Genomic DNA, 56120 nt, shown 5'->3' on the forward strand with positions numbered 1-56120 from the left:
TCCTCATCTCCTTCGTCTCCTACTGGATCTGGACGGCCGACTTCATCGCCGTCCTGGGGGCACGTCTCGGAATCCTGGGCGCGTCCCTCTTCAGCGTGGTCCTCAGCATGCGCGCCGCCAGCCTGACGGGGACCTCCTTCGGGGTGACCCTGGTCGACCAGATCCACCTGGCCACCCTGCTCTACACCCTGGTCGGCGTGGGCTGCACCTCGTACATCCTCTGCCGATGGGCCGACCCCGAGGGGCGGGCCCCGGTACGGCGGACGAACACGGTCGTCGCCGTGTCGACCACGGCCGCCTACCTCGTCGCCAACGCCGTCAGCATCGGCCTCGCGGTCACCTAGGCCCTGACCCCGGTGAACGTGTGGGTGATGCCCGTCTGCCAGCCCGGCTGCGGGAGCGTCCGCACGTGCGTGAAGCCCGCGCGGCGCAGCCGGGCGGTGAAGGCGGGCGCCGTGTCGAAGCCGAGGACGCTGTGCCACAGGTGCCGGTAGAGCGCCCCGTCCCCGTGGCGGCGGCCCCACGGCAGGACGACCGCGCCCATCACCGCCGACCACACCGCCCGGTCTACGGCCCGGCCCCCGAGGGCGTACTCGTGGACGACCAGGCGCCCGCCCGGCCGCAGGACCTCCCGGACCCGGGCGAGGACCCCGTCGGGATCCACGACGTTGCGGAACAGATAGGCGGCGAAGACCGCGTCGTACGGGCCCCGCACCCCCGCCTCCGTCATGCCCTCCACCGGCGCGTGCACGAAGGAGACCCCGGGCGGCCACGGCTTGTCCCGCGCCCGGTCGAGCATGCCGGCGGACGCGTCGACGCCGGTGACGGACGCCCGGGGCGCGGCCCGCAACAGGGCCCGCGTCGACGCCCCCGTACCGCAGCCGAGGTCGAGCACCGACCACCCCCGGCCGCCGTCGGACAGGGCCAGGCGGCGGGCGGAGCGCAGCAGGTGCCGGTGGTAGCCGGGGCTCGCCGAGGTCATCCGGTCGTAGGTCCCCGACGCGTGGTCGAAGGCGCGGGCGAGGTCGGCGTCGCGCAGCAAGGTCATGGACCGCTCCTCCGTCGGGACCCCGTACCCGGGCTCGCTCGCAGTGTCGCCCGACACGGGCACGGGCGCGGGCGGCGCCGGGCGGTGATTGGGCCGGGCGGCCCAAGAAACGGTGCATCCGATCCCCCCGGCGGTACTGAATGACCCGTGAGGACGAAGAGATGCCGCCCGGCGAGCGAGGGGTGAACCGATGCGCGTGCCCGATCCACTTCAGGTAGACGAGGGGGTGCCGGCCGCCGTCGAGGAGCACCTCGCCGCCGTACTCCGGCGGCGGGCGGCCGACGCGGCGGACGCCGACCCGGACTTCGCGGCCGACATCGCCGACCGGGTCGCCGCCTTCGCCCTGGGCGGCGGGAGGCGGCTGCGCGCCGAGTTCCTGTGGTGGGCGATGCGCGGCAGCGGCGGCGGGGCGTGCGAGACCCCGGCCGCCCTGGGGGTCGCGGCCGCCCTCGAACTCGTCCAGACGTGCGCCCTGATCCACGACGACGTGATGGACGGCTCGCCCCTGCGCAGGGGTCGCCCCTCCGTCCACGTGCAGCTCGACGCGCGGTTCGGCACGGGGGAGCGCGCGCTGCCCTGCGGCACGTTCGGCGGCGCCGCCGCCGTCCTCGCCGGCGACCTGGCCCTCGCCTGGGCCGACGACGCCTTCGCCGAGGCCGTCGCGGGGCTGCCGTCGGCGCCCCGGGCCGCCGGGGTCTGGCGGGTGATGCGCACGGAGATGGTCGCGGGCCAGTACCTCGACCTGCGCGCCCAGGTCACGGGCGACGCCTCGGCCGACCGGGCGGCCCGCACGGCCGTCCTCAAGACGGCCCTCTACTCGATGGGGCACCCCCTGGCCCTGGGCGCCACGCTCGCCGGAGCGCCCGAGGGCACGGTCCGCGCGCTCCGCGAGGCCGGGCGGTCCGCCGGGCTCGCCTTCCAGCTCCACGACGACGTGCGGGGCGCCTTCGGCGACCCGGCGGCCACCGGGAAGCCGGTCGGCGAGGACATCCGGGAGGGGAAGGCGACGTACCTCCTGGCCGTCGCCGGGGAGCGGTGCGCCGAGCTGGGGGACCGGGCGGGCCTCGGACTCCTGGAGCGGATCACCGGCGGAGCCCGTACGACCGAGGAGGACGTGCACCGCGCCCTCGACCTGCTCGTCTCCTGCGGGGCCCGCGACCGGGTCGCCCGGCGGGTCGAGGAGCTGTGCGTCCGGGGCGCGGAGACGGTCGCGCGCGCCGGGCTCGCGCGGGACGCGGCGGACCGGATCGGGGAACTCTTCGGGGCGGCCTGCGGACTGGAGGCGGGCACCGGCCGCGCCGCCGCACCCGCCCCGCCGGCCCCGGAACCCGGCCGCACCCCCGCCTCGGCACCGGAACCACCCGGGCCGCCCGCCCCACCCGTACCCGCCGTCCCGCCCACCCTCCCCGCTCTCATCGGGGAGGTCCGGTGAGGACGATCACGGGACCGACGGACCACGTCGTCGTGGTGGGCGCGGGGCTCTCCGGGCTCGCCGCCGCCCTCCACCTCCTCGGCGCCGGACGCCGGGTGACCGTAGTCGAGCGCGACCCGCTCCCGGGCGGCCGGGCCGGCCGCCTCGACCTCGGCGGCTACCGGACCGACACCGGGCCGACCGTCCTCACCATGCCCGACCTCCTCGACGAGGCCTTCCGGGCGGTCGGGGACTCCCTGCGCGCCCGCGTGGACCTCGTCCCCCTCCACCCCGCCTACCGGGGCCTGTTCGCCGACGGCACCCGCCTCGACGTGCACACGGACCCCGACGCCATGGAGGCGGAGGTCGCGGCCTTCGCCGGCCCCCGCGAGGCCGCGGGGTACCGCCGGCTGCGCCGCTGGCTGGAGGAGCTGTACGTGCTCCAGAAGCGCCGCTTCATCGACGCCAACTTCGACTCGCCCGTCCAGCTCCTCCACCCCGACCTCGCCCGGCTCGCCGCCCTCGGCGGCTTCGGTCGGCTCGACCGGGCCGTGGGCCGCTTCCTGGCGGACGAGCGGCTGCGGCGCGTCTTCTCCTTCCAGTCCCTGTACGCGGGCGTGGCGCCCTCCCGGGCCCTGGCCGCCTACGCGGTGATCGCCTACATGGACACCGTCGCCGGGGTGTACTTCCCGCGCGGCGGCATGCACGCCGTACCGGCGGCCATGGCGGACGCGGTGGTACGGGCCGGCGGCGCCGTCCGGTACGACGAGCCGGTCACCGCGCTCGAACGCCGGGGCGAGCGCGTCACCGCCGTCCTCACCGAACACGGCCGGATCCCCTGCGACGCGGTGGTCCTCACCCCGGACCTGCCCGTCGCCTACGGCCTCCTCGGGCGCGAACCCCGCCGCCCCGTCCGGCTGCGGCATTCCCCGAGCGCGGTCGTGATCCACGCCGGGACGGACCGCACCTGGCCCGAACTCGCCCACCACACGATCTCCTTCGGGCACGCGTGGGAGGGCACCTTCCGCGAACTGATCGACCGGGGGCGCCTGATGAGCGACCCCTCGCTGCTCGTCACCCGCCCCACGGCCACCGACCCCGCCCTGGCCCCGCCCGGCCGCCACCTGCACTACGTCCTCGCCCCCTGCCCGAACACCCGCGTCGGACCGGACGCCGCCCACTGGGGCGACCTCGGCCCGCGCTACCGCGACGCCCTCGTCCGCGAACTCGAACGCCGGGGCCTGGACGGCTTCGGCGACGCGATCGAGGAGGAGGCCCTGGTCACCCCGGCGGACTGGACGGCGCAGGGGCACGCCGCCGGCACCCCTTTCTCCGCCGCCCACACCTTCGCCCAGACCGGCCCCTTCCGGCCCCGGAACCTGGTGCGGGGCACGGCCAACGCCGTCCTCGCCGGCTGCGGCACCACCCCCGGCGTCGGCGTCCCCACCGTGCTCCTCTCCGGGAAGCTCGCGGCGGCCCGGATCACCGGCGGCCCCGCCCGCCCCGGCCGCCGGCGCCCCGCGCCACCGGAGGCGGACCGGACGCGGGTGCCCGGAGCGAGCGGGGCCGCGCGATGACGGCCCGGGAGCTGGACGCCGCCGGCATCACCGACCCGCGCCTGCGGGCCGCGTACACCGCCTGCCGGCGCCTCAACGCCCGTCACGGCAGGACGTACTTCCTGGCCACCCGCCTCCTGCCCGTCGACCGGCGCGCGGCCGTCCACGCCCTGTACGGCTTCGCGCGGCGCGCCGACGACATCGTCGACGACCTGGGCACCGACGCCACCACGGAGGAGCGCGCCGCCGCCCTGGACGTCCTGGAGAGCCAGTGGCGGCACGCCGTCCAGGGCGGGGAGGTCCGCGAACCGGTCGTGATGGCGGCGGCCGACGCCCGCGCCCGCCACCACATCCCCGAGCGGCACTTCACCGACTTCCTGGCGTCGATGCGCAGCGACCTGACGGTCGAGCGGTACCCGACGTACGCCGACCTCCACGCCTACATGCACGGCTCGGCGGCCGTCATCGGGCTCCAGATGGTCCCCGTCCTCGGGACCGTCGTCCCCCGCGCGGAGGCCGAGCCGTACGCGGCGGCCCTCGGCCGGGCCTTCCAGCTCACCAACTTCCTCCGGGACGTGGGCGAGGACCTCGACCGGGGGCGCGTCTACCTGCCCCTGGACCTCCTCGCCGCGTACGGCGTCGATCCCGACCTGCTGATGTGGAGCAGGATGACCGGCTGCCGGGACCCCCGGATCACCGCCGCGCTGCGGGCCGCCGCCGCCCTGACCCGGGGCGTCTACCGAGAGGCCGAGCCCGGCATCGCCCGGCTCGCCCCCGTGTCGGCGCCCTGCGTCCGCACCGCCTTCGTGCTGTACCGGGACATCCTGGGGGCCATCGAGCGCGACGGGTACGCGGCCGTGCACCGCCGGGCGGTCGTCGGGCGCCGCCGCCGGGCGGCCGTGGCGGCGCGCGGCCTGGCTGCCGCCCTCGCCGCCCGCACCCTGCCGGGCGGGGCCCTTACCACCCCCGTCGTCCCGGCCCTGTCGCGCACGGACGTGCGCAGGACGTGGGCGAGGAACGGGGCCGAACTCGACCGCGCGACGGGGGCGACGGAGACGACCAGTACGACGGGCACGACCAGTACGACGGGCACGGCGGGCCCGGCGGGAGGCGGCGAGCGGTGAGTGCGATGCGGAGGCCGGAGATCCCGCTGCGGCTGCGCCGGAACGCCGTCCCCTGGGAGCGGCAGCGGCCGACCTGGCGGGACGCCAAACCGGCCCTGATCGCCGAGGCCCTGGACCGCGCCCGGACCCGTCCCTCGGGCAACTGGTTCGTCGTCGGCGCCAGCCGCGACCTGCGGGACGGCCGGCCGCTCGGGCGGACCGTCGCGGGCACCGAGCTGGTCCTGTGGCGCGACGCGGAGGGGACGCCCCACGCGGGCCCGGGCGCCTGCCCGCACCTGGGGGCGCCGCTCAAGGACAGCGTCGTGCGGTGCGGGACGCTGATCTGCCACTGGCACGGACTCGCCCTGGACGGCGGCCCCTTCGCGGGCTGGGCGCCGTGGCCCGTGCACGACGACGGACTGCTGCTCTGGGTCAGGCTGGACCGGGCGGGCGGCGAGGCCCCGACGGACCGGCCCTTCGTGCCCGAGCGCCCTCCGGCGGCCGGAGCGGTCGGCGCCGTCTACACGGGCGTGGGGACGTGCGAGCCGGAGGACGTCGTCGCCAACCGGCTCGACCCCTGGCACGGCGCCTGGCTCCACCCGTACTCCTTCGTCGACCTGGAGGTGCTGCGGACCCCGACGGAGGAGGACGACGCGCTGGAGGTGGAGGTGTCGTTCAAGGTGGCCGGGCGGGTCGTGGTGCCCGTCCGGGCCGTGTTCACCGCGCCGGACCCGAGGACGGTCGTCATGCGGATCACGGCGGGCGAGGGGGCGGGGTCGGTGGTCGAGACGCACGCCACGCCCCTGACCCCGGCGGGTGCCCGGCGCCCCCGCACGGCCGTCGTGGAGGCCGTCGTCGCCGGTTCGGACCGGCGGGGCTTCGCCCTGGCCCGCCTGGCGGCCCCGCTCCTCCGTCCGGCGATGCGGGCGGCGGCGGGCCGCCTGTGGCGCGACGACCTGGCGTACGCGGAGCGGCGCTGGTCGCTGCGGGCGCGGGGGCTGTTCCCGGGCTGACGTACGGTAGTGGGGCCCGGGACTTCCCGTACGGCGGCGGGCCCCGGCCCCGTACAGCGGCCCGTTCAGTACTCCCCGTACGCCCGCGCCACCGCCCTCAGCACCGCCGACCGGCCGCGCCGGGGCACCGTCCACAGCGTCTGCCCCCGCAGTCCCCAGCGCCACAGGTGCGCGTTGGCCGCCAGGAAGCCCGTCGTGGCGGCCCGTTCCATCAGGGCCACCGGGAGGTCGGTGCGGACCAGGTCCCCGGCGACGGTGACGGTGGGGTCGGGGGTCTCGACGGCGGGCCGGTCCGCGTGGCTCCCGACGGCGAAGAGCGGGCAGTCCTGCCGCCATTCGTCGCGCCGGTCGACGATCCGCGCGGCGGCCGTCTCCGGGTACACGCGGTGCAGCCGCTCGACCAGCTCCCGCGCGACCGGCTCCGGACCCGCCGCCGCGTCCGCCGCGTAGGCGTGCAGCTCGACCACGGAGCCGCCTGTCTTCCCGGCCCAGCGGGCGGCCTCGCCCTCCCACCGGTCGAGGACGCTGACGTTGTCCAGCGGGCCGTGGCCGCCGGTCCCGAGGAAGCCGGGCCGGTCCGGGGCGACGGGACGGTCCAGCCAGAGCCGGGTCACCAGGAACGGCGGGGCCGTGCGCAGCGCGGCGACCCGGGCGCGCCAGGCCTCGTCGCACAGCGTGGGCGAGGCCGCCGCGACCGTCCGGAGCCCGGCGGTGTCGAGAGCCAGGACGAGCGCGTCGAACCGCTCCGTACCGCTCGGACCGTGCACCAGGTGGCCCCCGCCCGGCGCGCTCTCGACCCCGGCGACGGGGGCCCCGGCGCGGATGTCGACGCCGTGGCCCTCCAGGTAGCGGGCGAGGGGGTCCCACAGGGCCTGCGGATAGGGCTCGTCGGGCACGTCGAAGAGCAGCCCCTCGGAGGAGCCCAGGAAGTAGATGTGGAACATCAGGGCGAGTTCGGCCGCCGACAGCTCCCCGGGGTCGGCGAAGAAGCTGCGGGAGAAGACCTCGAAGGCGAGGTGCCGGGCCTTCTCCGGGAAGCGGATCCGGTCGAGCAGTTCCCGGGCGCTCATGTCGTCGTACCGGTCGTGGACGCCGGGCAGGCGCACGTCCAGGAGCGGCAGCGCCGCCCGGGGGTTCATCCGGGCCAGGTCCCGCACGCCGAAGCTGGGGCTGAGCGCGGCGAAGCCCAGGGCGCTCCACGGCGGTGTGCGGGGGACGCGCGCGAAGCTGTCGTACAGGCCCGAGCCGTGCAGCAGGGGGTAGTCGGGCAGCGGCCGCAGCCGCTCCAGGCCCGGATCGACGCGCCTCAGCAGCCCGCGCAGGTTGTAGTACTGCCGGAAGAAGGCGTGGAAGCCCCGGCTCATCGTCGCGGCCGAGCCGTCCGCCAGCTCCACGGGCCAGCCGGCGAGCCGCCCGCCGAGCGACGCCTCGCGCTCGTACAGGGTGACGCGGACCCCGCGCTCCGCGAGGACGGTCGCGGCGGCGATGCCCGCGATCCCGCCCCCGACGACGGCGCAGCGCGGGCCGTCCCGGTCCGCCCGTTCCCGCCCGGGGTGCGCGGGCAGGACGACCGCCCGACGGTCACGACCGCGACGCGGGACCGGGGTGGTGGGGAGTTCAGAGCCGGTCATCGGGGGCCTCCTGGTGCGGTCCCGGGCGGGGGCGCCGGGGGAGTAGGGGTACTTCGGCCGCCGTGCGGAGCATGGCGGGGACGGGCGTGCGCAGCCCGATGGAGAACTCCTCGGCCGGGCCGGTGGCGCCGTCCAGGAAGCGGAGCAGACGCTCGCAGGGGACGCGGGCGAAGAGGCCGGTGAAGAAGGCCGGGCCGTCGATCCGGCCCGTGTCGAGACCGCGCAGCAGCACGGAGTCCATGGCGAGCGCCCGGGCGGAGTACGCGGGCGGAGGCACCGGGCACCGGCCCCCGTGCAGGGCGTCCGCGACGGCCCGGGCCTGCCGCTGGATCGCCGCGAAGGCGTACCCGGTGGAGGGCCGGACGGCCCCGCCCGCCGCCCCGATCCGGAAGACGTGCCGGCCCGCCCTGCGGGGGTGGCGCCCGTCGCTCATCGGGATGACGCCCTGCTCGGTGCCGAGCACCCGGAAGGGGCCGAGCCCCAGCACGTCCCGGGTGTACCGGTCCAGGGCCCGGTCGTAGGCGGCGGTCGTCAGCGGGGCCCGGCCGAACTCGGTGTACTCGACGAGGGCCTCGTACGGGCTGACGGGGAGGACGTACCCGAAGGAGAGGCCGTGTGCGGGCCGGGGCGTGCGGAAGTCCATCAGCTCGACGGCGTCCGGCGCGAACACCGGCCGTTCGGCCCGTACGAACCAGCCGCGGAAGTGCTGGAGCAGCACGGTCCGGGCGGGCGGCGCGACGGCGGGCGGCCGGGAGTCGAAGACCCAGCGGGCCGGGAGCCGCGAGACGGACCCGTCGGCCTTACGGCAGACCACGACGGCGCCCTCCGGCCCGTCGGCGACCTCCTCCACGACGGCCTCGACCCGGCGCAGCGCGGAGAGCCGGGGCCGCAGGCCCCGCTCGAAGTCCCCGGAGCGCAGCATCTTGTACCGCAGGCGGCCCAGGGACCGCACGGGGCCGGACCCGTCGGGCCCCCGCACCCGCAGCCCGCCCCAGCTCGCGGTCAGGAAGGAGTCGTACGGGCCGGGGCCGGCCTCCCAGAAGCACCAGGTCCGCTCCGGGGGCCGCAGCGGTCCCGGTGGCGCCTCCACGAGGGTGACGCGGGGGACGGGGACGCCGTCCGGGGGAGCGAGCAGCCGCCACGCGAGGGACAGCCCGGCCGCGCCGCCCCCGACGACGACCACCTCGGCGCCGGTGTCCATGGACGCCCGTCACCTCCCTCACGTCGCCTCGGAAGCGGTCCCGGTGGGTGTACCCGGGAACGCGGGGCGATGCGTGGCCCCGTGCTGCATTCGGCCCATACGGGGGCGGCGGATGCGCGAGGAGGAGAGGTGTCGGAAAGTCAGACGGCCGCGGCCGTCACCCGCTCGGCCGCCCGCGTCGCCCCGTCGTAGCGGGCGAGCAGCAGCCGGGCCAGCTCGGGCGAGGGGCCGAGGACGTCCGCCAGGACGTCCGCCTCCGCCGCGCCCGCGGCGATCCGGTCCGGGAGGCGCCCCGGCGCGATCACGTACGGGGCGACCGCCACCCGCCGGACGCCCGGCTCGGCGCGCAGCACCCGTACGGCGTCCTCCGTACGGGGAAGGGATGCGGAGGCGAACGCGGGCCGCACGGAGCACCAACCGGTGCGCCGCAGCTCCCGCGCCGTTTCTGCGATCACCGCGATCGCCTCCGGGTCTGTGGAGCCCGCCGAGGCCAGGACGACCCCGGTCGCGCTCTTGTCGCCGGGCGCGAGCCCGGCCTCGTACAGCCGCCGTTCCACCGCCGCGACGAGCAGCGGCGACGGGCCCAGGACCTCCGCCTGCCGGATCCGCAGCGAGGCGGGGGCCTGCCGCAGGACGGCCGGCACGTCCGCCTTCGCGTGGAAGGCCCGGGTCAGGAGCAGCGGCAGCGCCACCACGTCCCGTACCCCCTCGGCGGCGAGCCGGTCCAGGACCCCCGTCACCGACGGCAGGTTGAAGTCCAGGAACGCCGTCTCCACGCGCAGCCCCGGCCGCAGCGCACCGGCGCGGCGCATCAGCGCCTGGACGGTGGCCGCGTGCCGCGGGTCGCGGCTGCCGTGGGCGATCACGAGAAGGACGGGACGGTTCATGGGGGTTCAGAGCTCACTTCACCAGCAGGCCGCGGCTGCGGAGCACCCACCGCTCCAGCGGGCTGAAGATCAGCAGGTCGATCGCGATGCCGACGATCAGGATCAGCAGGATCGCCAGGAACACGCCGGGCAGGTCGATGTTGTTGCGCCCGTTCTCCAGGAGCTGGCCCAGGCCGAGGCCCAGGTCGGGGGAGGAGGCGATGATCTCCGCGGCCATCAGCGAGCGCCAGGAGAACGCCCAGCCCTGCTTCAGGCCCGCCAGGTAGCCGGGCAGCGCGGCCGGCAGGACCACGTGCCAGGTGCCCTTGAGGCCGGTGGCGCCCATGGTGCGGCCGGCCCGCAGGAACAGCGGCGGGACCTGGTCCACGCCGGACACCAGGCCGTTGGCGATGGACGGGACGGCGCCGAGCAGGATGACGGTGAACATCATCGCGTCGTTCAGGCCGAACCAGAGCACGGCCGGCGGCACCCACGCCACCGAGGGCAGCGACTGCAGACCGGACAGGATCGGGCCGATCGCGGCGCGCACGAACTTCACCCGGGCCACGAGCAGGCCCAGCGGGGTGCCGATGGCGAGGGCGAGCAGGAAGCCGGCCAGGCCCCGGGACACGCTGGTCCAGATGACCTCCAGGAGGGTGCCCTGGAGCCACATGTCGGCCAGGCCGTCCCACACCGCGGACGGCGCGGGCAGCTTGGTCTCCTCGGTGATCCCCGCGGAGACGAGGACCTGCCAGACGGCGAGGACCAGGGCGACGGCGAGGGTGGGCGGGAGGACCTTCTTGACGAGGACCTCGCGGACCGGGGTGCGGCGGACCTCGACCGCGTCCAGGGCGTCGAGCCCGGCCTCCAGGCCGGCGAGGTCGTCCGCCTTGGCCTTCGGGGCGGTGTCAGTGCTGGCCATGGCGGCGGATCTCCCCACGCAGGTGTTCAGTGATCTCGACGGACAGCTCGGCCACGTCCGCGTCCTCGATGCGGCGGGGCTGCGGGATGTCCACGGTCCATTCCTTCGCCACCCGGCCGGGCCGGGAGGAGAGCAGGACCACGCGCTGGGCGAGGCGCACGGCCTCGCGCACGTTGTGGGTGACGAAGAGGACGGAGAGGTTCGTCTCCTTCCAGATGCGGGCCAGCTCGCCGTGCAGCACGTCGCGCGTGATGGCGTCCAGGGCCGCGAACGGCTCGTCCATCAGGAGCAGCTGGCTGTCCTGGGCGAGCGACCGGGCGAGGGCCACCCGCTGCCGCATGCCGCCGGACAGCTCGTGCACCCGCTTGCCGTACGCGCCGCCGAGCCGCACCAGTTCGAGCAGCCGCTCGGCCTCCGGCCGGCGCTCGGCCCGGGGCACCCCGCGCAGCCGCAGGGCCAGTTCGATGTTCTTGCCCGCGGTCAGCCACGGGAAGAGGGCGTGCTCCTGGAACATCAGGGCCGGCCGGCCGCCCGGGGTCTCGATGGACCCCTGGGTCGGCCGGTCGAGTCCCGCCACCAGGTTGAGGAGCGTGGACTTGCCGCACCCCGAGGCCCCCAGGATGGTGACGAACTCGCCGGGTGCGACGTCGAGACTGACGTCGTCCAGGACGAGCTGGGTACCGGCCGGGCCGGAGAAGGACTTCGAGACGTGCTCGATCCGGGCGGAGTGCGTCTGCTCCGCTGCGATGCCCTCGGCCGCCTTGGCGAGCGTCGTGGCCATGGTCGTCACCTCCTGGGGTTCGTGGATGCGCCGGCGCGGGTTACTTGGCGCCGAGGCCGGCGTCGGAGACCTCGGGCTTGCCCGCGGCCTTCAGCACCTTGTTGAGGAGCGTCAGGTCGTAGATGCCGGCCAGGTCGGGCTGCTCGATGAGCCCGGCCTCGACGGCCCATTCGGACTGGGTCTTCAGCGTCGCGGCCAGCGGGTCGTCGGTGATCGCGATGCTGGGCCACGCCGGGTCGATGACCTTGGCGTCCAGGGGCTTGCCGCTGAGGCCCTTCAGGGCCGCGTTGGCGGACTCCTTCGCCTTCTCCGGGTTGGCGTTGATCCACTCGTTGGTCTTCACCGTCCCCTTCAGCACGGCCTCGACCACGTCCGGGTGCTCCGTGAGGAACTTCTGCGACACGATGACGTTCGTGATCACGAACTTCTTGTCGGGCCACAGGGCGGTCTCGTCGAGGAGGACGGATCCGCCCTGGGAGACCAGCTTGGACGCGGTCGGCTCGGGGACCCACGCGCCGTCGATCGAGCCGGACTTGAAGGCGTCCGGGGTGACCTTGTTGTCCGTGCGGACGACCGAGACGTCACCCTTGCCGGACTCCGGGTCGACCTTCCAGCCCTTCTCGGAGATCCAGTTGAGGAGCGCGACGTCCTGCGTGTTGCCCTTCTGCGGGGTGGCGATCCTCTTGCCCTTGAGGTCGTCCAGGGTCTTGATCCTGTCCGGGTTCACGACCAGCTTCACGCCGCCGGAGGCGGAGCCGGAGACGATCCGCAGGTTCTTGCCCTTGGACTTGACGTACGCGTTGATGGAGGGCGAGGGGCCGATGAAGCCGATGTCGAGGGAGCCGCCGTTGAGCGCCTCGATCTCGGACGGGCCCGCGTTGAAGGTCTGGGGCTTCAGCACCGTGCCGCCCAGCTCCTTCTGGATCAGTCCGTCCTGGACGCCGATCAGCGCGGTGGCGTGCGTCAGGTTCGGGAAGTAGCCGATCCGCACCTCGGAGGCGGAGAGCTTCTTCGCGCCGGCCGCGACGGGCGCCTTCTTGTCGGCGGACTCGTCCTTCGGCGCCTGCGAGCCGTAGCCGCAGGAGGCGAGCGCGCCGATCAGCAGGGGCAGGGCGGCGGCGACGACGCCGCGGCGCAGGGTCTTACTCGTGGTGCGGGCGTTTCCGTTGGCAGACACGGGAGGCGTTCCTCTCGGCACGTGGTCTCATGACGCACGTCTTCGGCGGTGGAGCGGGGGCGGGTACGGCTCGTGGGGGGTGCGGGCGCGCATGCGGTGCGCGTACGTCATCGCGCACATCGCGCCACCCCTCCCTGGCCGCTGCCGAGGGTGCCGCTGCCTACGCGGCCACCTTCCTTCGCGAAAGTGGCGTACACGTTCCGGGCCATCAGAAGTCCCAACCCTCCTCGTCGTCCGCGACCGCGACGGCCTTGGCGGTGGCGAAGGACTCGCCCGCCATGCCGGCCGCGAGCGTGGTGCCGTCCGCCGGGTCGATCAGCAGGAACGAACCGGTGCGGCGGGAGTCCGCGTACGCGTCGAGCGCCAGCGGCTCGGCGGTGCGGACCACGACCCGGCCGATGTCGTTGGCGACCAGCTGCCCGGGGTCCGGGTGCTGGGAGAGGTCGTCCAGGGTCAGCCGCGAGGGGATCTCCTTGACGATCGCCTTGACCGTACGGGTGGTGTGCTTGAGCAGGACCCGCTGGCCGACCGCGAGCGGCCGGTCCGCCACGTGGCAGACGGTCGCCTCGACGTCCTGGCTGGTGGCCGGGGCGTCACCGGCCGGGGCGAGCAGGTCGCCGCGCGAGATGTCGATGTCGTCGGCGAGCCGGATCGTCACCGACTGCGGCGCCCACGCGATGTCGACGGCCTCGCCGAGCGCGTCGATCGCCGTGATCGTGGAGGTCTTCCCGGACGGCAGTACGGTGACCTCCTCGCCGACCCGGAAGGCGCCGGCGGCGATCTGACCGGCGTAGCCCCGGTAGTCGGGGTGCTCGGCGGTCTGCGGCCGGATCACGTACTGCACGGGGAACCGGGCGTGGCAGGCCGTCAGGTCGTGGCTGACCGGGACCGTCTCCAGGTGCTCCAGGACGGTGGGACCGCCGTACCAGTCCATGTTCGCCGACGGCTCCACGACGTTGTCGCCGGCGAGCGCCGAGATCGGGATCGCGGTGATCTCCGGGACGCCCAGCTCGGAGGCGTACGTCGTGAACTCCTCGGCGATGGCGGCGAAGACGGGCTCCGCGTAGTCGACCAGGTCCATCTTGTTCACGGCCAGGACCACGTGCGGGACGCGGAGCAGGGCGGCGACGGCGGCGTGCCGGCGGGTCTGCTCCACGACGCCGTTGCGGGCGTCGACCAGGACCACGGCCAGCTCGGCGGTCGAGGCGCCGGTGACCATGTTCCGGGTGTACTGCACGTGCCCCGGGGTGTCGGCGAGGATGAACCGGCGCCGGGGCGTGGCGAAGTAGCGGTAGGCCACGTCGATGGTGATGCCCTGTTCCCGCTCGGCCCGCAGGCCGTCGGTGAGCAGCGCCAGGTCGGGCGCCTCCTGGCCGCGGGAGCGCGAGGCGTGCTCCACGGCCTCCAGCTGGTCGGCGAGGACCGACTTGGAGTCGTGCAGGAGCCGGCCCACCAGGGTGGACTTGCCGTCGTCGACGGAACCGGCGGTCGCGAAGCGCAGCAGGGTGGTGGCCGCCGTCAGGTCGGCCGACTGCTCGGTGGACGTGCTCATTAGAAGTACCCTTCGCGCTTGCGGTCTTCCATCGCGGCCTCGGACATCTTGTCGTCGGCGCGGGTGGCGCCCCGCTCGGTGAGCCGGGAGGCGGCGATCTCGGCGATCACCGCGTCGAGCGTGGTGGCGTCGGAGTCGACGGCGCCGGTGCAGGACATGTCGCCGACGGTCCGGTAGCGGATCAGCCGGGTCTCGACCGTCTCGGTCTCCTTCGGGCCGCCCCACTCGCCCGCCGTCAGCCACATGCCGTTGCGGGCGAACACCTCGCGCTCGTGCGCGAAGTAGATCTCCGGAAGCTCGATCCCCTCGCGCTGGATGTACTGCCACACGTCCAGCTCGGTCCAGTTGGACAGCGGGAAGACGCGGACGTGCTCGCCGGGGGCGTGCCGGCCGTTGTAGAGCTGCCACAGCTCGGGGCGCTGGCGGCGTGGGTCCCACTGCGAGAACTCGTCGCGCAGGGAGAAGACGCGCTCCTTGGCGCGGGCCTTCTCCTCGTCGCGGCGCCCGCCGCCGAAGACGGCGTCGAACCGGTGCTGCTGGATGGCCTCGGTCAGCGGCACGGTCTGGAGCGGGTTGCGGGTGCCGTCGGGGCGCTCGCGGAGCTTCCCGGCGTCGATGTACTCCTGCACGGAGGCGACGTGCAGCCGCAGGCCGTGCCGCTCGACCGTGCGGTCGCGGTACTCGATGACCTCGGGGAAGTTGTGCCCGGTGTCGACGTGGAGCAGCGTGAACGGCACCGGCGCCGGCGCGAACGCCTTCAGCGCCAGGTGCAGCATGACGATGGAGTCCTTGCCGCCGGAGAAGAGGATCACCGGCCGCTCGAACTCGCCCGCCACCTCGCGGAAGATGTGCACCGCCTCGGACTCCAGGGAGTCCAGGTGCGACAGCGCGAACGAGCCGTCGGTCGTGTCGTGGACGTGGGCGACAGTGGTCACAGCAGGCCCTTCTCGGTGAGCAGCGCGTGGAGCTGCGCCGCGGACTCCTGCACGGTCTGGTTCTGGGACTCGATCCGCAGATCGGGGGCCTCGGGGGCCTCGTACGGGTCGTCGACCCCGGTGAGGCCGCTGATCTCGCCCGCCGCCTGCTTGGCGTACAGGCCCTTCACGTCGCGGACGGAGCAGACGTCGACGGGGGTGGCCACGTGCACCTCGACGAAGGCGGTGCCCTCGGCGTGGTGGCGCTTGCGGACCGCCTCGCGGCTGTCGGAGTACGGGGCGATGACCGGCACCAGGACCTTCACGCCGTGCGAGGCGAGCAGCTCGGCGACGAAGCCGATCCGCTGCACGTTGGTGTGCCGGTCCTCGCGGGTGAAGCCGAGGCCCGCCGAGAGGAACTCGCGGATCTCGTCGCCGTCGAGGATCTCGACGCGGTGGCCCTCGTCGCGCAGCCGTCCGGCCAGCTCGTACGCGATGGTGGTCTTGCCGGCGCTCGGCAGGCCGGTGAGCCAGATGGTGGCACCGGTCACGTGGTTCTCCCGGGAGGTCGCTGAAAGGGGATGAGGGGTCGTGGTCATCAGCCGTGCAGTCCGCACTCGGTCTTGCCGCGGCCCGCCCAGCGTCCGGCGCGGGCGTCCTCGCCCTCCAGGACCCGGCGGGTGCAGGGGGCGCAGCCGACGGAGGCGTACCCGTCCATGAGGAGCGGGTTGGTGAGGACGCCGTGCTCCGCGACGTACGCGTCGACGTCGTCCTGGGTCCAGCGGGCGATGGGCGAGACCTTGACCTTGCCGCGCTTCTCGTCCCAGCCGACGACCGGGGTGTTCGCCCGGGTCGGGGACTCGTCGCGGCGCAGGCCGGTGGCCCACGCGCGGTACGAGGTCAGGCCCTCCTCCAGGGGGGCGACCTTGCGCAGCGCGCAGCACCGGTCGGGGTCGCGGTCGTGCAGCTTCGGACCGTACTCGGCGTCCTGCTCGGCCACGGTCTGACGCGGCGTCAGGGTGATGACGTTGACGTCCATGACGGCGTCCACGGCGTCGCGGGTGCCGATGGTCTCCTCGAAGTGGTAACCCGTGTCGAGGAAGACGACGTCCACGCCGGGGCGGACCCGGGAGGCGAGGTGGGCGACGACCGCGTCCTCCATGGAGGAGGTGACGCAGAAGCGCTCGCCGAAGGTGTCGACGGCCCAGCGGAGGATCTCCGTCGCGGAGGCGTCCTCCAGGTCGCGGCCGGCCTGTTCGGCGAGTGCCTTGAGGTCGGCCGCGGTGACGTCCTGAGAGACCGTCATATCTATTCCCCTCCAGAAGGTTTGCCCGAAGCGCCCGGGGCGAGCAGCCCCAGGAACTTCAACTGGAAGGCCCGGCTGCACGCGGCGCATTCCCAGGCGCCGTGACCCTGCTCGTTGGGACGCAGGTCCTCGTCGCCGCAGTAGGGGCAGAAGAACGGTGCGGCGCGCTCGCTCACGACAGCGCCTCCTCGGAGGCCCGGGCCGCCCAGGTGGCGAAGCGCTCGCCGGTCTCGCGCTCCGCCTGGAAGCGCTTGAGGACCCGCTCCACGTAGTCGGGCAGCTCGGCCGCGGTGACCTTGAGGCCGCGGACCTTGCGGCCGAAGCCGGCCTCCAGGCCGAGCGCGCCGCCCAGGTGCACCTGGTAGCCCTCGACGCGGTTGCCGTCGTCGTCCAGGACCAGCTGGCCCTTGAGGCCGATGTCCGCGACCTGGATGCGGGCGCAGGCGTTCGGGCAACCGTTGATGTTGATGGTCAGCGGCTCGTCGAACTCCGGGAGGCGGCGCTCCAGTTCGTCCATCAGCGAGGAGCCGCGGCCCTTGGTCTCGACGATCGCCAGCTTGCAGAACTCGATGCCGGTGCAGGCCATCGTGCCGCGCCGGAAGGGCGAGGGGGTGACCCGCAGGTCGAGCGCCTCCAGGGCGGCGACGATCGACTCGACCCGCTCCTCCTCGACGTCGAGGACGAGCATCTTCTGCTCGGCGGTGGTGCGGACCCGGCCGGAGCCGTGCGCCTCGGCGATCTCGGCGATCTTCGTCAGGGTGGCGCCGTCGACGCGGCCGACGCGGGGCGCGAAGCCGACGTAGAACCGGCCGTCCTTCTGCCGGTGCACGCCGACGTGGTCGCGCCAGCGGCCGGCGGGCTGCTCGGGGGCCGGGCCGTCCGTCAGCTTCCGCTTCAGGTACTCGTCCTCCAGGACCTGGCGGAACTTCTCCGGGCCCCAGTCGGCGACGAGGAACTTCAGGCGGGCGCGGTTGCGCAGCCGCCGGTAGCCGTAGTCGCGGAAGATCGAGATGACGCCCTCGTACACGTCGGGGACCTCGTCGAGGGAGACCCAGGTGCCGAGGCGGACGCCGAGCTTGGGGTTGGTGGAGAGGCCGCCGCCGACCCAGAGGTCGAAGCCGGGGCCGTGCTCCGGGTGGTTCACGCCGACGAAGGCGATGTCGTTGATCTCGTGCGCCACGTCGAGCAGCGGCGAGCCGGAGACCGCCGACTTGAACTTGCGGGGCAGGTTCGAGAAGTCCTTGTTGCCGATGATCCGGCGCTGGATCTCGTCGATGGCGGGCGTGCCGTCGATGATCTCGTCGGCGGCGATGCCGGCCACGGGGGAGCCCAGGATGACGCGCGGGGTGTCGCCGCAGGCCTCGGTGGTGGACAGGCCGACCGCCTCCAGGCGGTTCCAGATCTCGGGGACGTCCTCGATGCGGATCCAGTGGTACTGGACGTTCTGCCGGTCCGTGATGTCGGCGGTGCCCCGGGCGAACTCCTCGGAGATCTCGCCGACGACCCGCAGCTGCTCGGTGGTCAGCCGGCCGCCGTCGATGCGGACCCGGAGCATGAAGTACTCGTCGTCCAGCTCCTCCGGCTCCAGGACGCCCGTCTTGGTGCCGTCCAGACCCTGCTTGCGCTGGGTGTAGAGGCCCCACCAGCGCATGCGTCCGCGCAGGTCGTTGGGGTCGATGGAGTCGAACCCGCGCTTCGAGTAGACCGTCTCAATACGTGTCCGCACATTGAGACCGTCGTCGTCCTTCTTGAACTGCTCATTGCCGTTCAGGGGGGTGAAGTGCCCCGCGGCCCACTGGCCCTCGCCACGGTGACGTCCGACCTTGCGGCGGGCGGCGGCGGGGGTGCGGTTTTCCGGGGTGGCGGCCATGGCGTTTTGTCCTTCGGGACTGCGAGAGGGCGGCTCTGACCTGCACACTCGCGCTCGGGTCAGAGGGTGGCGCGACAGTGCGCAGCAGGGTGGGGCAGAGTCGGGTGGAAAGAGTGATCGCGGCGGTGCTGGTTCTCTCAGCGCGCCGGACAGATGGCGCTGGACATGCGGCCGAGGTCGACGTGCCGCCGACTCACCAAGGCAATTCCAGTTCCAGACATGGCGGAAGCGTGTCACGGGACTTTGGAACCAGTCCAGCATCGTCCAGTATATGGACATTGTCGTCTCGTTCGGTGAGACGGTGTGTTCTGGGTCACGCGAAGGGGGCCGGGGAGCGGCTCCTTCCGGACCCCTCTCCCCGGCCCCCTTCGCCGGCCGGTCTCAGGCGTACGCGCCGGGCCACGGGCCGGGCGTCTCGGTCTCCTCGGCCTGCTCCACCTTGGTGTCGAACAGCCGGAAGCCGCGCCGCTCGTAGTTGGCCATGGCGTGCGGGCCGTCGAGCGAGCAGGTGTGCAGCCAGACGCGCCCGGTGGCCTCCCGGCCGGGCCAGCGGTCGGCCAGGTCCCAGGCGCGGGCCGTCGCGTACGACAGGAGGTGCCCGCCGATCCGGCGCCCCCGGAAGGCCGGGATCAGCCCGAAGTAGACGATCTCGACCATGCCGTCGGCCTGGGCGTCCAGCTCCACGTACCCGGCCGGCGTCCCCTTCTCGTACGCCACCCAGATCTCGGAGCCCGGCTTCTCCACGATCTCCTGCCACTGCTTGTACGTCAGGGACAGGCGGTCGGACCAGCGGATGTCGCCGCCGACGGCGGTGTAGAGGAAGCGGCTGAACTCCGCCGACGGCACCTCGGCGCGCCGGACCACCACGTCGCCGCCCTCCGGCGGGGCGGCGGGGCGCAGGTCGGACGGGGAGGTCTGTTCGAGGGACCAGGTGGTGAGAGTGATGCTCATGGAGCCATCGCATCATGCGGAGCGCGAGATTCCCAGGGCGGCCCCTGGAGGCAGGAGGGAGGCGGGGAGGGACGGGGAGACGGGTGTCCGCATGGTGGACAGAAGCCTGCCCCGCCCTCCCCGCCGGGCCCCGGACCGCCGGCTACCCCCGTACCCCCGCCCGTACCGCCGGTGCCGTCGAGTGCGGCAGCAGGTCCGCGGGCGACTCCGGGCGCAGGACCTCCACCGCCACCTCCTCGCGGAAGCGGTACGGGCGGTGGGCCAGGACCCCCGCGAGGGTCCGGCGCACCCGGGACATCTCGGCCCGCACGGTCACCGTCCTCGTACGGTCCCCGAACACGTCCTCCGCCAGCTCCGCCGCCGTCCGCCCGTCCCGGTGCAGCGCCAGGACGTACAGCAGCTCGGCGTGCCGGGGGCTGAGCTCCTGCTGCCAGCCGCCCGCGGGGCCCGAGACGGACACCGTCCAGCGGCGCGGCCGACTCAGGTCGAGCACCACCCGCTGCACCGCCCCCGCGTCCGCCTCCCCGGAACCGGACCCGGCCCCGGTCTCCTCCTCGACCCGCAGCAGCCAGCCGCCCGGCAGCGGCTCCACCGCGCAGGTCCCGAGCGAGGGCAGCCAGACCCGGCCGGCACGGAAGGACTTGGGCAGCGGGATCCGGTCCACCGGCGCGAGCCCGGTCACCGCCGCCGTCCAGCCGTACGCGTCCACCGCGACGGCCCGGCCCCCCACCCGGCACAGGATCGGCGCGGCGACCGCCCGCAGCCGCTCGACCGACCGGCGGTGCCGCTCCCGCATCTCGGCCTCGGCGAGCTGCGCCACCGAGTCGACCAGGGCCAGCATCGCCGGGTGGAAGGTGGACGCGGGGCCGCTCACGTCGAGGATGCCCAGGAGCCGCCGGTCGCGCGGGTCGCGCACGGGCGCGGCGGCACAGGTCCAGTTGTGCAGGGTGTGCAGGTAGTGCTCGGCGGAGTGGACCTGCACCGCCCGGCCCAGGGCGAGCGCCGTGCCGACCGCGTTGGTGCCGGTCGTGTGCTCGGTCCAGGCCGCGCCCTCCTCCAGGCAGATGCCGTTCGCCCGCCGCAGCACCCCGGAGTTCCCCTGGCGCCACAGCACCCGGCCGTGCTCGTCGGTGACCACCATGATCTGGAGGGAGGCGTCGGCGATGCCGGCGAGACCGCCGGTCAGGGTCTGCATGACCTCGGCCAGGAGCGTGGTCCTGCGCCGCTCCTCCAGCTCGTCGCGGTGCAGCAGCACGCTGCTGGTGCCCTGGTCGGGGTCGAGGCCGAGCCGGACCATCCGCTGCCAGGACGCGTCGATGACCGGACGGGGCGCGATCGGCGGCGTCCGGCCCGCCAGCGTCTCCTCGCGCACCCGGTGCAGCAGCCGGGTGGCCCGGGCGGCGTCCATGGCGGCCAGCCGCTTCATGTCGAGCTGCGTGTTCTTCATCGGTCTCTCCCAGCCACCCGGGGTGCTGTATCGGTTCTGCACGGGGCAGACGACCGGAGTTCCGCGCGGGAGCGGGCGTCCGGAGCGCCGATGCCCATCGTGCCGCCCGGGACGGGTCGGCGAGGCCCGGTTCGGGTAATCCTGCAACCCTTTGCAACTCTCGCCCGCACCCGCCCCCCTGGGCGAGCCTTGGGCGAGCGGCGGGTGGTGCCGTGTCGGCGCAGCACCACCCCCGCTTTTTCGCGTGTACGGGCACAGGGGGCACGCCCGGCGCCCGCGCACGTACAGGTGCAGCCAGGCCCGACGCCTACACCTCCACCCGCGCCCGCTCCACCACCGCCCGCAGGTCCAGGGTGTGCGGCAGGGTGCCGAAGGCCGCGCCGCCGTCCCCGCCCAGCCGCGCCGCGCAGAACGCGTCCGCGACCTCCGGCGGGGCCCACCGCACGAGCAGCGCCCCCTGGAGCACCAGGGCCATCCGCTCCACGAGCCGCCGCGCCCGCGCCTCGATCCCGTTCAGGTCGGCCAGTTCGGCGAGCAGGTCCCGTACCGCCCGGTCGAAGCGGTGGTCCGCGCCCCGCGCCGCCCCGACCTCCCGCAGGAACGCGTCGAGCGAGAGCGGTTCGGTCCGCAGCACCCGCACCACGTCCAGGGCCTGGACGTTCCCGGAGCCCTCCCAGACGGAGTTGAGCGGCGACTCCCGCAGCAGCCGGGGCATCCCGGACTCCTCCACGTACCCGTTGCCGCCCAGGCACTCCAGGGCCTCGGTCACCACCGGCGTACACCGCTTGGTCACCCAGTACTTCGCCACCGGCACCGCGATCCGCAGCAGCGCCCGCTCCCGGTCGGCGTCCGCCCCGCCGTCCTCGGCCGCGTCGTACGCCGCCGCGAGCCGCATCCCGAGGACCGTCGCCGCCTCCGACTCCAGGGCGAGGTCCGCGAGCACGTTCCGCATCAGCGGCTTCTCGGCCAGCGGCCCGCCGAAGGCGCTCCGGTACGCGCAGTGGTGGACGGCCTGCGCCACCGCCTGCCGCATCAGCGCCGCCGAGCCGAGCACGCAGTCGAGCCGGGTGGCCGCCACCATCCCCATGATGGAGCGGATCCCGCGCCCCTCCTCGCCGATCCGGCGCGCCCACGTCGTCCCGTCGAACTCGACCTCGGCCGAGGCGTTCGAACGGTTGCCCAGCTTGTCCTTCAGGCGCTGGATCGCGAAGGCGTTGCGCGAGCCGTCCGCGAGCACCCGGGGCACCAGGAAGCACGTCAGGCCCGCCGGGGCCTGCGCCAGGACCAGGAAGGCGTCCGACATCGGCGCCGAGCAGAACCACTTGTGCCCGGTCAGGACGTACTCGCCCGCCGCCGCCAGCGGACGGGCCTCCGTCGTGTTCGACCGCACGTCGCTGCCGCCCTGCTTCTCCGTCATCGCCATGCCGAGCAGGGCGCCCGGCTTCTCCACGACGGGCAGCAGCGCCCGCTCGTACACGTGCGAGCGGGCCGCCGGCTCCCAGACCTCGGCGAGCTCCGGCTCGATCCGCAGGGCGGGCACGGCGGCGTGCGTCATCGACAGGGGGCAGCCGTGCCCCGCCTCCGCCTGCGTGGCCACCAGGAACCCGGCGGCCCGCCGCACGTGCCCGCCGGGCCGGCCCCAGGCGTCGGTCAGACCGGCCGATACGGAACGCCCCAGGAGCCGGTGCCAGGCGGGATGGAAGTGGACCTCGTCGACCCGGTGGCCGTACCGGTCGTGGGTCCGCAGCCGCGGCGGGTTCTCGTTCGCCTGCTCGCCCCACTCCCGCACCTGCTCCGAGCCCGTCGCCCGGCCGAGCAGCGCCAGCGACTCCCGGGCCTCCTCCAGGAGCCCCGGATCGAGGTGCCGCTCGACCGCCTCGACCAGGGCACGGTCGCCCGTGTAGACGTCGTACCCCACCAGGGGAGGGGGCTGATTGGTCACTGTGTGGGTGGTCCGCGCCATACGGATACGGTAAGCAGGTGCAGGCAGCAAGAGAAACACCCGAACGGCCCGAGCGGCGGCCCTGGAGCAGGCTCCACCGCGCCCGTGTCCTCTACCGCAACGTCTCGAAGCGGAAGATGGTCTGGCTGCTCCTCAAGGACACCGTCAACTCGTGCATCGAGTACCGGATCCTCGGTCTCGCCGCCGAGGCGGCGTTCTTCACCCTGCTGTCCCTGCCGCCCCTGCTCCTCGGCCTGATCGCCCTCCTGGGCTACGCCGACGACTGGACCAACACCGACACCGTCACCAGCATCCAGGAGAACATCCTCCGCGCCGCCGGGACGGTCCTCTCGGACCGGGGCGTCGAGGAGATCGCGAAACCGGTCCTGGAGGACGTCACCGGGGGCAAACGGCCCGACCTGATCTCCCTCGGCTTCGCCATCGCCCTCTGGTCCGGCTCCCGCGCGGTGAACGTCTTCATCGACACCATCACCGTCATGTACGGCCTCGACGGCCACCGCGGCATCGTGAAGACCCGGCTGCTCGCCTTCCTGCTCTACCTCGTGGCCCTGCTGATCGGCGCCGTCGTGCTGCCGCTGGCCGTCGTGGGCCCCGACCGGGTGGTCGAACTGATGCCCTGGGGGACGGAGGTCGTCTCCGTCCTGTACTGGCCGGCCGTCATCCTCCTCTCCATCGCCTTCCTGACCACGCTCTACCACGTGTCCGTGCCGGTCAGGTCGCCGTGGATCGAGGACATCCCCGGCGCCCTCGTCGCGCTCGCCATGTGGGTCCTGGGCAGCTTCCTGCTGCGGATCTACCTCACCAGCCAGGTCGAGGGCCCCACCATCTACGGCTCCCTCGCCGCCCCCATCGCCGTCCTCCTCTGGATCGGCGTCTCCGCCTTCGCCGTCCTCGTCGGCGCCGCCGTCAACGCCGCCATCGACCGCGTCTGGCCCTCCGTCGCCACCGCCGCGGCCCGCGAGGCCAACGAACGCGCCCGCGCCGTCCAGGCGGCGGAGCTCGTCGCCCGCGTCCGCGCCGAGGCCGACGACGTCGACGAGGACGACCCGGACATGCCCTCCGAGTTCCCCGAACGCTGGTCGAGGTTCCTCCCCCCGGACGACGTGAAGTCCCGCCTCCACTCGGGCTGGGAGAAGGACTGACGGAGGGGAGGCCACGAGGGATGTACGAGGAACGCCCGGCCCGCCTCACGGGAGCCGTCCTGTGGACCGCCGAGACCGATCCGACGGCCCCCGCCCGGCCGATCCTCCCCGACGGCTGCATGGACCTGATCCGGGCCGACGGACGCCTCCTGGTCGCCGGACCCGACACGCGCGCGCACGTACCGACGGCCACCGCCGCCCGGTACGCGGGACTCCGCTTCGCCCCCGGCGACGCGCCCCGCGTCCTCGGCGTCCCGGCCCACGCGCTGCGCGACCGCCTGGTCCCGCTGGAGGAGCTGTGGTCCGGGGCCGAGGCACGCCGGACCGGCGAACGGATCACGGAAGCCCCCGACCCGGCCGCCGCCCTGGAGGAGTTCGTACGGCTCCGGGCCGCCGACGCCCCCGCGCCCGACCCGCTCCTGCGGGCCGTCGTGGCGCGCCTCGCCGCCGGCCGCCCGGTCGCGGAGACGGCCGACGCGGTCGGCCTCGGCGCCCGGCAGCTCCACCGCCGCTCCCTCGACGCCTTCGGCTACGGCCCCAAGACCCTCGCCCGGATCCTCCGCCTCCAGCGCGCGCTCGCCCTGGTCCGGTCCGGCGTGCCGTACGCGGAGACCGCAGCCCGCGCGGGCTGCGTGGACCAGGCCCACCTGGCCCGCGAGGTCAGGTCCCTCACGGGCACGACGCTGACCGCCTACGCGCGCGCGTCGGCCTCGGCGAACAACGACACCCCGCACCCGTCCGGATCGAGGACCACCGCGTAACGCTGCCCCCAGAACGCGTCCCAGGGCTCCAGGTGCCCCCGGTACCCGGCGGCGACCAGCTCCCCGTACACCGCGTCCACCTCCGCCGGCGACCCGCACCGGAAGGCCGGCTCGATCCGGTGCCCGCCCTCGGGCCGCCTCCACCCCGGATCGAAGGACCGGACCACCTCCTCCGTGTCCCAGGCGAACCGCAGCCCGCCGTCCAGCACCACCTCCACGTGCGGCGCCGACTCGGCCCCCTCCGGGATCTCCATCCCGAGCCGCCGGTAGAAGGCGAGCGAGGCGGCCATGTCGGAGACGACGAGCCCGATCAGATCGAGCCGGGGCGTGGGAACGGTACGGGGTGCGATGTCCATGCACCGCACGCTAGGCGGCACCCGCCGCCCGGGTCTTGTACGGATCGGACACGGCGCGGGGGAGCCGGCGAAGCGGCGTACCCCTATTCCCCTCCCGCGGCCCGCGGACCGGGTTGGTATCCGCAGTCGATGAACAGGTGCTCGCCGGGCTTCACGCGCACCGACGTGCCCTTCCACGGATAGCTTCCGGTCTGTGTTCCCTCGTAGTGGAAGGTGGCCCCCGGCGCGATGGCGTAGTGGTGCTCGGCCCCGACCTCGCCGAAGACCGACCACGTACTCGGGTAGGGCTCCCACTCGTCCGAGGGGCCCGTGGTCCACAGCTGTTCCAGCTCCACCCGGACCGGGTAGGAGGAGGTGTTGCGGATGTCGACCTCGTACGTGGCTTCGTGGAGGTGCTCGTCGGCCGTGCGGCCCGTGATCGAGGTCGTGATCTCCAGGGCCGAGGGCGTCGGGCAGTCCTCGTTCTGCTCGACCGGCACGGGCCTGGTGTAGACGCCTCCGGTGATCGCGGCGGTCTGGGCGGGGCAGTAGAAGGCGACGGCCTCCACGATGAAGGCGGCCTCATCCAGCGGCCCTTCGAGGTGCAGGTCCATGACGCGGGGCAGGTCGTTCATGCCCGTGCCGCCGGCGAGCTCACCGCAGACGTCTCCGGCCTGCTTCACCACGGCTTCCCGGAAGTCCTTGATGCCCGGCGAGGGCGACGAGGACATGACGTTGTAGGGCCAGGCCAAGAGCGACCAGGAGAGCTGCGCGGCCTGCCCCGCGAAGGCGACGTCCCGGGCCGCGTCGGAACCGAACCGGGGAACCGTCGTGTACGGAGGCCCGTCCGACGGGTCGGACGGGCTCGTCGCGGCGGAGGGCTCGGAGTCGGCGGAATCCCCGTACGGAGCGCTCGACGGGGAACCGGACGATGCCGCCCGGGGCCGTTCCCGGTCCTCGCTCCGCAGGGCCATCGCGGCGACGAGAACGACGACGGCCGCGACCACCGCGCCGACCTGCCAGCCGACCGCCCTGAGGACCGACCGGCCCGAACCTGCGTCCACCGGAGAATCCTCCGAAGAGTCCGGCCTCGCCGGGTCGTCAGGCATCGAGAACCGCCCTTCGCTCCACTTTCCGGTTTCCGGCCGTGGCCGATTGCCGGCACATCCTATGTACTGCCGCCACGCCCCGGCCCCGCGTCGACGGACCGGAAGCGGGCGGTCGTCAGTCGGCGCTGCTCAGGTAGTGGTCCGGCCTCAGGGACGTCCACCTCGGTGGCGTGGCTCAGGATCCCGGTCGATGTGCCGGCGTACCGCTGCGTCATGTCGCGCTTCTTCTGCCCGGGCCCGCCCACCTCGCAGGTGAGGGCGTCCGCGATCGCCATGCTTCCGTCTTAATCGGTGGTGCCGCGCCCCGGGGCGGGGTTATGGTTCTGCTCGTCCGCCCCCAAGCAGGGTGAGATGTCGGTTCGTTGAGAAGAAGCAGGAGGTGAGGACATTGATGACTGTCACGGTGACGGGCTCTGCCCGCATTCAGGAGTTCATCGTTCCCACCCCTGTGGCCTCCGGCTGACACCCACTCCACATTCCGCGCGCTCGGAGCGCGCCGCCGGGGCCGCCCTTCGAAGGGTCCCCCTTGTCTTTCCCGCTTTCCTCCCGCACCTCCGACTCCTCCCTCCTCGTCGCCCACGGCTGGGACGAGGGCTGGGCCGCCGTCTTCGAGCCGTACGCCGCGCAGGGGCTCGTCCCCGGGCGGGTCGTCCGGGTCGACCGGGGGCAGTGCGACGTCGCCACCGCCGACGGGACCGTCCGTGCCGACACGGCGTTCGTGACCCCGCACGATCCGCTCCGGGTCGTGTGCACCGGTGACTGGGCCGCCGTCGATCCCGAGGGCGCCGGCGATCCCCGGTACGTGCGGGCGTGCCTGCCGCGCCGTACCGCCTTCGCGCGCTCCACGTCCTCCAAGCGGTCCGAGGGCCAGATCCTCGCCGCCAACGTCGACCACGCCGTCATCGCCGTCTCGCTCGCCGTCGAGCTCGACCTCGGCCGGATCGAACGCTTCCTCGCCCTGGCCTGGGAGTCCGGCGCCCAGCCGATCGTCGTCCTCACCAAGGCCGACCTCGTCCCCGACCCCGTCGGGCTCTCCTACCTCGTCGAGGACGTCGAGACCGTCGCCCCCGGCGTCCAGGTGCTGCCCCTCAGCTCCGCCACGGGCGAGGGCGTCGACGTGCTCTCCGCCGTGGTCGCGGGCGGTACGACCGTACTGCTCGGGGTCTCCGGCGCCGGCAAGTCCACCCTCGCCAACGCGCTCGTCGGCGAGGACGTCATGTCCGTCCAGGCCGCCCGCGACGTCGACGGCAAGGGCCGCCACACCACCACCACCCGCAACCTCTTCGTCCTGCCGACCGGGGGCGTCCTCATCGACACCCCCGGCCTGCGCGGCGTCGGCCTCTGGGACGCCGAGGCCGGCGTCGGCCAGGTCTTCTCGGAGATCGAGGAACTGGCCCGGGACTGCCGCTTCCACGACTGCGCCCACGAGGCGGAGCCCGGCTGCGCGGTGGCGGCCGCCATCGAGAACGGCACCCTGCCCGTCCGCCGCCTGGAGAGCTTCCGCAAGCTCATGCGCGAGAACCAGCGCCTCGTGGCCAAGACCGACGCCCGCCTGCGCAACGAGATCCGCAAGGACTGGAAGCGCACGATGGCCGCCGGCCGCGCCGCCGTCGAGTTCAAGCGCAACGGACGTCTGCGGTAGCCCGTACGAGCGAGGGCGTACGGCCCCGGGAACGTGGTGTCCGAAAACCGCGAGCCCCGGGCCGTCCGCCCCCGCACACTGGAACCCGTGAGGGACGACGACACCCGCTACGAGGCGGTCAGCAGCAGGGACGCGCGGTTCGACGGAGAGTTCTTCTTCGCCGTCCGGACCACCGGCATCTACTGCCGTCCCAGCTGCCCCGCCGTCACCCCCAAGCGCCGGAACGTCACCTTCTTCCCGACGGCCGCCGCCGCCCAGGGCCACGGCTTCCGGGCCTGCCGCCGCTGCCGCCCGGACGCCGTGCCCGGCTCCGCCGAGTGGAACGTCCGGGCCGACGTCGTCGGACGCGCCGTCCGCCTGATCGGCGACGGCGTCGTCGACCGCGAGGGCGTCCCCGGCCTCGCCGGACGCCTCGGCTACAGCACCCGGCAGGTCCAGCGCCAGCTCACCGCCGAGCTCGGCGCCGGACCCGTCGCCCTCGCCCGCGCCCAGCGCGCCCACACCGCCCGGCTGCTGCTCCAGACCACCGACCTCCCCGTCACCGAGATCGCCTTCGCGGCCGGCTTCGCCAGCGTCCGCCAGTTCAACGACACGATCCGCGCCGTCTACGCCCGCACCCCCACCGCCCTGCGCGCCGAGTCCGGCACCGGCGCGGGAGCCCGTACCGCCCTCGCCGCCGGGGTCCCGCTGCGGCTCGCCCACCGGGGGCCGTACGCGGCCGGCGAGGTCTTCGACCTGCTCGCCGCCGAGGCCCTGCCCCGCGTCGAGGAGGTCGTCGGCACCCCCGGCGCCCGCACCTACCGGCGCACCCTCCGCCTCCCGTACGGCACCGGGATCGTCTCCGTCGACGAGCGCTCCGCCGGGCGCTGGCTGGACGCCCGCATCCACCTCACCGAACTGCGCGACCTGACCACCGCCGTGCACCGGCTGCGCCGCCTCTTCGACCTGGACGCCGACCCGTACGCCGTCGCCGAACGCCTCGGGACCGTCCCCGGGCTCGCCGCCGAGGTGGCCGCCCGGCCCGGCGTGCGCTCCCCGGGCACGGCCGAACCCGAGGAGTTCGCGCTGCGGGCCCTCCTCGGCGCCGAGGAGTCCGCCCGGGTCGTGGAGGAGCACGGCACCCCGCCGGCCACCGCCTGCGGCGGCCTCACCCACCTCTTCCCGGCGCCCCGGGACCTGACCGGCCACCCCGTCGCCGGACCGCTGGCCCGAGCCCTCGCCGACGGATCCGTACGCCTCGACCCCGGCGCCGACCGCGACGAGGCCGAGCGCGCCCTGCTCGCCGTCCCCGGAGTGACCCCCGGGGCCGCCGCCCTGATCCGAATGCGGGCCCTCGGGGACCCCGACGTGTTTCCCGGGGTCGACCCCGGCGTGACCTCGCCTCCCGACCCCGGCGCGGCCCCGCCGGACCGCCCCGACACCGACGCATGGCGGCCCTGGCGTTCGTACGCCGCCCGCTACCTCGGGGTCCCCGTCGCCCCGGGGCCCCGCTCCGGGTGATCCCTCAGGAGTCCCCCTCCCGGGGGTCATCGAGACCCCAGCTGTGGATCCGGCGCGGACGGATCCGGACGACCTCCTCGCTGAAGTGCGCACCCAGGCCGTGCGGGCCCACCAGCAGCTCCGCCTCGCCCCGGATCTCGACGCCCCGCACCCGCCAGGGGCGGACGCTCACCACGTCGTCCACGACCAGGGCCACCTTCGGGTTCTCCCGCAGGTTGCGCCACTTCTTCGTACGGCCCATCGCGAACCCGCCGATCAGGACGGTGCCGTCCTCCTGCGGGAAGAACCCCACCGGGTTGACCTGCGGCTGCCCGTACGGATCGACGGTCGCCATCCGGCCGAGCCGTGCCCGGTCCTCCGTGAGGTAGGTCCACTCCGTCTCGCTGAAACCCTCGAAGTTCCTCATGCGTCCAGGATCGCGCCGCCCCCGGTCCGGCGGATCGGCGACGGGACCGAGGCCGCCTCCGCCTCCGGGACCAGGACCCGCGGCCTCACCCCCAGAGCACCGCCCCCGCCCACGCCCCCACGATCAGCAGACAGGCGAACAGCTCCACGAGGACGCTCGTGCCGGCCGCCCGCATCACCGTCCGGGTCGCCGCCCTGGCCTGCCCGTGGCCGCCCAGCCGGAGCCGCTCCGCCAGGTAGATCCCGCCGACGAAACCGGGCACCGCGCCGACCACCGGGACCAGGACGAAGCCCAGGAGGGCGCCCACCCCGGCGTACGCCACCATCCGACGCGTGATGCCGACCCCCCGGAACCGGCGCGCAGGCAGTTGCCAGACGATCACCTGGGTGAGGAGCAGCAGCCCGGTCGAGGAGGCGAGGAGGATCCAGGCGAGGTCCGTCCGCTCGTGCAGCGACCACCAGAGCATCGCCGCCCACACCAGCCACGTTCCCGGCACGCCGGGCGCCAGGACCCCGAACAGGCCGAGCAGCATCACCGTCGCGACCATCAGGAGCTGCCACACACCCACGCTGCCCAGCCTGCACGACACCACGGATTCCCGCAGGTCGCGACGGGCGGGCGGGGGACGGGGCGTACGGGGACGTGCCCGGATCCGGTCGCGGGACCCGCCTCACCTCCGCGCCACCCACCCCTTCTCGTACGCGTGCCACCCCAGCTGCAACCGCGTCGAGACCCCCGACAGCTCCATCAGCCCCTTCACCCGCCGCTGCACCGTCCGCAGCCCCAGGTCCAGCTGCTTCGCCACGCTCGCGTCCGTCATCCCGGCGAGCAACAGGGAGAGGATCTCCAGGTCCACCGCGTCCGGGCCCGGCGCCTCGTCCTCGGTGATCTGCGCGCCCGCCCCGAGCCGCAGCGGCAGCGCGTCCCGCCACACCGACTCGAAGAGCCCCATCAGCGATTCGAGGAGCCCGCTCGCGTGCACCACGAGCGCCGCCGGCTCCGCGCCCCGCCCGGTCAGCGGCACCATCGCCAGGGACCGGTCGGCGACCACCAGCTTCGTGGGGACCCGGTCCGCGACCCGGATGCGCTCCTCGCGGCCGAGCGCCGCCGACAGCTCCAGGAGCCCCGTCGGCAGGGAGAGCACCTCGCGCTCGATCACCACCCGGTAGCGCACCCCGCGCCCGGCCGCCTGCTCCTCCGCGTCGTTCTCCAGACCGGAGACCGCGATCGGCTTGCCCGTCACCAGGGCGCAGACCTCCTCCGTCGCGCCCAGCTGGAGCTGGAGGAAGCGGTGGGTCACCGCGCTCGCGCCGGTCACCACCTCCACCAGGTCGTGCACGGCCGCCTCCGCCGCCTCCGCCCGGTACTCCTCGGCGAGCAGCGCCGCCGCCAGCTCGGCCTGCTCCAGCTCGTGGCGCTGCTGGGTGAGCAGCGCGCCGAGCGCCACCCCGGGCGGGGCCGCGACCCACCGCCCGGTGCGGGCCGAGGACTGGGCGGCGAGCCCCTGCGACTCCAGGCGGCGCAGCGCCCGCTCGGTCTCCCGCTCGGGCAGGGCGAGCCGGTGGGCGAGGTCCGTGACCTCGGCCGCGCCCAGCGAGACCAGAGCACGGTACGCCGATTCCTGGCGCTCGTCGAGTCCTATCGCTCCCAGCATGGATGCCCCACCCCTCGCCGCACCTCCGCCGGGCGTCCCGCGTCTTCCGGGGACGGCCGGCGGAGGCTTTCGTTCCGTTGGTGACCTGGCGGGAAACGGCCACGGCGTATTCCCGCCGGGCTCATCATCCCTGTACCGCCCTCACCTCTGCCAATGTGGCGCCACCGCAGCACCAACAGCCTCCGGGGACGGGCGACTTGCACCGCCGTGTCCGGAATCAGATGGGGAGAGCGATGCGTCCGATTTCGCGTACGGCCCTGGGGGCGGCGACCGCCGCCGTCCTGGCCGCCACCGCGGTCGCGCCGTCCGTGGCGAACGAGCCACGGGACGGCACGGCCGGCAAGCGACCCTTGATCGGCAGCGAGGCCTCGGCCCGCACCGGGGCACGGACGGCCACGGTGACCCTGGTCACCGGCGACCGCGTCCTGGTCACCCGCGACGCCGCGGGCGCCCCGGCGGCCACGGCCCTGCCCCGCGAGGACGGGACCGTCCCCTTCGTCCAGACCCGCCGCACCGGCCAGGACCTGTACGTCTACCCGGAGACCGCCACCGCCGCGCTCGCCGCCGGACGCGTCGACGAGGAGCTCTTCAACGTCACCGGCCTGATCCGCCAGGGCTACGACGACGCCGCCACCACCGCCCTGCCCCTCATCGCGGTCTACGGCTCCGACGTCGCCCGCTCCGTCCCCCTCGCCCCGCGCGGCGCCCGGCGCGGCCAGGTCCTCAAGGCCGTCGACGGCGTCGCCCTCCGGGCGGAGAAGAAGACCGCCGCCACCTTCTGGGCCGAGGTGAACGCCCCGAAGGCCCGCACCGCCTCCGGCACGAAGACCGCCCCCGGCACGAAAACCGCCTCCGGAACAGAAACCGCCTCCGGCATCGAGAAGCTCTGGCTCGACCGCAAGGTCGAGGCCACCCTGGAGCGCTCCACGAAGCAGGTCCACGCCCCCGAGGCCTGGGCCGCCGGCTACGACGGCAAGGGCACCAGGGTCGCCGTCCTCGACACCGGCGCGGACACCGACCACCCCGACCTCAAGGGCCGCGTCGTCGCCTCGGAGAACTTCACCGACTCCGACACCACGGGCGACCGCCAGGGCCACGGCACCCACACCCTCTCCACCGTCGGCGGCTCCGGCGCCGCGAGCGGCGGAAAGAAGAAGGGCGTCGCGCCCGGCGCGGAGCTCCTCAACGGCAAGGTCCTCGACGACTCCGGCTCCGGCGCGATCTCCTGGATCATCGCCGGCATGGAGTGGGCCGTCGCCCAGGGCGCCGACGTCGTCTCCATGAGCCTCGGCAGCCCCGTCCCCACCGACTGCACCGACCCGATGAGCGTCGCCGCCGAGGAACTCGCCCAGAACGAGGGCACCCTCTTCGTCGTCGCCGCCGGGAACACGGGCCCCTCCCTCAACACGGTCTCCTCGCCCGGCTGCGCGCCCGGCGTCCTCACCGTCGGCGCCACCGACCGCGACGACTCCACCGCGTACTTCTCCAGCCGCGGCCCGACGATCGTCAACCACACCCTCAAGCCCGAGATCGCCGCGCCCGGCGTCGCCATCTCCGCCGCCGCGGCGGGCGGCCGGGGCGTGTACGCCTACCAGTCCATGTCCGGTACGTCGATGGCCACCCCGCACGTCGCGGGCGCCGCCGCCATCGTCAAGCAGCGCCACCCCGACTGGACCGCCCAGCAGATCAAGGCCGCGCTCGTCGCCTCCGCCGAGAGCGACCTGCCCGGCGACGTCCGCGAGGTCGGCGCCGGACGCCTCGACGTCGAGGCCGCCGTCGACCAGACGGTCCTCGGCGCCCCCGCGATCCAGGGCGGCACCTTCCACTGGCCGCAGGACAGGAGCGACCGCACCACCGTCTCCGTCCCCTACACCAACACCTCCACCGCCCCGGTCACCCTCGACCTGGCCGTCGAGCGGGTCACCGGCAACGACGGCTCCCGCGTGAAGTCGTCCGTCGCCCGCCTCGGCAAGCGGACCGTCACCGTCCCCGCCGGCGCCACCGTGCAGGTCCCCCTCGAACTCGACCCCGCCGCCCGCCTGGACCGCGCCCAGTACGGCGACGTCACCGGCCGCGTGATCGCCACCGGCAAGGGAGGCGTCCACGTCTCCACCCCCTTCTCCCTCCACGTCGAGCCCGAGACTGTCACCCTCCGCGTCAAGCTGATCGACCGCCTCGGCAAGCCCGCCTCCGGCGCCTCCTCCCTCGACGTCATCGGCACCGACGACGCCACCGGCGAGCGCCGCTTCAACGAGGGCGCCACCGACCAGGTCTTCCGCCTGCGCCCCGGCAGCTACTTCCTCTCCTCCTACGTCACCACGCCCGACGCGGGCGAGGGCGCGACGCTGAACGACTCGCTCAGCTACCTCGGCCGCCCGCAGCTGGAGCTGAAGAAGGACACCACCGTCGTCCTCGACGCCCGCAAGGCTCACAAGCTGTCCGTGAAGACCGACAAGGACAGCGAACTCCGCGGCGCCACCCTCGCGTTCGCCCGCTCCTGGGACGACACCTGGACACACGCCGGCACCGCCGCCGGACCGCGCACCCTCCGCGCGTACTACGCCTCGGTCGAAGGCCGCGCCGACGACGGCGACTTCGAGTTCGGCAGCTACTGGCGGGCCGCCGCCCCGCAGATCACCTCGCTGCGCACCACCGACGGCCTGACCCTGCACCCGCTCACCGGCTCCCTCGCCTCCGACAACCTCGACGGCACCGGCTCCGCCCGCCTCGTCGACGCCGGGACCGGCACCCCCGACGAGCTGAAGGCCGCCGACGTGAAGGGCCGCGTCGCCCTCGTCCGGCTCCCCGACGACAGCAACCAGGTGAGCGCCCTCGCCCGCGACGCCAAGGCCGCCGGAGCCGTCGCCGTCGTCGCGCACCACACGGCCCCCGGCCGCTGGTACCCCGGCGGAGGCTTCATGGGCAACGGCCTCCCCGTCCTCTCCGTCCCCTCCACCGAGGCCGCCGCGCTCCTGAGGAAGCTGGCCGCCGGCCCGGTCACCCTCGCCTGGAAGGCCACCGCGAAGAGCCCGTACGTCTACAACCTGGCGTTCCCCGAGACCGGCACGATCCGCTCCGGCAAGGAGTACCGGGTCCGCGACCGCGACCTGGGCCGCACGGACTCCACGTACGGCTCCACCGGCGTCACCACCGACTTCTTCGACAGCCCCGCCGCCCACCGCCCCAACGGCACCCGCGTCTTCTTCGGCTCCCTGGAGACGGTCCCCGTGCCCGGCACCCGCACCGAGTACCACTCCGCCGGCGACACCGCCTGGGAGCAGCTGATCGGCAGCAACTTCCCCTTCGGCGAGCTGATGGTCGGCACCCGCCACGCCTACGAGGCCGGGGAGAGGCGCACCGAGCGCTGGTACGACGGCGTCCTCGCCCCCACCGCCCCGCGCGACGTCACCGGGAAGCCGGTCCTCGTCTCCGAGCGCCAGGGCAACCTCATAGGCTTCGCCGCCGCCATGTGGGGCGACAACACCCACCACGCCGAGCCCGGCTCCTTCGGCGACATCGGCAACCTCAGCCTCCGCCGGAACGGCGAACTCCTCGGCGAGACCGGCTGGCCGTTCGGCGTCTTCGAGGTGCCGGCCGAAGCCGGGACGTACCGACTCGAACAGAACACCACGAAGATCGGCAGCAAGGTGTGGTCCCGCTCCACCTCCGTCAACTCGGTGTGGGAATTCACCTCCAAGCTTGACGAGAGCGTCTATTCTCAGGGCATCCCGATTCTCTTCCCCCGGTACGACCTTCCGGAGGACGGTCTCAAGACCCTCGCCGCGACCGACGGCCAGCACATCGGCCTCACCGCGACGGGACACGCGGGCTACACCCCCGCGGCGCTCACCTCGGCCAGGCTCTCGTACTCCTACGACGGCGGTACGACCTGGACCGAAGCGCCGGTCACCGGGCAGGGCGGCCACTGGACCGCGACCGTGAACCACGCGGGCGCGACCGGTGAGCAGGTCACCCTGAGGACCGAACTGACGGACGCCAGGGGCAACTCCGTCACCCAGACCGTGGTCCGCGCTTACGACGTGCGCTGACCACGCCGGTCCGCCGGGCGTCCTTCCCGTGGGGGGTGGGGCCGCCCGGCGGACCACCCGTTCGCCGCAACGCTTTTCCCGATGTGCCGTTTTCGGGCCCCTCGCGCGGTGGACAATAAGGGCATGACTCAGCAGGGGGACAGCTGGTGGGACAAGCTCTACGACGAGTCGGCGCCGGACACGGCCCCGACGGTCTCGGGTGACACGCTCGACGACCACTTCGACACGGCGACCCGCGCCACGACGGGTCCACCGGGCGGGCCGCCGCCCGATTCGGTGATCCCGACCGACGCGAAGAGCCCGACCCGCCCGGCGGGCCCGGACCCCCGGGCCGCGGCACCGGCACCGAAGAGCACCGCCCCGGAGCCCGTGCCACCGACCGCACCGCCCACACCGGTCGCACCACCCGTACCGACCGCCCCACCCACGCCGACCGCTGCCCCCGTTCCGCCCGCTCCCGTTCCGTCCGTTCCGCCCGTCCCGGGGCGAGCCCCCTGGGAGGCCGCCGAGACCGGGCCGCGGACCTTCCCCGCCCCGCCGGTCGAAGCGCCCACCGTCCAGGTGCCGGTGCCTCCCGACCCGCCGGAGCCGGAGAAGGACCAGGAGCAGTCGCCGGCCGCCCCCGACCACGCCCCGACCGTCCAGGTCGCCGTCCCCGTTCCCCGCCCCCGTACCGGATTCGTCGGCAGCAGGCCGCCCACCTACGAGCCCGAGCCCACCGCCCTGCCCGTCGCCCGCCCCGGCGAACTCGCCGACGTGGTCGCGGACACCGTCCTCGACGGCGCCCGGTACGGCACCTGCACGCTGCGCGCCGTCTCCGTGCGCGGCGACTCGGCCCGCTTCCGGGGCGAGCCCCGCCGCGACGCCCTCCTCACCGCCCGCTTCGGCCACGACGAGGCCGCGCTCGTCCTCGTCGCCGTCGCCGCCGGCTCCCGCGCCGCCGAGGACGCCCACCTCGCCGCCGCCGACGCCTGCCGGTGGATCGCGGAGGCCGTCTGCCGCAGCCACAGCCGGCTCTCCGAGGACGTCAGGTCCGGCCGCCGCGGCGACCTCAAGTCCGGACTGCACCGGCTCACCGACCGCACGTACGGCAAGCTGCGCGCCCGAGCCACCGAGCGGGGCCTGGCCCTCGACGAGTACACCGCCTCCCTCCGCTGCCTCCTCCTGCCCGCCGACCCCGACTGCCGCACCCGGGTCTTCTTCGGCGTCGGCGGCGGCGGGCTCTTCCGGCTCCGCGACGGCGCCTGGCAGGACATCGAGCCGCTGCTGCCCGAGCGGACCGCCGTCACCGGCGCCCCCGTCGTCGGCTTCGGCTCCCCGCCGGCCGCCCCGTCGGCCCCTTCCGCCCCGGAGGCGACCGAGGACGGCGACCGGCTGACCATGGACCTCGGCATCACGACCGCGCCGGGGCCGCTCGTCGAGGAGCCCGTGCCGCCGCCCGCCGAGCCGTTCCGCTTCCGCGCCTCCGTCGCCCGTTCCGGTGACACCCTGCTGCTCGCCTCGCCCGGCCTCGCCGAGCCGATGCGCGGCGAACCGGACCTCGCCCGCGAGCTGGCCGACCGCTGGGCCGGCGCGGAGCCGCCCGGGCTCGCCGCCTTCCTCGCCGACACCCAGCTGAGGGTGACCGGTTACGCCGATGACCGTACGGGGGTGGCCGTCTGGGAGGCGTGATCCGCCGGGCCGTGTGTTGATGGGACCATGGCCAAGCAGAACGTAGCGGAGCAGTTCGTCGACATCCTCGTGCGCGCGGGCGTGAAACGCCTCTACGGCGTGGTCGGCGACAGTCTGAACCCGGTGGTCGACGCGATCCGGCGCACCAAGGGGATCGACTGGATCCACGTCCGGCACGAGGAGGTCGCCGCCTTCGCCGCGGGCGCCGAGGCCCAGATCACCGGCGGCCTCGCCGCCTGCGCGGGCTCCTGCGGGCCGGGCAACCTGCACCTCATCAACGGCCTGTACGACGCCCACCGCTCCATGGCCCCGGTCCTGGCCCTCGCCTCGCAGATCCCGTCCAGCGAGATCGGCCTCTCCTACTTCCAGGAGACCCACCCCGACCAGCTGTTCCGCGAGTGCAGCCACTACAGCGAGCTGATCTCCAGCCCGAAGCAGATGCCCCGGCTGCTCCACACGGCGATCCAGCACGCCGTCGGCCGCGGCGGCGTCAGTGTCGTCTCGCTGCCCGGGGACGTCGCCGACCAGCCGGCCCCGGAGAAGGCCGTGGAGTCCGCGCTCGTCACCACCCGGCCCACCGTCCGCCCCGGGGACGCCGAGGTGGACGCCCTGGTCCGGATGATCGACGACGCCGACCGGGTGACGCTCTTCTGCGGCAGCGGCACCGCCGGGGCCCACGCCGAGGTGATGCAGTTCGCCGAGCGGATCAAGGCGCCGGTCGGGCACGCCCTGCGGGGCAAGGAGTGGATCCAGTACTCGAACCCGTACGACGTCGGCATGAGCGGTCTGCTCGGGTACGGCGCCGCCTACGAGGCCACCCACGAGTGCGACCTGCTGATCCTGCTCGGCACCGACTTCCCGTACAACGCCTTCCTGCCCGACGACGTGAAGATCGTCCAGGTGGACGTGCGGGCCGAGCACCTCGGGCGCCGCTCCCGGCTCGACCTCGCCGTCTGGGGCGACGTCCGGGAGACCCTGCGCTGCGTGATCCCCCGGGTCCGGGCCAAGAAGGACCGCCGTTTCCTCGACAAGATGCTCAAGAAGCACGCCGACGCCCTCGAAGGGGTCGTCAAGGCCTACACCCGAAAGGTCGAGAAGCACACCCCGATCCACCCCGAGTACGTGGCCTCCGTGATCGACGAACTCGCCGACGAGGACGCCGTCTTCACCGTCGACACCGGCATGTGCAACGTCTGGGCGGCCCGCTACCTCACCCCCAACGGGCGGCGCAGGATCATCGGCTCGTTCAGCCACGGCTCGATGGCGAACGCGCTCCCGCAGGCGATCGGCGCCCAGTTCACCGATCTGAACCGGCAGGTCGTCTCGCTCTCCGGTGACGGCGGCTTCTCCATGCTCATGGGCGACTTCCTCACCCTGGTCCAGTACGACCTGCCCGTGAAGGTCGTCGTCTTCAACAACTCCTCGCTCGGCATGGTCGAGCTGGAGATGATGGTCGCCGGCCTGCCCTCGTACGGGACGACGAACAAGAACCCGGACTTCGCCACCATCGCCCGCGCCGCCGGCGCCCACGGCATCCGGGTCGAGAAGCCCAAGCAGCTCGCGGGTGCCCTCAAGGAGGCCTTCAAGCACAAGGGCCCGGCCCTGGTGGACGTCGTCACCGACCCCAACGCGCTCTCCATCCCGCCCAAGATCAAGGCGGACATGGTGACCGGCTTCGCGCTCTCCGCCAGCAAGATCGTCCTGGACGGGGGAGTGGGCAAGATGCTCCAGATGGCGCGTTCCAACCTGCGGAACGTGCCCAGGCCCTGACCCTCCGCCACCACCCATGTATGCCGACGGTCCTGTGGGGCATGCATCCCCGTGAGCCTGTTCGACGCGACCACGGGTGGGGGGACATGACCGGGGAGGCACGACAGCCGACTCAACTGCTCAGAAAGGTGGGGTGCGCGGATCTCACCGCGGTGCCGGAGGTGCGGCACGCCCTGCGGGAACTGCTGCGGAAGTGGGGCGACCCGGGCGCCTCCGACGTGGCCGAACTCCTCACCAGCGAGCTGGTGACCAACGCCCTGGTCCACACCGACCACGGGGCCGTCGTGACCGCGACGGTCGTCCCCGAGCAGTTACGGGTCGAGGTCCGCGACTTCGTTCCCGGTCTGAAGGCGCCGGGCGCACCGCCCGCCGAGGACCGCACGAACGGCCGGGGGCTCGTCCTCGTCCAGGCCCTGGCCGACTCCTGGGGGGTCGAGGAACAGGGAGCGGGCAAGGTGGTGTGGTTCGAGCTGAAGGGCGAGGCGGCCTGAGCACGGACGGCACACAGACGGAACGGCGGGCCGCCCGAGGGAGGCCCGCCGTTCCGGGTGACGCGCGTACTGCTCAGCCGAACTGCTGCTCCAGGTCCTTGAGCTTGCGCTCCAGGGAGTCGAGCCGGGGCAGCGCCTGGGTGTCGTCCTCGGCGGTGAGGTCCACCGTCCGGGAGTCTCCCGTCCGGGGCTCATCGCCCCTCACGGCTTGCAGGGACGGCCGGGGGCGAAGCGGCAGCTGTCCGGGATCCGCTATGGCGGGCTCCACGACGGGTGCCTGGACGGCGCCCGCCGTGGAGCCCGACCCGGAGACCTGGGCGGGCGCCGTGCCCGGAACGGCCGTGGCGTTCAGCGCCGCCATCTCGACCTGGCGGCCGCCGCCGCGGCCGATCCCGAAGGAACGGTGCTGGCGGTTGATCGCCTTGAGCCGGGCCCGGTCCAGCTTCACCTGGTCCCGCCTGCGGATCCGGTTCTGCTCCTTCTCCTTGCGGTCCTCCCGCACCTCGTCGACCGCCTCGTCCAGGGTCCGCACGCCCTCCAGGAGCATCAGGGACCAGGCCGCGAAGGTCTCCCGGGGCGCCCTCAGCCAGCGGACGATCCGGATCTGCGGCAGCGGACGGGGCACGAGGCCCTGTTCGCGCAGCGCCGCCCGGCGGGTCTGCTTCAGCGCCCGGTCGAAGAGGACCGCCGCCGAGAGGGACATGCCCGCGAAGAAGTGCGGGGCCCCGTCGTGGCCGAAGCCCCTGGGCGCGTGCACCCAGTTGAACCAGGCCGCCGCGCCCGCGAACAGCCAGACGAGCAGGCGCGAGCCGAGGGCCGCGTCGCCGTGGCTGGCCTCGCGGACGGCGAGCACCGAGCAGAACATGGCGGCGCCGTCGAGGCCGAAGGGCACCAGGTACTCCCAGCCGCCGGAGAGGCTGAGGTTCTGGCGGCCGAAGCCCACGAGCCCGTGGAAGGAGAGCGCGGCCGCGACGGCCGCACAGCAGAACAGCAGGCCGTACGAGGCGAATCCGTAGATCGCCTCCTTGCGCCTGCGGCGCTCCTCGCTGCGTTCCCAGGAGTCCTCGGCCGGGGCCTGGTCACCGGCGCGCTTCCCGCGCGCGAGCACCGCCACCGCCGTCAGGACTCCGGCGACCATCACGCCGCCCGGGAGCAGCCAGTCCAGCGATATGTCGGTCAGTCTCATGCGGTGTCCCTTGCATCGCGGTAGGGCGTTCGGTCGCCCATACTGACCGACCCCGCGCGATGCTCACGCCGTTTCGGGGCAAGAGCACGCCATCGGGGTGCCGGTCCACGCGAATAGGGGCGATCTGGTCGAACAGCCTTGCAAGGGAGGGGAGTTGCGTTCGATTGACGCCACCCTTCCGGGTGGTGTGATCGTCAGGCGGCCGCGGTCAGCCGACGGACCCGGTCGGCGTCGCAGGTGCGCGGGCAGGTGACGCAGGTGTCCTCGGGGCGCAGCGTGTAGAAGAAGCAGCAGGTGGCCCGGTCCCGGGTGGTCAGCGGGGCGCCGTCCGACCCCTCGGCGCCGGGCAGCTCCCGGAAGCCCGCGGCCCCCGCGTACGGCTTGTACGGCTTGGCGGTGCCCGGCATGAGGAGGTCCAGCTCCTCCGTCGCGCGCCGCTCCTCGCCGAGCAGGGTGCCGACGTACCAGAGGCCCTCGACGATCTCGTCCGTCGCCATCCCCCACAGGGCCCGGCGGCCGCGCCGCATCCGGGAGCCGAAGCCGTCGAGGACCGCCTCGAAGTGCTCGGCGAGCGAGGAGCGCACCTCGGCCCGCAGCGCCTCCTCGTCGGCGACGACCCGGGCGCCGGGCAGGGCCGCGGCGGGGTCGTCCGGCAGGCAGGCGAACTCCTCGATCCGGACCGCCATGCGGCCGAGGGTGCGCTGGAAGGCCACGTTCCGCACGGGCAGGCGGGGGACCCGGCGGTGCAGGAACCAGGGGACGGTGACCAGGAGGCAGGCGGGCCAGGCGTAGCGGTGAAGTCCGAAACTGGCGACGACGTCGGGGCGGGCCCGGGTGCCGTAGTCGCGCAGCACCTGCTCGTCGTCCCAGGCCAGGAAGGCGTCCAGCTCGGCTCCGCCGGCCGCGAGCGCCTCGGCGCCGACCCAGCCCTCGCCGCGCGGCAGGAGGGCGCCCGGGGCGTGTTCCTCTATGCGCAGGTACGAGAAGACCTCGGCGAGGCGGGCGTAGGAGGCCGCGACGGGCGAGGCGGGCGGGGAGGACAGCAGGGCGGGGACGGTCATGCGGACCACCGAATCGCGATCGTTGGCAGGTAAGGCTTACCTTACCCGATTCGATCGGCTGTCTCACCACCAGCACACCGTTCCGACCTGCGAGGCGTCTCTCACACCCCTGACGGCGGCCCGTTCGCCTATGGTGCACAGAGGACCCGCGCGACGCGAGCCGGGACCGGCACGAGGCCCCAGGAGGACCCGGGTGGAGCAGGGAGCGGCGCGCGAGCGGACGACGGAGACCCCGTCCCCGGCCTCGCCCCCCGCCGACGCCGCGCACGGGGACCCGACGGACCCGGCCGGGACGGCGGACACCCGGTTCGTCCGCGTACCCGGCCAGGCCCGGGGCGGGGACGCGGCCCCGGACGCGCGCGGTGAGCACACCCACGGCGAGCCGGCCGGGCTCGTCCCCCGTTCCGTACGGCGGCACTCCGTGCGCGGGCAGGTCCTCGAAGCGCTCCGCACCGCCCTCGTCGGCGGCGACCTGGTCCCCGGCGAGGTGTACTCCGCGCCCGCCCTCGCCGAGCGCTTCGGCGTCTCCGCCACCCCCGTCCGCGAGGCCATGCAGCGCCTGGCCGTCGAGGGCGCCGTCGAGGTCGTGCCGAACCGCGGCTTCCGCGTCACCGAGCGCACCCCCCGCGAGCTGGCCGAGCTGGCCGAGATCCGCGCCCTCATCGAGGTCCCCGTCATGCTGCGGCTCGCCCGCACCGTCCCCGCCGCCCGCTGGGCCGAGCTGCGCCCGCTGGCCGAGGCCACCGCGACGGCCGCCGCCCGGGGCGACCGCGCCCACTACGCCGAGGCCGACCGCGCCTTCCACCGGGCCGTCCTCTCCCTCGCCGGGAACCAGCAGCTCCTCGCCGTCGCCGACGACCTCCACCGCCGCTCCCAGTGGCCCCTGATCAGCGCGCCCACCCTCCGCCACGGCGTCCTCGTCGCCGACGCCGCCGAGCACACCGCCCTGCTCGACGCCCTGATCGCCCGGGACCTGACGGTCGTCCGGGCCCTCGTACGGGAGCACTTCACCGGATCGGAGTGCTGAGCGCCCGGGACCACTAAGGTCGTGGGCGTCAGCCGCTCGCCCGTGCCGTCCGTGAGGTGTCCCCATGCCGTCCGCGACCCCGTCCCCGGCCTGGGACGGACGCCGGCCCACCACCGGTACGGAACCCGGGGCCACGGCCCTGCTCGGCTGGCTCACCGACCCCGACGCGCCCCGGCTCTGCCTCGTCACCGGCGCCCCCGGCAGCGGCAAGACGGCCCTGCTCGGCTGGCTCGCCGCGCACGGCCCGCGCTCCGGCCGCACCCGCCGCCGCCCCGCCCGGGTCCTCGTCCCGCTGGCCGGGCAGAGCGCCCTCGGCACGGCCTGGGCCGTCGCCGACCGCCTCGGCGTGGTCGCCGGCACCCCGGGCGACCTCGTCGGCGCCCTCGCCACCAGCGAGGCGCGGCCCACCGGCCGGGCCGTCCTCCTCCTCACGGACCTGCACGCCGCCGCCGAACCCGACGCGCTCGCCCGGCTGGTCACGGAGCTCGCGGAGGTGGGCCGGGTCCGGCTCGTGGTCGAGGCCCGCGACGACACCCCCGCCCTCGCCGCCCTGCGCGCCGGCCCCCGGGTCGCCGTCGTGGACCTGGACGGCGGCCCCGGCCCCCTCGACCCGGTCGAGGAGCCCGCCCGGCCGCTGCCGGACCTCTCCGACCCGGCGGCCGTCTGCGCCGCCGACCCGCTGCTCGTCACCACGGCGTACGTCACCGGCTCCGCCCCGGCCGGCGTGCCCGGCACCCTCGACGGGCCCGAACCCTCCGGCGAGACCGCCGACGGCCACGGCGGGCTGCGCACCGCCTGGATGCGGGCCGGGCAGTCGCTCTGCCGGGCCCAGCCCCCGGCGGACCGGGCCCTGGTGCTGCTCGCCGCGCTCGGCGACGGGGCCGACCCCCGGCTGCGCCCCACCCTCGCCGAGCTCGCGGCCGGCGCGCCCTGGCGGCTCCGCTGGGCCCGCCACCGGGGCGACCTGACCCCGCCCTGGCCGGGCCCCGTCACCGTCCTCGGCGCGGCGGGCGGCCCCCTGGAGGGCACCCTGCTCGTGGGCGACCGCACCGGCACCGTACGCCTGCTGCGCGAGGCCGACGCGGGCTCCGCCGGGCGCCTGGCGCACGCCGTCCCCGGCCGGATCACCGCCCTCGCGCCCGCGCCGGACGGCACGGTGCTGATCCTGGACGACCGGGGCCGGCTGCACACCGTACGGGGAACGGCCTCTCGGCCCCCGTACCTGGAGCGCCTCACCGAGGCGGTCTCCGCGACCCTCGCCCGCCATCCCGGCACGGCCCTCGCGGCGATCGGCGGGTCGGTGGTGGTGGGGGACCGGCTCGGCTCCGTGCACGCCTTCGGCCTCACCGGCCTCCACCAGGCGGCCTCCCACAGCGGCCGGGTCACGGCGGTCGCGGCGGTGGACTCCGCGACCCCCTTCGTCTGCTCGGGCGGCGCCGACGGGACCGTACGGCTCTGGACCCCGGGCCGCGACCCGGTCCCCGAACCCCTCGCCGACCGCCGCTCGCCGGTGGTCTCCCTGCACGCGGCGGAGACCCCGCACGGGCCCCTGGTCGCCGTGGCCTGGGGCGACGGGCTCGTGGAGCTGCACCGGCCGGAGGGCGGTCCGAAGCTCTCCTTCCGGCCGGGCCCCCCGGTCCGCGCCGTCGCCGTCACCGGCTCCGGATCCCTCCTCGTCGGCACCGACGAGAGCCTGCTGTGCCTCGCGGCGAAGAAGTGACGGGCTGTCAATAAGCTTTGAACGAAGTGACCTTCACGTGGCCGGGTGCGGGGCGAGCTGGGCCGCCAGCCAGGTCGGCACCCCGCCGAGCAGCCGGAACAGGCGCCGCGCCTCCGCCCGCAGCCGCCCGGCCTCCGGCTCCGTCTCCGTGGTCGCCAGGGCGGTGAGCGCCGGAGCCGTACCGACCAGGTAGCCCAACTCCTCGCGGATCCGCAGCGATTCGGCGAAGCCGTGTCGCGCCTCCGCCAACTCGCCCTCGCGCAGGGCGAGTCCGGCCAGGTGCCGCCACGTGGAGGAGAGCAGCAGCGAGTCGCCCTGGGCGGTGGCCCCCGCGTGCGCCCTGCGGTACGCGGCGCGGGCGGCCTGCGGGGAGTCGCCGAGGTTCTGGGCGACGAGCCCGCGCCGGAAGTCGAGCAGCGGCCGGCCCTCGGCGGCGGGGGCGATGAGCGCCGCCGCCCGGCCCAGGGCCATCCGGGCCTCGTCGGCCCGGTCGCGGACCCCGAGGAGGGTGGACGCGTAGGCGAGGTAGCCGCGTTCGCAGGCGGCGGCCCCGCGCTCCTCGTCCGTGCGGGCGACCGCCTCGGCCGTCCGCAGCGCCTCCTCGGCGTCGGCCCAGCCCTTCTCGGTGTAGAGGCAGCGCTCGATGAGCAGCGCGGCCCGTTCGAGCGCCACGGCCGGTTCGGCGGCGCGCGGCGCGAGCAGCGCGGCCGCGTCCGTCCAGCAGCCCCGGGAGCGGAGACGCCATACGGCGGTCTCCACGGGAGTCTCCTTGCCGTGGGCGAGGGACGGATCTTCGCCATCCCTTGATTCGGAACCAGACATGGCGGTATCCGCCACATTGCCCTCCCCGAGCGCGCCATCGAGCTGTTGAGTAAGACCCGCATCTCAGCACGAAGGGCCGCACCCGGCCAAGGGGTCGGGTGAAAGATTTCACAAAGGGGCGATCGGTGCGGTGACCACCCTTCGGGGCGTCCCCGACGACCCGTCAGATCGCCGCCGGGCCTGGGATCGGGCTCCGGCCGGGCCCGTCGACCGGCCCGGCCGGCTGGCCCCCACCAGCCCGTACGTCACTCCTTCGGACTCCTCCGAAGGAGTGAATTTCCGGATGTTCTTCCGGATGCCTTCCGGGTCTTCGCCGAAGGTGCTCAGCTCATCCGCAGGGCCAGGAAGAAGTCGAGCTTGTCCTCCAGGCGGGACAGGTCGCGGCCGGTGAGCTGCTCGATCCGGCCCACCCGGTACCGCAGCGTGTTCACGTGCAGGTGGAGCCGGGACGCGCAGCGCGTCCAGGAGCCGTCGCAGTCCAGGAACGCCTCCAGGGTCGGGATCAGCTCCGCCCGGTGGCGCCGGTCGTAGTCCCGCAGCGGGTCGAGCAGCCGGGCCGTGAACGCCCGGCGGACGTCGTCCGGCACGAACGGCAGCAGCAGCACGTGCGAGGCCAGCTCGTGGTGCCCGGCCGCGCAGACCCGGCCCGGCCGGGCCGCGGCGACCCGGCGGGCGTGCCGGGCCTCCTCCAGGGCCCCGCGCAGACCCTCCGCCGAGTGCACGGCCGCGCTGACGCCCAGGGTCAGGCGCCCGTCGTCGGCGAGACCGGCGGAGAGCGGGGCCCGTACGGCGGCGAGCAGCGCGTCCGCGTGCAGCCCGACGGCGGGGGCACCGCCCTCGTCCTCGCTCTCCGGCAGCGGCCCGGCCGCCAGCGGCACCAGCGCGATGGCCTCGTCCCCGCTGTGCGCGACGGCGATCCGGTCGGCGGACTCGGCGCCGATCGCCGCCGGGTCCACGAGGATCTCCTCCAGGAGCGCCTGCGCGACCGGGCCGCCGTCCACCGGGGTCCCCTGGCCGGCCTCCTGCTCCCAGTCCACCCGGGCCACGACGACCTGCCAGTGCGGGGCCGTGCCGAGGCCGGGCAGCAGCACCGGGGCGGCCACCCGCAGCCGGGCCGCGATCTCGGCGGGCGCGGCGCCCGTCTGCACCAGCTCCAGGACCTCCTGGGCCAGCCGGCGCCGTACCGTACGGGCCGCGTCGCGCCGGTCCCGCTCGACCGCGATCAGCTGGGTCACGCCCTGGAGCAGGTCCAGCCGGGCGGCGGGCCAGTCCCCGGCGTCCGCCTCGACGGCGAGCAGCCAGTCCGAGAGGACCGTCTCGCGCACGTCCCGGACGGCGGGGGCGGCGCCCCGGCCGGTGTTGCGGATCGGGAAGAGCGAGTACGTCGTGCCGCCGCCGGACACCCGGTGCGGGCCGCGCCGGCCGGTCCGGACGGCGGCCAGGTGCTCACCGGCCAGGGAGGCGGCGAGCCCGCTGTCCAGGGGCTCCCCGGCGCCCGCGATCCGGCGGCCGGTGGGGGAGAGGACCCAGGCCCGCAGGTCCAGGTCGGAGCCGAGCAGGTCGAGCACGACCTCGGGGCCGCCGCCCGCCGGTCCGGAGGTCATCAGACGCCGGTGCCGGTCCACGACGGCCGCCAGGTCCCCGGCCCGCTCGCCGGACACCTGTCGAACAACGTGCTCGGTGATCGTCGCGAACGCAACGGATTCGTTGACCGCGAAGAGCGGCAGCCGATGGCGCGAACACGCCTGTACGAGATCGTCGGGGATGTCCCCGAGCTCCGCCTCGCCCGCCGCGAGCGCCGCCACCCCGGCCGAGGCCAGGATCCGGGCGAAGGGCTCGGCGTCCGCGGGCTCCCGCAGCCAGGCCAGACCGGTCAGGACCAGCTCCCCGCCCGACAGGTAGCGGCTGGGGTCCTTGAGGTCCGTCGTCATCACGCCGCGGACGGTGCGGTCCAGCTCGTCCTCGCCGCCGAGCAGCCGCAGCCCCAGCGCGTCGTTCTCCAGCAGTGCGCGCAGCCGCATGGTGTCGCCGCCGTCCTTCTCGTCAGTGGTCGTGGGTGTCGCGTTGTCGTCGGTGGCGTGGTGCCACCGTTTCCAGGGGAAAACGGTGAGGTTTCCGTTCACCGTCTTTCGTTCGAATCTACAAGACGACGATGGGCGCCAGCCAACTCCTTCATGTTTTCGGTGACTGCACCCAGGAGAACGTGGGCTTGTGTACTAGGCCACACACCGCGTGAACAGCACATGAACAAGACGAGGGCCGGCCGTCTTCCCGGGCCCACCGCACCCCCCGATCATCCGATCACCTGAACCACTAGAAGAGAGCCACCATGGACTTCCTTCGCCCCGCCAGCTGGGAGGAGGCGCTCGCCGCCAAGGCCGAGCACCCCACGGCCGTGCCCATCGCGGGCGGTACCGACGTCATGGTCGAGATCAACTTCGACCACCGGCGCCCCGAGTACCTCCTGGACCTGAACCGTATCGAGCTGCTGAGCGAGTGGGAGGTCGGCGAGGAGAACGTCCGGCTCGGCGCCTCCGTCCCGTACACCCGGATCATGGAGAACCTGCGGGCCGAGCTGCCCGGCCTGGCCCTCGCCTCGCACACGGTCGCCTCCCCGCAGATCCGCAACCGCGGCGGCGTCGGCGGCAACCTGGGCACCGCCTCCCCGGCCGGCGACGCCCACCCGGCCCTGCTCGCCGCGGGCGCCGAGGTCGAGGTCGAGTCGGTGCGCGGCAGCCGCTTCATCCCGATCGACGCGTTCTACACGGGCGTGAAGCGCAACGCGCTGGAGCCCGACGAACTCATCAAGACCGTCCACATCAAGAAGGCGGACGGCCCCCAGCAGTACTCCAAGGTCGGCACCCGCAACGCGATGGTCATCGCCGTCTGCGCCTTCGGTCTCGCGCTCCACCCGGAGACCCGGACCGTGCGCACCGGCATCGGCTCCGCCGCGCCGACCCCGATCCGCGCCAAGGAGGCCGAGGCCTTCCTGAACGCGGCCCTGGAGGAGGGCGGCCTCTGGGACAACGGGAAGATCATCCCCCCGTCGGTCGCGAAGCAGTTCGCCGACCTCTGCTCGGGCGCCGCGAACCCGATCGACGACGTCCGGGGCACCGCGAAGTACCGCCGCCACGCCGTCGGCATCATGGCCCGCCGCCAGCTCGGCTGGACCTGGGAGCAGTACCGCGGCACCGGCCGCACGCTTGAGGGAGCTGCATAACATGCGCGTCAATTTCACGGTCAACGGACGTCCGCAGGAGGCCGACGACGTCTGGGAGGGCGAGTCCCTCCTCTACGTCCTGCGCGAGCGGATGGGCCTTCCCGGCTCCAAGAACGCCTGCGAGCAGGGCGAGTGCGGTTCCTGCACGGTCCGCCTCGACGGCGTCCCCGTCTGTTCCTGCCTCGTCGCCGCCGGCCAGGTCGAGGGCCGCGAGGTCGTCACCGTCGAGGGCCTCGCCGAGTTCGCCAAGGAGCGCACGGAGCACGGCTCCTGCGGCACCGGCTCCTGCGGCACCTCCCTCGACGCCGCCAAGAGGTGGGAGGCGAAGCCGGGACAGGACTCCCAGACCGGCGAGGGCGTCGAACTGAGCCCCATCCAGCAGGCGTTCATCGACGCCGGCGCCGTCCAGTGCGGCTTCTGCACCCCCGGTCTGCTGATCGCCGCCGACGAGCTCCTGGAGCGGCAGAGCGACCCGTCCGACCAGGACATCCGTGAGGCCCTCTCCGGCAACCTGTGCCGCTGCACGGGCTACGAGAAGATCCTCGACGCGGTCCGCCTCGCGGCCGCCCGCCAGGGAGAGGCGGTCTGACCATGGCGCAGAACACCCGTACCGTCCCCGCCGGTACGCCCACCAACGTCACCCAGAACCACACCAAGGGCGGCATCGGCGAGTCCACGCTCCGCCCCGACGGCACCCTCAAGGTCACCGGAGAGTTCGCGTACTCCTCGGACATGTGGCACGAGGACATGCTCTGGGGCCAGACCCTCCGCTCCACCGTCGCCCACGCCGAGATCGTCTCCATCGACGTCTCCGAGGCCCTGGCGATGTCCGGCGTGTACGCCGTCCTCACCTACGACGACCTGCCGGCCGAGATGAAGAACTACGGCCTGGAGATCCAGGACACCCCCGTCCTCGCCCACGGCCGGGTGCGGCACCACGGCGAGCCGGTCGCCCTGATCGCCGCCGACCACCCCGAGACGGCCCGCCGCGCCGCCGCCAAGGTGAGGATCGAGTACAAGGAGCTGCCGCTCGTCACCGACGAGGCCTCCGCGCTCGCCCCCGACGCGCCCCTCATCCACGAGGGCCGCGACGACCACCACGCCGGCCACGTCCCGCACCCCAACATCGTGCACCGCCAGCCGATCGTCCGCGGCAACGTGGAGGAGGCCCGCAAGCGGGCCGACGTGATCGTCGAGGGCGAGTACGTCTTCGGCATGCAGGACCAGGCCTTCCTCGGCCCCGAGTCCGGCCTCGCCGTGCCCGCCGAGGACGGCGGCGTCGACCTGTACGTCGCCACCCAGTGGCTCCACTCCGACCTGCGCCAGATCGCGCCCGTCCTCGGCCTGCCCGAGGAGAAGGTCCGCATGACGCTCTCCGGCGTCGGCGGCGCCTTCGGCGGCCGCGAGGACCTGTCGATGCAGATCCACGCCTGCCTCCTGGCGCTCCGCACCGGCAAGCCGGTCAAGATCGTCTACAACCGCTTCGAGTCCTTCTTCGGCCACGTGCACCGCCACCCGGCGAAGCTCCACTACGAGCACGGCGCCACCAAGGACGGCAAGCTCACCCACCTCAAGGCCCGGATCGTCCTCGACGGCGGCGCCTACGCCTCGGCCTCCCCGGCCGTCGTCGGCAACGCCTCCTCGCTCGGCGCCGGCCCGTACGTGGTCGACGACGTCGAGATCGAGGCCGTCGCCCTCTACACCAACAACCCGCCCTGCGGCGCGATGCGCGGCTTCGGCGCGGTCCAGGCGTGCTTCGCGTACGAGGCGCAGATGGACAAGCTCGCGGCGAAGCTGGGCATGGACCCGGTCGAGTTCCGGCAGATCAACGCCATGGAACAGGGCACGCTCATGCCCACGGGACAGGTCGTGGACTCGCCCGCCCCGGTCGCCGAACTGCTCCGCCGGGTCAAGGCCCGCCCGCTGCCGCCCGAGCAGCAGTGGCTCGCCGCCGGCGAGCAGGCCGACGTCCGCGCGCTGCCCGGCGGCCTCTCCAACACCACGCACGGCGAGGGCGTCGTCCGCGGCGTCGGCTACGCCGTCGGCATCAAGAACGTCGGCTTCTCCGAGGGCTTCGACGACTACTCGACCGCCCGCGTGGTCCTCCAGGTCATCAACGGCGAGCCCGTCGCCATGGTCCACACGGCCATGGCGGAGGTCGGCCAGGGCGGCGTCACCGTGCACGCCCAGATCGCCCGTACGGAACTCGGCGTCACGCAGGTCACCATCCACCCGGCCGACACCCAGGTCGGCTCCGCCGGCTCCACGTCCGCCTCCCGGCAGACGTACATGACCGGCGGCGCGGTGAAGAACACCTGCGAGGCCGTCCGCGAGAAGGTCCTGGAGATCGGCCGCCGCAAGAACGGCTCGTACCACCCCGCCTGGGCGACCGCCGAACTCCTCCTGGAGGGCGGCAAGGTCGTCACCGACGGCGGCGAGGTCCTCGCGACCCTCGCCGACGTCCTGGAGGGCGAGGACCCGATCGACGTCGAGCTGGAGTTCCGGCACCGCCCGACCGTCCCCTTCGACCTGGTCACCGGCCAGGGCGACGGCCACGTCCAGTACACCTTCGCCGCCCACCGCGCGGTCGTCGAGGTGGACACCGAGCTCGGCCTCGTCAAGGTCATCGAGCTCGCCACCGCCCAGGACGTGGGCAAGGCGCTCAACATGCTCTCCGTCGTCGGCCAGATCCAGGGTGGCACCACCCAGGGCCTGGGCGTCGCGGTGATGGAAGAGATCATCGTGGACCCGAAGACCGCGAAGGTGCGCAACCCCTCCTTCACGGACTACCTGATCCCGACGATCCTCGACACGCCGACCATCCCGGTCGACGTGCTCGAACTCGCCGACCCCAACGCGCCGTACGGCCTGCGGGGACTCGGCGAGGCCCCGACCCTGTCGTCCACCCCGGCCGTCCTCGCGGCGATCCGGAACGCGACGGGCCTGGAGCTCAACAAGACGCCGGTCCGCCCCGAGGCGCTCACCGGCACCCTGTAGGACCCTCCGGGCGGTACGGCCCGTCCCGGGAACGTCACCCTCCCCGCCCGTACCGCCCGGAGCCCCCCGCACCACCCCGTTCGTCTCGGGCCGTCCCCCGGGTCGTGCAGCCACGCAGCATCCCAAATCCCGCGGCTTCAGCCGGACCAGAACCCTTCGAAGTCCGACGCGGGTGCCCCTTTGAACCTTGGGAGTAGGCCCCATGACCCAGTCGTCAGTGGAGCCCAAGACCAGCGCCGAGGACGCGGGCTCCGGCTCGCGCAACCCCGCCGGCAGGTCTTGGCTCGACCGGTACTTTCACATCTCGGAGAGAGGATCCACCGTCGCGACGGAGGTCCGCGGCGGCGTCACCACCTTCATGGCGATGGCGTACATCCTCCTGCTCAACCCCCTGATCCTCGGCGGCAAGGACGTAGACGGCAATCTGCTCAGCCAGCCGGCGCTCATCACCGCCACCGCCCTCGCCGCGGCCGCGACGACCCTCCTCATGGGTTTCTGGGGCAAGGTCCCGCTCGCCCTCGCCGCCGGTCTCAGCGTCTCCGGCGTCATGGCCTCGCAGGTCGTCCCCGTCATGACCTGGCCGCAGGCCATGGGCATGTCCGTGGCGTACGGCGCCGTGATCTGTCTCCTGGTGGTCACCGGCCTCCGCGAGATGATCATGAACGCGATCCCGCTCGCCCTGAAGCACGCCATCACCATCGGCATCGGCCTCTTCATCGCGATCATCGGCTTCGTGAAGGCCGGCTTCGTCCACGAGAACCCCGCCCCGGGCGGCGGCCCCGTCTCCCTCGGCCCGGCCGGCGAGCTCCAGGGCTGGCCCGTCCTCATCTTCGCCTTCACCCTGCTGCTGATCTTCGCCCTCCAGGCCCGCAACATCCCCGGCGCCATCCTCATCGGCATCGTCGTCGGCACGGTCGTCGCGGTGGTCCTCAACGCGGTCGCCGACATACCGGCCAAGGCCTGGTTCTCCGGTCCGCCGGAGCTCGACGGCAGCGCGGTCTCGGCCCCCGACTTCTCCCTCTTCGGGGAGGTCTCCTTCAGCGGCTGGGGCGACGTCGGCTACATCACGATCACCATGATCGTCTTCACCCTGGTGCTCGCCGGCTTCTTCGACGCCATGGCCACCATCCTGGGCGTCGGCACCGAGGCCAAGCTCGCCGACGACAAGGGCCGCATGCCCGGCCTCTCCAAGGCCCTCTTCATCGACGGCGCCGGCGGCGTCATCGGCGGCGGCGCCGGAGCCTCCGGCCAGACGGTCTTCGTCGAGTCCGCCACCGGAGTCGGCGAGGGCGCCCGCACCGGCCTGGCCTCCGTGGTCACCGGCGGCTTCTTCGCCCTCTGCCTCTTCTTCACCCCGCTCACCGCGATCGTGCCGCAGGAGGTCGCCGCCGCGGCCCTGGTCGTCATCGGCTCGATGATGATGCAGAACGCCAAGCACGTGGACTGGAGCGACCGCTCCGTGGCGATCCCGGTCTTCCTCACCGTGGTCCTGATGCCGTTCACGTACACCATCACCACCGGTGTCGCCGCCGGTGTCATCTCCTACGCGGTGATCAAGACCGCCCAGGGGAAGGCGCGGGAGGTCGGGGCCTTCATGTGGGGCCTGACCGCGATCTTCATCGTGTACTTCGCCATCCATCCGATCGAGAGCTGGCTCGGCGTCGGCTGACGCCCCCACCGCCCTCCCCGCACCCCCAAGGAGAACCGAGATGCTGGACATCGCCGAAGAGCTGCACCGGTGGGTCGAGCAGGGACGAGCCTTCGCCGTCGCCACCGTGGTGGCGGTCGGCGGCAGCGCGCCCCGGCAGCCGGGCGCCGCACTCGCCGTCGACGGCGAGGGCACGGCGATCGGATCGGTCTCCGGGGGGTGCGTGGAGGGCGCGGTCTACGACCTGTGCGTCCAGGCCCTCGAAGACGGCCGGACCGTCGTCGAGCGCTTCGGCTACAGCGACGAGGACGCCTTCGCCGTCGGCCTGACCTGCGGCGGAATCATCGACATCCTCGTCACCCCGATCCGCGGCGGGGTCTTCTCCGCCGCGCTCGCCGCCGCCGTCGAGGGCGAGGCGGCGGCCCTCGCCCGGATCGTCTCCGGTCCCGACGACCTGCTCGGCAAGGCCCTCCTGGTCCGCCCCGACGGCTCGTACGAGGGGAAGCTCGGCGGCCACCCCGAGCTGGACCGCACCGCCGCCGGCGAGGCCCGCGCGATGCTCGACGCGGGCCGCACCGGCACCGTGGAGATCGGCGAGGACGGCAGCCGCTGCGGACAGCCCCTGACCCTCCTGGTCGAGTCCTCCGTCCCCGCCCCCCGCATGATCGTCTTCGGCGCCATCGACTTCGCCGCCGCGCTCGTCCGGGTCGGCAAGTTCCTCGGCTACCGCGTCACCGTCTGCGACGCCCGGCCCGTCTTCGCGACCCCGGCCCGCTTCCCCGAGGCCGACGAGGTCGTCGTGGAGTGGCCCCACCGCTACCTGGAGTCCACGGAGGTGGACGGCCGGACCGTCCTGTGCGTCCTCACCCACGACGCCAAGTTCGACGTCCCCCTGCTCCGGGTCGCCCTCCGGCTTCCCGTCGCCTACGTCGGCGCGATGGGCTCCCGCCGCACCCACGTGGACCGCAACGAGCGGCTGCGCGAGGTCGGCGTCACCGAGATCGAACTCGCACGGCTGCGCTCCCCGATCGGCCTCGACCTCGGCGCCCGCACGCCGGAGGAGACCGCCCTCTCGATCGGCGCCGAGATCGTCGCCAACCGGCGCGGCGGCACCGGCGCCTCCCTCACCGGCGCCCACACCCCGATCCACCACGACGGGCCCCGGGGGCCGCTGGGCCGGATAGGGTCCGTGGCCTGACCCGAGGACCCTCCCGCGGGCCGCTGGTGGAGGTGCACTCCCAGGACCTGCCGCCGCCCCCGGGCGCAAGGCGCTCCTCGGGCCGCCCGGCCCCGGGCGGCAAGACACCCTCCGGGGCCCGTCCGGTCATGATCCGCCGGACGGGCCCCGGGGCGTCCGGCCCGGACCGATCGCGGCCTCGACGTGGGCGAGGTGGGCGGCGAGGATCTCCTCGAACGCGGCGGGACGGTCCGCCCCGAGGGGGCGCATGTCGCGGGCGAAGTGGGCCAGGGCGGGGAAGCGCTCGGGGTCGGCGCCGAGCACCGCGACGCGGAACAGCTCCATGCCCTGCTCGTACTCCTCCGGGCCGATCGTGCCGACTCCGGCCTCGGAGGCGATCAGCGCGGCGACGAGGACCGCGATCCGGTGGTAGTGCGCCGGGATCTCCTCGTCGGGCAGTCCCGCCGCGCGCAGGGCCTGCAGCACCTCCTCCATGACCAGCCGGGAACCGGCGCCGCCCGACGCGTACCGTCCCCAGATCGCGGCGAGCTCGGGCTGCCGGCCGAACGCCTCCCTCACGCGCAGGGCCAGGGCGGTGATGCGCTGCTTCCAGTCGCCCTCGGCGCGGTAGCCGTCCATGGCGGCCAGGAGGATCCGGTCGGCGACCGCGCGCAACAGTTCGGTCTTGCTGCGGAAGTGCCGGTAGAGGCTGGAGGAGTCGGTCCCGAGGACCGCGGCGAGCTTGCGCACGCTGAACGACTCCGCGTCGCCCGTGCGCAGCAGTTCCGCCGCCGCATCCAGGATCTCCTCGGTCGACCAACGCCTTCGACCCGCCATTCCACTCCTCTCGCCAACTCTCACCCTAACGCATGCACTTGGCGTTGCACGCACCGCGTGCATAATGAGGGCAAGCGTGTGCCGAGCAGAGCGAAAGGACGCATGCCATGAGGACCTCATGGAGTCCCGCGGCGCTGGACGCCGCCCTCGAGAACGTCCACCGTGCCGGAATGCCGGGCCTGTTCGCCGAAGTGCGCGAGGGCGACCGGGTCTGGCGCGGGGCCGCCGGGGTGGCCGATACCGCCACCGGCCGCCCCGTCACCGCCGACATGCGGCACCGGGTCGGCAGCGTCACCAAGACCTTCACCGCCGCCGCGGTCCTGCGGCAGGTCGAGAGCGGCCGGATCGACCTCGACGCGCCGATCGGGCGGTACCTTCCGGAGCTGGTCCCCGGGGAGCGCGGTGACGCGATCACGGTCCGCATGCTGGTCAACCACACCAGCGGCCTCGCCGAGTACCTCCCGTACGCCTACCCCTCCCTCAAGGCGTTCCCCGACCTCGCGAACACCGGGCCCCAGAGCCTGGAGGACCACCGGTTCACCCGGTTCGACCCCGTCGAACTGATCGGGATGGGGGTCACCGCACCCGCCGTCGGCACCCCGGGCGGCACTCCGGGGGTGTACTCCAACACCAACTACCTGCTCCTCGGCCGGCTCCTGGAACGGGTGACCGGCACGACGGCCGAGGAGTGCATCACCCGGGACGTCATCGAGCGCGCCGGGCTCCGGGACACCGGATTTCCCACCGGGCCGTACGTCGAGGGGCCGCATTCCCTCCTCTACGAAGCGTGGTTCGGCATGATCGACCCGCCGCGCGACCACAGCGTCCAGGACATGTCGTGGGTGGGCCCGACGGCCTCCCTGATATCGACCGTCGCGGACCTCAACCGCTTCTACGGCATGCTGCTGGCCGGGGAGATCGTCGGCCCGTCGTCGCTGGCGCAGATGCGGCGCACCGTCCCGGTCGTCTCCCAGGAGGGGAAGCTGATCGACTACGGCCTCGGCCTGTACCCGATGGAGGCTCCTCCCGGGCGGGACGTCTTCTGGGGGCACGGAGGCACGGTCTGGGGCGGCGGAACGCTGGCCGCGATCCGCGCCGACGGCAAGCGGCGGATGGCGGTCGCGGTCAACATGCAGAGGTGGAACCGGCTCGACTCCGCCGGCAGGCCGCGGGCCCGTCCCCT

The 56120-nt window shown here is 74.0% G+C and carries 49 protein-coding genes (2 of these 49 only partly in view); 21 read left to right on the forward strand and 28 right to left on the reverse strand.

Going from position 1 to position 56120, the window contains the following annotated elements; genetic code table 11:
• A protein-coding gene (locus tag CP977_RS26895; RefSeq protein ID WP_062751666.1) for a ligand-gated ion channel crosses the window boundary here: on the forward strand, window positions 1–344 show its final stretch. Its footprint begins 640 nt before the window's first position; only the last 344 of its 984 coding nucleotides appear in the window; the start codon falls outside the window, past its left edge; it ends in the stop codon at window positions 342–344.
• On the opposite strand, the gene CP977_RS26900 is transcribed toward CP977_RS26895, so the two are convergent.
• On the reverse strand, window positions 341–1048 hold the full coding sequence (locus CP977_RS26900; protein WP_062751665.1) for a methyltransferase domain-containing protein: 708 nt from the start codon (window positions 1046–1048) through the stop codon (window positions 341–343). The genes CP977_RS26895 and CP977_RS26900 overlap by 4 nt on opposite strands.
• 190 nt (window positions 1049–1238) lie before the next feature.
• Here CP977_RS26900 and CP977_RS26905 point away from each other — a divergent pair, with 190 nt between their 5' ends.
• Genes CP977_RS26905 through CP977_RS26920 form a run of 4 tightly spaced genes read left to right on the forward strand, consistent with a single transcriptional unit; the run spans window position 1239 to window position 6131 of the window.
• On the forward strand, window positions 1239–2480 hold the full coding sequence (locus CP977_RS26905; RefSeq protein ID WP_152370953.1) for a polyprenyl synthetase family protein: 1242 nt from the start codon (window positions 1239–1241) through the stop codon (window positions 2478–2480).
• Window positions 2477–4036, forward strand: coding sequence for a phytoene desaturase family protein (crtI, locus tag CP977_RS26910; protein ID WP_062751662.1), 1560 nt, complete (start codon window positions 2477–2479; stop codon window positions 4034–4036). The genes CP977_RS26905 and crtI overlap by 4 nt, the downstream gene beginning before the upstream one ends.
• Window positions 4033–5139: a phytoene/squalene synthase family protein gene (locus tag CP977_RS26915; protein ID WP_152370954.1), complete on the forward strand. Its 1107-nt coding sequence runs from the start codon at window positions 4033–4035 to the stop codon at window positions 5137–5139. The genes crtI and CP977_RS26915 overlap by 4 nt, the downstream gene beginning before the upstream one ends.
• A 5-nt stretch (window positions 5140–5144) precedes the next feature.
• Window positions 5145–6131: a Rieske (2Fe-2S) protein gene (locus tag CP977_RS26920; RefSeq protein WP_062751661.1), complete on the forward strand. Its 987-nt coding sequence runs from the start codon at window positions 5145–5147 to the stop codon at window positions 6129–6131.
• Window positions 6132–6196: 65 nt separating this feature from the next.
• Here CP977_RS26920 and CP977_RS26925 read toward each other — a convergent pair whose 3' ends face one another.
• The 16 genes from CP977_RS26925 to CP977_RS26995 form a co-directional block, all read right to left on the reverse strand.
• Window positions 6197–7762: an FAD-dependent oxidoreductase gene (locus CP977_RS26925; RefSeq protein ID WP_062751660.1), complete on the reverse strand. Its 1566-nt coding sequence runs from the start codon at window positions 7760–7762 to the stop codon at window positions 6197–6199.
• A complete protein-coding gene (locus CP977_RS26930; protein WP_062751659.1) occupies window positions 7749–8963 on the reverse strand; it encodes a lycopene cyclase family protein in 1215 nt (404 codons plus the stop codon). Before CP977_RS26930 ends, CP977_RS26925 begins: the two co-directional genes overlap by 14 nt.
• A gap of 140 nt (window positions 8964–9103) precedes the next feature.
• The gene (locus CP977_RS26935; protein WP_152370955.1) at window positions 9104–9850 is read right to left on the reverse strand and encodes a sirohydrochlorin chelatase; all 747 of its coding nucleotides are present in this window, start codon (window positions 9848–9850) and stop codon (window positions 9104–9106) included.
• A 13-nt stretch (window positions 9851–9863) separates the two neighbouring features.
• Entirely contained in the window at window positions 9864–10751 is an 888-nt protein-coding gene (locus CP977_RS26940) for an ABC transporter permease (RefSeq protein WP_062751657.1), read from the reverse strand.
• A complete protein-coding gene (locus tag CP977_RS26945) occupies window positions 10738–11532 on the reverse strand; it encodes an ABC transporter ATP-binding protein (RefSeq protein WP_062751656.1) in 795 nt (264 codons plus the stop codon). Before CP977_RS26945 ends, CP977_RS26940 begins: the two co-directional genes overlap by 14 nt.
• A gap of 40 nt (window positions 11533–11572) precedes the next feature.
• Entirely contained in the window at window positions 11573–12709 is a 1137-nt protein-coding gene (locus CP977_RS26950) for an aliphatic sulfonate ABC transporter substrate-binding protein (RefSeq protein ID WP_152370956.1), read from the reverse strand.
• Between the two features lie 208 nt (window positions 12710–12917).
• Window positions 12918–14261 (reverse strand): sulfate adenylyltransferase subunit 1, encoded by a 1344-nt coding sequence (locus CP977_RS26955; protein ID WP_062751654.1) that lies wholly within the window; start codon window positions 14259–14261, stop codon window positions 12918–12920.
• Window positions 14261–15196 (reverse strand): sulfate adenylyltransferase subunit CysD, encoded by a 936-nt coding sequence (gene cysD / locus CP977_RS26960; RefSeq protein ID WP_109184288.1) that lies wholly within the window; start codon window positions 15194–15196, stop codon window positions 14261–14263. Before cysD ends, CP977_RS26955 begins: the two co-directional genes overlap by 1 nt.
• Window positions 15193–15774, reverse strand: coding sequence for an adenylyl-sulfate kinase (cysC, locus tag CP977_RS26965; protein ID WP_152370957.1), 582 nt, complete (start codon window positions 15772–15774; stop codon window positions 15193–15195). Before cysC ends, cysD begins: the two co-directional genes overlap by 4 nt.
• A complete protein-coding gene (locus tag CP977_RS26970) occupies window positions 15774–16481 on the reverse strand; it encodes a phosphoadenylyl-sulfate reductase (protein WP_152370958.1) in 708 nt (235 codons plus the stop codon). Before CP977_RS26970 ends, cysC begins: the two co-directional genes overlap by 1 nt.
• A gap of 2 nt (window positions 16482–16483) precedes the next feature.
• Window positions 16484–16657 carry a hypothetical protein gene (locus CP977_RS26975; protein WP_152370959.1) on the reverse strand — a complete coding sequence of 58 codons (174 nt, stop codon included), beginning with the start codon at window positions 16655–16657 and terminating at the stop codon, window positions 16484–16486.
• Entirely contained in the window at window positions 16654–18351 is a 1698-nt protein-coding gene (locus CP977_RS26980) for a nitrite/sulfite reductase (RefSeq protein WP_062751649.1), read from the reverse strand. Before CP977_RS26980 ends, CP977_RS26975 begins: the two co-directional genes overlap by 4 nt.
• Before the next feature lie 137 nt (window positions 18352–18488).
• Window positions 18489–18572 (reverse strand): putative leader peptide, encoded by an 84-nt coding sequence (locus CP977_RS35370; protein ID WP_310591794.1) that lies wholly within the window; start codon window positions 18570–18572, stop codon window positions 18489–18491.
• Window positions 18573–18732: 160 nt separating this feature from the next.
• Window positions 18733–19302, reverse strand: a complete 570-nt coding sequence (locus CP977_RS26985; protein ID WP_152370960.1) for a GNAT family N-acetyltransferase — start codon at window positions 19300–19302, stop codon at window positions 18733–18735.
• A 142-nt stretch (window positions 19303–19444) separates the two neighbouring features.
• The gene (locus tag CP977_RS26990; RefSeq protein WP_062751647.1) at window positions 19445–20749 is read right to left on the reverse strand and encodes a helix-turn-helix domain-containing protein; all 1305 of its coding nucleotides are present in this window, start codon (window positions 20747–20749) and stop codon (window positions 19445–19447) included.
• 307 nt (window positions 20750–21056) lie between these two features.
• Window positions 21057–22712: an acyl-CoA dehydrogenase family protein gene (locus tag CP977_RS26995; RefSeq protein ID WP_152370961.1), complete on the reverse strand. Its 1656-nt coding sequence runs from the start codon at window positions 22710–22712 to the stop codon at window positions 21057–21059.
• A gap of 17 nt (window positions 22713–22729) precedes the next feature.
• Here CP977_RS26995 and CP977_RS27000 point away from each other — a divergent pair, with 17 nt between their 5' ends.
• Window positions 22730–23854, forward strand: coding sequence for a YihY/virulence factor BrkB family protein (locus tag CP977_RS27000; RefSeq protein ID WP_079130973.1), 1125 nt, complete (start codon window positions 22730–22732; stop codon window positions 23852–23854).
• 20 nt (window positions 23855–23874) lie between these two features.
• Entirely contained in the window at window positions 23875–24615 is a 741-nt protein-coding gene (locus tag CP977_RS27005; RefSeq protein WP_152370962.1) for a helix-turn-helix domain-containing protein, read from the forward strand.
• On the opposite strand, the gene CP977_RS27010 is transcribed toward CP977_RS27005, so the two are convergent.
• The 3 genes from CP977_RS27010 to CP977_RS27020 form a co-directional block, all read right to left on the reverse strand.
• A complete protein-coding gene (locus tag CP977_RS27010) occupies window positions 24546–24971 on the reverse strand; it encodes a VOC family protein (RefSeq protein ID WP_062751643.1) in 426 nt (141 codons plus the stop codon). The two genes, CP977_RS27005 and CP977_RS27010, sit on opposite strands and share 70 nt — an antisense overlap.
• 83 nt (window positions 24972–25054) lie before the next feature.
• On the reverse strand, window positions 25055–26014 hold the full coding sequence (locus CP977_RS27015) for a DUF732 domain-containing protein (RefSeq protein ID WP_152370963.1): 960 nt from the start codon (window positions 26012–26014) through the stop codon (window positions 25055–25057).
• Window positions 26015–26118: 104 nt separating this feature from the next.
• On the reverse strand, window positions 26119–26334 hold the full coding sequence (locus CP977_RS27020) for a hypothetical protein (protein WP_152370964.1): 216 nt from the start codon (window positions 26332–26334) through the stop codon (window positions 26119–26121).
• A gap of 251 nt (window positions 26335–26585) precedes the next feature.
• Here CP977_RS27020 and rsgA point away from each other — a divergent pair, with 251 nt between their 5' ends.
• Together rsgA and CP977_RS27030 are read left to right on the forward strand one after the other, a co-directional pair.
• Window positions 26586–27701, forward strand: coding sequence for a ribosome small subunit-dependent GTPase A (gene rsgA / locus CP977_RS27025; RefSeq protein ID WP_152370965.1), 1116 nt, complete (start codon window positions 26586–26588; stop codon window positions 27699–27701).
• Window positions 27702–27779: 78 nt separating this feature from the next.
• Window positions 27780–29201, forward strand: coding sequence for a DNA-3-methyladenine glycosylase 2 family protein (locus tag CP977_RS27030; RefSeq protein ID WP_167308986.1), 1422 nt, complete (start codon window positions 27780–27782; stop codon window positions 29199–29201).
• Between the two features lie 4 nt (window positions 29202–29205).
• Here CP977_RS27030 and CP977_RS27035 read toward each other — a convergent pair whose 3' ends face one another.
• From CP977_RS27035 to CP977_RS27045, 3 genes are all read right to left on the reverse strand, one after another.
• Window positions 29206–29607, reverse strand: coding sequence for a PPOX class F420-dependent oxidoreductase (locus CP977_RS27035; RefSeq protein WP_152370966.1), 402 nt, complete (start codon window positions 29605–29607; stop codon window positions 29206–29208).
• An 85-nt stretch (window positions 29608–29692) separates the two neighbouring features.
• On the reverse strand, window positions 29693–30175 hold the full coding sequence (locus tag CP977_RS27040) for a DUF456 domain-containing protein (RefSeq protein WP_062751638.1): 483 nt from the start codon (window positions 30173–30175) through the stop codon (window positions 29693–29695).
• 102 nt (window positions 30176–30277) lie between these two features.
• Complete coding sequence (locus tag CP977_RS27045; protein WP_062751637.1) at window positions 30278–31261, reverse strand: helix-turn-helix domain-containing protein; 984 nt, start codon at window positions 31259–31261, stop codon at window positions 30278–30280.
• A 233-nt stretch (window positions 31262–31494) separates the two neighbouring features.
• Between CP977_RS27045 and CP977_RS27050 the strand changes: the two genes are divergently transcribed.
• The 4 genes from CP977_RS27050 (at window position 31495) to CP977_RS27065 (ending at window position 39242) form a co-directional block, all read left to right on the forward strand.
• Window positions 31495–35310, forward strand: coding sequence for a S8 family peptidase (locus tag CP977_RS27050; protein ID WP_152370967.1), 3816 nt, complete (start codon window positions 31495–31497; stop codon window positions 35308–35310).
• 81 nt (window positions 35311–35391) lie between these two features.
• A complete protein-coding gene (locus CP977_RS27055; RefSeq protein ID WP_183953355.1) occupies window positions 35392–36981 on the forward strand; it encodes a protein phosphatase 2C domain-containing protein in 1590 nt (529 codons plus the stop codon).
• A 27-nt stretch (window positions 36982–37008) separates the two neighbouring features.
• The gene (locus tag CP977_RS27060) at window positions 37009–38751 is read left to right on the forward strand and encodes a pyruvate dehydrogenase (protein ID WP_152370968.1); all 1743 of its coding nucleotides are present in this window, start codon (window positions 37009–37011) and stop codon (window positions 38749–38751) included.
• 86 nt (window positions 38752–38837) lie between these two features.
• Window positions 38838–39242: an ATP-binding protein gene (locus CP977_RS27065; RefSeq protein WP_062751633.1), complete on the forward strand. Its 405-nt coding sequence runs from the start codon at window positions 38838–38840 to the stop codon at window positions 39240–39242.
• 73 nt (window positions 39243–39315) lie between these two features.
• Here CP977_RS27065 and CP977_RS27070 read toward each other — a convergent pair whose 3' ends face one another.
• Together CP977_RS27070 and CP977_RS27075 are read right to left on the reverse strand one after the other, a co-directional pair.
• Window positions 39316–40428, reverse strand: a complete 1113-nt coding sequence (locus tag CP977_RS27070) for a DUF2637 domain-containing protein (RefSeq protein WP_062751632.1) — start codon at window positions 40426–40428, stop codon at window positions 39316–39318.
• Between the two features lie 194 nt (window positions 40429–40622).
• Window positions 40623–41489, reverse strand: coding sequence for a (2Fe-2S)-binding protein (locus CP977_RS27075; protein ID WP_062756786.1), 867 nt, complete (start codon window positions 41487–41489; stop codon window positions 40623–40625).
• Between the two features lie 193 nt (window positions 41490–41682).
• On the opposite strand from CP977_RS27075, the gene CP977_RS27080 reads away from it, so the two are divergent.
• A complete protein-coding gene (locus tag CP977_RS27080) occupies window positions 41683–42516 on the forward strand; it encodes a GntR family transcriptional regulator (RefSeq protein WP_062751631.1) in 834 nt (277 codons plus the stop codon).
• A gap of 64 nt (window positions 42517–42580) precedes the next feature.
• A complete protein-coding gene (locus tag CP977_RS27085; RefSeq protein ID WP_109184299.1) occupies window positions 42581–44236 on the forward strand; it encodes a WD40 repeat domain-containing protein in 1656 nt (551 codons plus the stop codon).
• A 33-nt stretch (window positions 44237–44269) separates the two neighbouring features.
• Here CP977_RS27085 and CP977_RS27090 read toward each other — a convergent pair whose 3' ends face one another.
• Both CP977_RS27090 and CP977_RS27095 read right to left on the reverse strand, forming a co-directional pair.
• Window positions 44270–45058, reverse strand: a complete 789-nt coding sequence (locus CP977_RS27090; RefSeq protein ID WP_152370969.1) for a hypothetical protein — start codon at window positions 45056–45058, stop codon at window positions 44270–44272.
• Between the two features lie 323 nt (window positions 45059–45381).
• A complete protein-coding gene (locus CP977_RS27095) occupies window positions 45382–47079 on the reverse strand; it encodes a PucR family transcriptional regulator (protein WP_062756785.1) in 1698 nt (565 codons plus the stop codon).
• A gap of 308 nt (window positions 47080–47387) precedes the next feature.
• Here CP977_RS27095 and CP977_RS27105 point away from each other — a divergent pair, with 308 nt between their 5' ends.
• The 5 genes from CP977_RS27105 to CP977_RS27125 all read left to right on the forward strand — a co-directional run bounded on the left by CP977_RS27105 (window position 47388) and on the right by CP977_RS27125 (window position 54121).
• A complete protein-coding gene (locus CP977_RS27105) occupies window positions 47388–48278 on the forward strand; it encodes an FAD binding domain-containing protein (protein WP_062751628.1) in 891 nt (296 codons plus the stop codon).
• Window position 48279: 1 nt separating this feature from the next.
• Window positions 48280–48867: a (2Fe-2S)-binding protein gene (locus tag CP977_RS27110; protein WP_062751627.1), complete on the forward strand. Its 588-nt coding sequence runs from the start codon at window positions 48280–48282 to the stop codon at window positions 48865–48867.
• Between the two features lie 2 nt (window positions 48868–48869).
• The gene (pucD, locus tag CP977_RS27115) at window positions 48870–51275 is read left to right on the forward strand and encodes a xanthine dehydrogenase subunit D (RefSeq protein WP_062751626.1); all 2406 of its coding nucleotides are present in this window, start codon (window positions 48870–48872) and stop codon (window positions 51273–51275) included.
• A 202-nt stretch (window positions 51276–51477) separates the two neighbouring features.
• The gene (locus CP977_RS27120) at window positions 51478–52944 is read left to right on the forward strand and encodes an NCS2 family permease (RefSeq protein ID WP_062751625.1); all 1467 of its coding nucleotides are present in this window, start codon (window positions 51478–51480) and stop codon (window positions 52942–52944) included.
• Window positions 52945–52984: 40 nt separating this feature from the next.
• Window positions 52985–54121 (forward strand): XdhC family protein, encoded by a 1137-nt coding sequence (locus tag CP977_RS27125; RefSeq protein WP_152370970.1) that lies wholly within the window; start codon window positions 52985–52987, stop codon window positions 54119–54121.
• A gap of 126 nt (window positions 54122–54247) precedes the next feature.
• Here the strand turns inward: CP977_RS27125 and CP977_RS27130 are convergent, their stop codons facing one another.
• On the reverse strand, window positions 54248–54937 hold the full coding sequence (locus CP977_RS27130; protein WP_062751623.1) for a TetR/AcrR family transcriptional regulator: 690 nt from the start codon (window positions 54935–54937) through the stop codon (window positions 54248–54250).
• 107 nt (window positions 54938–55044) lie between these two features.
• Between CP977_RS27130 and CP977_RS27135 the strand changes: the two genes are divergently transcribed.
• Window positions 55045–56120, forward strand: partial view of a serine hydrolase domain-containing protein gene (locus tag CP977_RS27135; protein ID WP_152370971.1) — the 5' portion only. Its footprint extends 46 nt past the window's final position; only the first 1076 of its 1122 coding nucleotides appear in the window; the start codon lies at window positions 55045–55047; its stop codon lies beyond the right edge, outside the window.

Origin of the sequence: Streptomyces cinereoruber, assembly GCF_009299385.1 — a bacterium.
Classification (GTDB): Bacteria; Actinomycetota; Actinomycetes; order Streptomycetales; family Streptomycetaceae; genus Streptomyces; species Streptomyces bikiniensis.

What these genes read in the sequence shown, in the direction of transcription:
- CP977_RS26930 (WP_062751659.1), bottom strand. Translation starts at nt 8,963, where the DNA reads ATGGACACCGGCGCCGAGGTGGTCGTCGTCGGGGGCGGCGCGGCCGGG.
- CP977_RS27055 (WP_183953355.1), top strand. Translation starts at nt 35,392, where the DNA reads ATGTGCCGTTTTCGGGCCCCTCGCGCGGTGGACAATAAGGGCATGACT.
- CP977_RS26985 (WP_152370960.1), bottom strand. Translation starts at nt 19,302, where the DNA reads ATGAGCATCACTCTCACCACCTGGTCCCTCGAACAGACCTCCCCGTCC.
- CP977_RS26970 (WP_152370958.1), bottom strand. Translation starts at nt 16,481, where the DNA reads ATGACGGTCTCTCAGGACGTCACCGCGGCCGACCTCAAGGCACTCGCC.
- CP977_RS26925 (WP_062751660.1), bottom strand. Translation starts at nt 7,762, where the DNA reads ATGACCGGCTCTGAACTCCCCACCACCCCGGTCCCGCGTCGCGGTCGT.
- CP977_RS27125 (WP_152370970.1), top strand. Translation starts at nt 52,985, where the DNA reads ATGCTGGACATCGCCGAAGAGCTGCACCGGTGGGTCGAGCAGGGACGA.
- cysC (WP_152370957.1), bottom strand. Translation starts at nt 15,774, where the DNA reads ATGACCACGACCCCTCATCCCCTTTCAGCGACCTCCCGGGAGAACCAC.
- CP977_RS26940 (WP_062751657.1), bottom strand. Translation starts at nt 10,751, where the DNA reads ATGGCCAGCACTGACACCGCCCCGAAGGCCAAGGCGGACGACCTCGCC.
- CP977_RS27070 (WP_062751632.1), bottom strand. Translation starts at nt 40,428, where the DNA reads ATGAGACTGACCGACATATCGCTGGACTGGCTGCTCCCGGGCGGCGTG.
- CP977_RS26945 (WP_062751656.1), bottom strand. Translation starts at nt 11,532, where the DNA reads ATGGCCACGACGCTCGCCAAGGCGGCCGAGGGCATCGCAGCGGAGCAG.
- CP977_RS27085 (WP_109184299.1), top strand. Translation starts at nt 42,581, where the DNA reads ATGCCGTCCGCGACCCCGTCCCCGGCCTGGGACGGACGCCGGCCCACC.
- CP977_RS27090 (WP_152370969.1), bottom strand. Translation starts at nt 45,058, where the DNA reads ATGTCTGGTTCCGAATCAAGGGATGGCGAAGATCCGTCCCTCGCCCAC.
- CP977_RS27105 (WP_062751628.1), top strand. Translation starts at nt 47,388, where the DNA reads ATGGACTTCCTTCGCCCCGCCAGCTGGGAGGAGGCGCTCGCCGCCAAG.
- CP977_RS26905 (WP_152370953.1), top strand. Translation starts at nt 1,239, where the DNA reads ATGCGCGTGCCCGATCCACTTCAGGTAGACGAGGGGGTGCCGGCCGCC.
- CP977_RS26915 (WP_152370954.1), top strand. Translation starts at nt 4,033, where the DNA reads ATGACGGCCCGGGAGCTGGACGCCGCCGGCATCACCGACCCGCGCCTG.
- CP977_RS27095 (WP_062756785.1), bottom strand. Translation starts at nt 47,079, where the DNA reads ATGCGGCTGCGCGCACTGCTGGAGAACGACGCGCTGGGGCTGCGGCTG.
- CP977_RS27010 (WP_062751643.1), bottom strand. Translation starts at nt 24,971, where the DNA reads ATGGACATCGCACCCCGTACCGTTCCCACGCCCCGGCTCGATCTGATC.
- CP977_RS26920 (WP_062751661.1), top strand. Translation starts at nt 5,145, where the DNA reads ATGCGGAGGCCGGAGATCCCGCTGCGGCTGCGCCGGAACGCCGTCCCC.
- CP977_RS26995 (WP_152370961.1), bottom strand. Translation starts at nt 22,712, where the DNA reads ATGGCGCGGACCACCCACACAGTGACCAATCAGCCCCCTCCCCTGGTG.
- CP977_RS27060 (WP_152370968.1), top strand. Translation starts at nt 37,009, where the DNA reads ATGGCCAAGCAGAACGTAGCGGAGCAGTTCGTCGACATCCTCGTGCGC.
- CP977_RS27020 (WP_152370964.1), bottom strand. Translation starts at nt 26,334, where the DNA reads ATGGCGATCGCGGACGCCCTCACCTGCGAGGTGGGCGGGCCCGGGCAG.
- CP977_RS35370 (WP_310591794.1), bottom strand. Translation starts at nt 18,572, where the DNA reads ATGTCTGGAACTGGAATTGCCTTGGTGAGTCGGCGGCACGTCGACCTC.
- CP977_RS26990 (WP_062751647.1), bottom strand. Translation starts at nt 20,749, where the DNA reads ATGAAGAACACGCAGCTCGACATGAAGCGGCTGGCCGCCATGGACGCC.
- CP977_RS27045 (WP_062751637.1), bottom strand. Translation starts at nt 31,261, where the DNA reads ATGCTGGGAGCGATAGGACTCGACGAGCGCCAGGAATCGGCGTACCGT.
- CP977_RS26955 (WP_062751654.1), bottom strand. Translation starts at nt 14,261, where the DNA reads ATGAGCACGTCCACCGAGCAGTCGGCCGACCTGACGGCGGCCACCACC.
- pucD (WP_062751626.1), top strand. Translation starts at nt 48,870, where the DNA reads ATGGCGCAGAACACCCGTACCGTCCCCGCCGGTACGCCCACCAACGTC.
- CP977_RS27065 (WP_062751633.1), top strand. Translation starts at nt 38,838, where the DNA reads ATGACCGGGGAGGCACGACAGCCGACTCAACTGCTCAGAAAGGTGGGG.
- CP977_RS26980 (WP_062751649.1), bottom strand. Translation starts at nt 18,351, where the DNA reads ATGGCCGCCACCCCGGAAAACCGCACCCCCGCCGCCGCCCGCCGCAAG.
- CP977_RS27130 (WP_062751623.1), bottom strand. Translation starts at nt 54,937, where the DNA reads ATGGCGGGTCGAAGGCGTTGGTCGACCGAGGAGATCCTGGATGCGGCG.
- CP977_RS26900 (WP_062751665.1), bottom strand. Translation starts at nt 1,048, where the DNA reads ATGACCTTGCTGCGCGACGCCGACCTCGCCCGCGCCTTCGACCACGCG.
- CP977_RS27035 (WP_152370966.1), bottom strand. Translation starts at nt 29,607, where the DNA reads ATGAGGAACTTCGAGGGTTTCAGCGAGACGGAGTGGACCTACCTCACG.
- CP977_RS27050 (WP_152370967.1), top strand. Translation starts at nt 31,495, where the DNA reads ATGCGTCCGATTTCGCGTACGGCCCTGGGGGCGGCGACCGCCGCCGTC.
- CP977_RS27120 (WP_062751625.1), top strand. Translation starts at nt 51,478, where the DNA reads ATGACCCAGTCGTCAGTGGAGCCCAAGACCAGCGCCGAGGACGCGGGC.
- CP977_RS27110 (WP_062751627.1), top strand. Translation starts at nt 48,280, where the DNA reads ATGCGCGTCAATTTCACGGTCAACGGACGTCCGCAGGAGGCCGACGAC.
- CP977_RS26935 (WP_152370955.1), bottom strand. Translation starts at nt 9,850, where the DNA reads ATGAACCGTCCCGTCCTTCTCGTGATCGCCCACGGCAGCCGCGACCCG.
- CP977_RS27005 (WP_152370962.1), top strand. Translation starts at nt 23,875, where the DNA reads ATGTACGAGGAACGCCCGGCCCGCCTCACGGGAGCCGTCCTGTGGACC.
- CP977_RS27075 (WP_062756786.1), bottom strand. Translation starts at nt 41,489, where the DNA reads ATGACCGTCCCCGCCCTGCTGTCCTCCCCGCCCGCCTCGCCCGTCGCG.